The sequence below is a fragment of the Streptomyces sp. NPDC088794 genome (assembly GCF_044750545.1).
In the GTDB taxonomy this organism is placed as follows: Bacteria; Actinomycetota; Actinomycetes; order Streptomycetales; family Streptomycetaceae; genus Streptomyces.
On the sequence record NZ_JBIVKB010000001.1, the window covers coordinates 332546 to 388727 of the forward strand.

Annotated in this window: 48 protein-coding genes and 3 pseudogenes (1 of these 51 only partly in view); 25 read left to right on the forward strand and 26 right to left on the reverse strand. The window is 70.7% G+C overall.

Annotated elements, in window-relative coordinates; translation table 11 throughout:
• Together ACIP6U_RS01615 and ACIP6U_RS01620 are read right to left on the reverse strand one after the other, a co-directional pair.
• Positions 1-419: the 5' end (the start) of a methylenetetrahydrofolate reductase gene (locus ACIP6U_RS01615; protein ID WP_401711323.1), read on the reverse strand. It extends 454 nt beyond the left edge of the window; 419 of the gene's 873 nt are visible here — the first part of the coding sequence; the start codon lies at positions 417-419; its stop codon lies off the left edge, out of view.
• A gap of 29 nt (positions 420-448) precedes the next feature.
• Complete coding sequence (locus ACIP6U_RS01620) at positions 449-1792, reverse strand: aminomethyl transferase family protein (RefSeq protein WP_401711325.1); 1344 nt, start codon at positions 1790-1792, stop codon at positions 449-451.
• A 381-nt stretch (positions 1793-2173) separates the two neighbouring features.
• Here ACIP6U_RS01620 and ACIP6U_RS01625 point away from each other — a divergent pair, with 381 nt between their 5' ends.
• From ACIP6U_RS01625 to ACIP6U_RS01640, 4 genes are all read left to right on the forward strand, one after another.
• Positions 2174-3421: an extracellular solute-binding protein gene (locus ACIP6U_RS01625; RefSeq protein WP_401711327.1), complete on the forward strand. Its 1248-nt coding sequence runs from the start codon at positions 2174-2176 to the stop codon at positions 3419-3421.
• A gap of 92 nt (positions 3422-3513) precedes the next feature.
• On the forward strand, positions 3514-4365 hold the full coding sequence (locus tag ACIP6U_RS01630; protein ID WP_401711330.1) for a carbohydrate ABC transporter permease: 852 nt from the start codon (positions 3514-3516) through the stop codon (positions 4363-4365).
• Positions 4362-5285, forward strand: coding sequence for a carbohydrate ABC transporter permease (locus ACIP6U_RS01635; protein ID WP_401711332.1), 924 nt, complete (start codon positions 4362-4364; stop codon positions 5283-5285). Before ACIP6U_RS01630 ends, ACIP6U_RS01635 begins: the two co-directional genes overlap by 4 nt.
• 89 nt (positions 5286-5374) lie before the next feature.
• Complete coding sequence (locus ACIP6U_RS01640; RefSeq protein WP_401711335.1) at positions 5375-7729, forward strand: glycoside hydrolase family 3 N-terminal domain-containing protein; 2355 nt, start codon at positions 5375-5377, stop codon at positions 7727-7729.
• A gap of 66 nt (positions 7730-7795) precedes the next feature.
• On the opposite strand, the gene ACIP6U_RS01645 is transcribed toward ACIP6U_RS01640, so the two are convergent.
• The 3 genes from ACIP6U_RS01645 to ACIP6U_RS01655 form a co-directional block, all read right to left on the reverse strand.
• Positions 7796-9961, reverse strand: coding sequence for an RICIN domain-containing protein (locus ACIP6U_RS01645; RefSeq protein WP_401711337.1), 2166 nt, complete (start codon positions 9959-9961; stop codon positions 7796-7798).
• 186 nt (positions 9962-10147) lie between these two features.
• On the reverse strand, positions 10148-11188 hold the full coding sequence (locus ACIP6U_RS01650) for a LacI family DNA-binding transcriptional regulator (protein WP_401711340.1): 1041 nt from the start codon (positions 11186-11188) through the stop codon (positions 10148-10150).
• A gap of 176 nt (positions 11189-11364) precedes the next feature.
• A complete protein-coding gene (locus tag ACIP6U_RS01655; protein ID WP_401711343.1) occupies positions 11365-12420 on the reverse strand; it encodes a medium chain dehydrogenase/reductase family protein in 1056 nt (351 codons plus the stop codon).
• A gap of 122 nt (positions 12421-12542) precedes the next feature.
• Here ACIP6U_RS01655 and ACIP6U_RS01660 point away from each other — a divergent pair, with 122 nt between their 5' ends.
• From ACIP6U_RS01660 to ACIP6U_RS01670, 3 genes are all read left to right on the forward strand, one after another.
• Positions 12543-13202, forward strand: a complete 660-nt coding sequence (locus tag ACIP6U_RS01660) for a TetR/AcrR family transcriptional regulator (RefSeq protein ID WP_401711346.1) — start codon at positions 12543-12545, stop codon at positions 13200-13202.
• A 171-nt stretch (positions 13203-13373) separates the two neighbouring features.
• Positions 13374-14798, forward strand: a complete 1425-nt coding sequence (locus tag ACIP6U_RS01665; RefSeq protein WP_401711349.1) for an MFS transporter — start codon at positions 13374-13376, stop codon at positions 14796-14798.
• Positions 14799-14858: 60 nt separating this feature from the next.
• Entirely contained in the window at positions 14859-15455 is a 597-nt protein-coding gene (locus ACIP6U_RS01670) for a cysteine hydrolase family protein (RefSeq protein WP_401711352.1), read from the forward strand.
• A gap of 22 nt (positions 15456-15477) precedes the next feature.
• Here ACIP6U_RS01670 and ACIP6U_RS01675 read toward each other — a convergent pair whose 3' ends face one another.
• Positions 15478-15927 (reverse strand): MarR family winged helix-turn-helix transcriptional regulator, encoded by a 450-nt coding sequence (locus ACIP6U_RS01675; protein WP_401711355.1) that lies wholly within the window; start codon positions 15925-15927, stop codon positions 15478-15480.
• Positions 15928-16134: 207 nt separating this feature from the next.
• On the reverse strand, positions 16135-16800 hold the full coding sequence (locus tag ACIP6U_RS01680; protein WP_401711357.1) for a TetR/AcrR family transcriptional regulator: 666 nt from the start codon (positions 16798-16800) through the stop codon (positions 16135-16137).
• Between the two features lie 30 nt (positions 16801-16830).
• On the opposite strand from ACIP6U_RS01680, the gene ACIP6U_RS01685 reads away from it, so the two are divergent.
• A complete protein-coding gene (locus ACIP6U_RS01685; protein WP_401711359.1) occupies positions 16831-17298 on the forward strand; it encodes a nuclear transport factor 2 family protein in 468 nt (155 codons plus the stop codon).
• A 162-nt stretch (positions 17299-17460) separates the two neighbouring features.
• Here the strand turns inward: ACIP6U_RS01685 and ACIP6U_RS01690 are convergent, their stop codons facing one another.
• The 4 genes from ACIP6U_RS01690 to ACIP6U_RS01705 form a co-directional block, all read right to left on the reverse strand.
• Positions 17461-17913, reverse strand: a complete 453-nt coding sequence (locus ACIP6U_RS01690) for a MarR family winged helix-turn-helix transcriptional regulator (protein ID WP_401711362.1) — start codon at positions 17911-17913, stop codon at positions 17461-17463.
• Between the two features lie 144 nt (positions 17914-18057).
• Positions 18058-20217 carry a ThuA domain-containing protein gene (locus ACIP6U_RS01695; RefSeq protein WP_401711365.1) on the reverse strand — a complete coding sequence of 720 codons (2160 nt, stop codon included), beginning with the start codon at positions 20215-20217 and terminating at the stop codon, positions 18058-18060.
• A 2-nt stretch (positions 20218-20219) separates the two neighbouring features.
• Positions 20220-23057 (reverse strand): carbohydrate-binding protein, encoded by a 2838-nt coding sequence (locus ACIP6U_RS01700; RefSeq protein ID WP_401711367.1) that lies wholly within the window; start codon positions 23055-23057, stop codon positions 20220-20222.
• 189 nt (positions 23058-23246) lie between these two features.
• The gene (locus ACIP6U_RS01705; protein ID WP_401711371.1) at positions 23247-23729 is read right to left on the reverse strand and encodes a MarR family winged helix-turn-helix transcriptional regulator; all 483 of its coding nucleotides are present in this window, start codon (positions 23727-23729) and stop codon (positions 23247-23249) included.
• A gap of 151 nt (positions 23730-23880) precedes the next feature.
• Between ACIP6U_RS01705 and wrbA the strand changes: the two genes are divergently transcribed.
• On the forward strand, positions 23881-24483 hold the full coding sequence (gene wrbA / locus ACIP6U_RS01710; protein WP_401711374.1) for an NAD(P)H:quinone oxidoreductase: 603 nt from the start codon (positions 23881-23883) through the stop codon (positions 24481-24483).
• A 49-nt stretch (positions 24484-24532) separates the two neighbouring features.
• Here the strand turns inward: wrbA and ACIP6U_RS01715 are convergent, their stop codons facing one another.
• From ACIP6U_RS01715 to ACIP6U_RS01730, 4 genes and pseudogenes are all read right to left on the reverse strand, one after another.
• Positions 24533-24709: a hypothetical protein gene (locus tag ACIP6U_RS01715; protein WP_401711376.1), complete on the reverse strand. Its 177-nt coding sequence runs from the start codon at positions 24707-24709 to the stop codon at positions 24533-24535.
• A gap of 369 nt (positions 24710-25078) precedes the next feature.
• Positions 25079-25263: pseudogene (locus ACIP6U_RS01720) on the reverse strand (hypothetical protein); the annotation flags it as partial.
• An 87-nt stretch (positions 25264-25350) separates the two neighbouring features.
• Complete coding sequence (locus ACIP6U_RS01725) at positions 25351-26100, reverse strand: class I SAM-dependent methyltransferase (protein WP_401711379.1); 750 nt, start codon at positions 26098-26100, stop codon at positions 25351-25353.
• 49 nt (positions 26101-26149) lie between these two features.
• On the reverse strand, positions 26150-26905 hold the full coding sequence (locus ACIP6U_RS01730; protein WP_401711381.1) for a helix-turn-helix domain-containing protein: 756 nt from the start codon (positions 26903-26905) through the stop codon (positions 26150-26152).
• A 163-nt stretch (positions 26906-27068) separates the two neighbouring features.
• On the opposite strand from ACIP6U_RS01730, the pseudogene ACIP6U_RS01735 reads away from it, so the two are divergent.
• Positions 27069-27708, forward strand: a pseudogene (locus ACIP6U_RS01735) (IS5 family transposase).
• 95 nt (positions 27709-27803) lie between these two features.
• On the opposite strand, the gene ACIP6U_RS01740 reads toward ACIP6U_RS01735, so the two are convergent.
• From ACIP6U_RS01740 to ACIP6U_RS01755, 4 genes are all read right to left on the reverse strand, one after another.
• Entirely contained in the window at positions 27804-29264 is a 1461-nt protein-coding gene (locus tag ACIP6U_RS01740) for a glycoside hydrolase family 76 protein (RefSeq protein WP_401711383.1), read from the reverse strand.
• 74 nt (positions 29265-29338) lie between these two features.
• Positions 29339-30952, reverse strand: coding sequence for a glycoside hydrolase family 27 protein (locus tag ACIP6U_RS01745; RefSeq protein WP_401711385.1), 1614 nt, complete (start codon positions 30950-30952; stop codon positions 29339-29341).
• Positions 30953-31100: 148 nt separating this feature from the next.
• Positions 31101-32132: a LacI family DNA-binding transcriptional regulator gene (locus ACIP6U_RS01750; protein WP_401711388.1), complete on the reverse strand. Its 1032-nt coding sequence runs from the start codon at positions 32130-32132 to the stop codon at positions 31101-31103.
• A 162-nt stretch (positions 32133-32294) separates the two neighbouring features.
• Positions 32295-34025 carry an IlvD/Edd family dehydratase gene (locus ACIP6U_RS01755; protein WP_401711391.1) on the reverse strand — a complete coding sequence of 577 codons (1731 nt, stop codon included), beginning with the start codon at positions 34023-34025 and terminating at the stop codon, positions 32295-32297.
• Between the two features lie 136 nt (positions 34026-34161).
• Here ACIP6U_RS01755 and ACIP6U_RS01760 point away from each other — a divergent pair, with 136 nt between their 5' ends.
• From ACIP6U_RS01760 to ACIP6U_RS01770, 3 genes are all read left to right on the forward strand, one after another.
• Positions 34162-35178, forward strand: a complete 1017-nt coding sequence (locus ACIP6U_RS01760; protein WP_401712873.1) for a zinc-binding dehydrogenase — start codon at positions 34162-34164, stop codon at positions 35176-35178.
• Between the two features lie 95 nt (positions 35179-35273).
• A complete protein-coding gene (locus ACIP6U_RS01765) occupies positions 35274-36257 on the forward strand; it encodes an aldo/keto reductase (RefSeq protein ID WP_401711394.1) in 984 nt (327 codons plus the stop codon).
• Between the two features lie 194 nt (positions 36258-36451).
• Positions 36452-37600 carry a PP2C family protein-serine/threonine phosphatase gene (locus tag ACIP6U_RS01770; RefSeq protein ID WP_401711396.1) on the forward strand — a complete coding sequence of 383 codons (1149 nt, stop codon included), beginning with the start codon at positions 36452-36454 and terminating at the stop codon, positions 37598-37600.
• On the opposite strand, the gene ACIP6U_RS01775 is transcribed toward ACIP6U_RS01770, so the two are convergent.
• Genes ACIP6U_RS01775 through ACIP6U_RS01785 form a run of 3 tightly spaced genes read right to left on the reverse strand, consistent with a single transcriptional unit; the run spans position 37551 to position 41057 of the window.
• Complete coding sequence (locus ACIP6U_RS01775; RefSeq protein WP_401711399.1) at positions 37551-38342, reverse strand: phosphatase PAP2 family protein; 792 nt, start codon at positions 38340-38342, stop codon at positions 37551-37553. The two genes, ACIP6U_RS01770 and ACIP6U_RS01775, sit on opposite strands and share 50 nt — an antisense overlap.
• Positions 38343-38345: 3 nt before the next feature.
• Positions 38346-39299: a YihY/virulence factor BrkB family protein gene (locus ACIP6U_RS01780; protein WP_401711402.1), complete on the reverse strand. Its 954-nt coding sequence runs from the start codon at positions 39297-39299 to the stop codon at positions 38346-38348.
• The gene (locus tag ACIP6U_RS01785) at positions 39300-41057 is read right to left on the reverse strand and encodes a diacylglycerol kinase family protein (RefSeq protein ID WP_401711405.1); all 1758 of its coding nucleotides are present in this window, start codon (positions 41055-41057) and stop codon (positions 39300-39302) included.
• Between the two features lie 244 nt (positions 41058-41301).
• Here ACIP6U_RS01785 and ACIP6U_RS01790 point away from each other — a divergent pair, with 244 nt between their 5' ends.
• On the forward strand, positions 41302-41850 hold the full coding sequence (locus ACIP6U_RS01790; protein ID WP_401711408.1) for a putative immunity protein: 549 nt from the start codon (positions 41302-41304) through the stop codon (positions 41848-41850).
• An 18-nt stretch (positions 41851-41868) separates the two neighbouring features.
• Here the strand turns inward: ACIP6U_RS01790 and ACIP6U_RS01795 are convergent, their stop codons facing one another.
• The gene (locus ACIP6U_RS01795) at positions 41869-43257 is read right to left on the reverse strand and encodes a glycoside hydrolase family 43 protein (RefSeq protein ID WP_401711411.1); all 1389 of its coding nucleotides are present in this window, start codon (positions 43255-43257) and stop codon (positions 41869-41871) included.
• Between the two features lie 243 nt (positions 43258-43500).
• Between ACIP6U_RS01795 and ACIP6U_RS01800 the strand changes: the two genes are divergently transcribed.
• The 4 genes from ACIP6U_RS01800 (at position 43501) to ACIP6U_RS01815 (ending at position 47303) form a co-directional block, all read left to right on the forward strand.
• Complete coding sequence (locus ACIP6U_RS01800) at positions 43501-44925, forward strand: amidase (protein ID WP_401711413.1); 1425 nt, start codon at positions 43501-43503, stop codon at positions 44923-44925.
• Positions 44926-44988: 63 nt separating this feature from the next.
• A complete protein-coding gene (locus ACIP6U_RS01805) occupies positions 44989-45207 on the forward strand; it encodes a hypothetical protein (protein WP_401711415.1) in 219 nt (72 codons plus the stop codon).
• Between the two features lie 138 nt (positions 45208-45345).
• The gene (locus ACIP6U_RS01810; protein ID WP_401711418.1) at positions 45346-46758 is read left to right on the forward strand and encodes a flotillin family protein; all 1413 of its coding nucleotides are present in this window, start codon (positions 45346-45348) and stop codon (positions 46756-46758) included.
• 98 nt (positions 46759-46856) lie between these two features.
• Positions 46857-47303 carry a type II toxin-antitoxin system PemK/MazF family toxin gene (locus ACIP6U_RS01815; protein WP_401711420.1) on the forward strand — a complete coding sequence of 149 codons (447 nt, stop codon included), beginning with the start codon at positions 46857-46859 and terminating at the stop codon, positions 47301-47303.
• A gap of 10 nt (positions 47304-47313) precedes the next feature.
• Here ACIP6U_RS01815 and ACIP6U_RS01820 read toward each other — a convergent pair whose 3' ends face one another.
• On the reverse strand, positions 47314-48138 hold the full coding sequence (locus ACIP6U_RS01820) for a TIGR02452 family protein (protein WP_401711423.1): 825 nt from the start codon (positions 48136-48138) through the stop codon (positions 47314-47316).
• Between the two features lie 292 nt (positions 48139-48430).
• Here ACIP6U_RS01820 and egtA point away from each other — a divergent pair, with 292 nt between their 5' ends.
• From egtA to egtD, 4 genes are read left to right on the forward strand one after another with little or no spacing between them, the layout of a single operon-like run.
• The gene (egtA, locus tag ACIP6U_RS01825) at positions 48431-49732 is read left to right on the forward strand and encodes an ergothioneine biosynthesis glutamate--cysteine ligase EgtA (RefSeq protein ID WP_401711425.1); all 1302 of its coding nucleotides are present in this window, start codon (positions 48431-48433) and stop codon (positions 49730-49732) included.
• Positions 49729-51045 (forward strand): ergothioneine biosynthesis protein EgtB, encoded by a 1317-nt coding sequence (gene egtB, locus ACIP6U_RS01830; RefSeq protein ID WP_401711428.1) that lies wholly within the window; start codon positions 49729-49731, stop codon positions 51043-51045. The genes egtA and egtB overlap by 4 nt, the downstream gene beginning before the upstream one ends.
• Positions 51045-51836 (forward strand): ergothioneine biosynthesis protein EgtC, encoded by a 792-nt coding sequence (egtC, locus tag ACIP6U_RS01835; RefSeq protein ID WP_401711430.1) that lies wholly within the window; start codon positions 51045-51047, stop codon positions 51834-51836. Before egtB ends, egtC begins: the two co-directional genes overlap by 1 nt.
• Complete coding sequence (gene egtD, locus ACIP6U_RS01840; RefSeq protein WP_401711432.1) at positions 51833-52795, forward strand: L-histidine N(alpha)-methyltransferase; 963 nt, start codon at positions 51833-51835, stop codon at positions 52793-52795. The genes egtC and egtD overlap by 4 nt, the downstream gene beginning before the upstream one ends.
• A 57-nt stretch (positions 52796-52852) precedes the next feature.
• Here egtD and ACIP6U_RS01845 read toward each other — a convergent pair whose 3' ends face one another.
• The gene (locus ACIP6U_RS01845; RefSeq protein WP_401711435.1) at positions 52853-54109 is read right to left on the reverse strand and encodes an extracellular solute-binding protein; all 1257 of its coding nucleotides are present in this window, start codon (positions 54107-54109) and stop codon (positions 52853-52855) included.
• 242 nt (positions 54110-54351) lie between these two features.
• Here ACIP6U_RS01845 and ACIP6U_RS01850 point away from each other — a divergent pair, with 242 nt between their 5' ends.
• Positions 54352-54567 carry a dodecin gene (locus tag ACIP6U_RS01850; RefSeq protein ID WP_123996504.1) on the forward strand — a complete coding sequence of 72 codons (216 nt, stop codon included), beginning with the start codon at positions 54352-54354 and terminating at the stop codon, positions 54565-54567.
• A 27-nt stretch (positions 54568-54594) separates the two neighbouring features.
• Here ACIP6U_RS01850 and ACIP6U_RS01855 read toward each other — a convergent pair.
• A pseudogene (locus ACIP6U_RS01855) lies at positions 54595-55085 on the reverse strand (hypothetical protein).
• A gap of 51 nt (positions 55086-55136) precedes the next feature.
• Here ACIP6U_RS01855 and ACIP6U_RS01860 point away from each other — a divergent pair.
• Both ACIP6U_RS01860 and ACIP6U_RS01865 read left to right on the forward strand, forming a co-directional pair.
• Positions 55137-55691, forward strand: a complete 555-nt coding sequence (locus ACIP6U_RS01860) for a YciI family protein (RefSeq protein WP_401711438.1) — start codon at positions 55137-55139, stop codon at positions 55689-55691.
• 1 nt (position 55692) lies between these two features.
• Positions 55693-56136 (forward strand): (2Fe-2S) ferredoxin domain-containing protein, encoded by a 444-nt coding sequence (locus ACIP6U_RS01865; RefSeq protein ID WP_401711440.1) that lies wholly within the window; start codon positions 55693-55695, stop codon positions 56134-56136.
• Positions 56137-56182: the final 46 nt, after the last annotated feature.

Below are 56182 nucleotides of genomic sequence, written 5' to 3' on the forward strand. Positions count from 1 at the left end.
CCGGTGATGCCCACGTGCCGCACGCCGTACTCCCCCAGCAGTCCTGTGTCGATGAGCGACAGCGAGTCCGCGTAGGGGCCCTCGGGGTGTGCCGGATCGCCGCCGACGAGGAACACGTTGTCGGACGTGCCGTCGGCACGCAGGCCCGCGAGGAACCGCTCGAAGTCGCCGCGGGAGCCGAGGCGGCGGGCGGATATGTGCGGTACGGGGACGAAGCCGAGCCGCTTGACCGCCCGGGCCGCGTCCAGACGCATCGGGAGGTCCTCGTTGCCGAGGAAGGTGATGTTGATGCGGGTGCCCTGGGGGATGAGGTCGCGGGCCTCTTCCAGCGCGGGGACGTCCTTGCCGGTCATCTCCAGGGAGAAGTCCTCAAGCAGCGCGGTGCCGACCGCTGTTCCTGCCGTGCTCGCGGGGTTCATCGTCGTAGGTCTCGCTCTCTGGGCCCGCGTCAGCGGTCGCGGCGGTAGAGGGTGCGCGCGTGCTCGTCGAACGGCGACGGCCGCACGGTGGCGCGGATGCGGGGGAAGCCGAGGTCGGCCTCGGGGTCGGTGCCGGGACCGGGGTGCTCGCCCCAGACCACGCTCACCTCGGTGCCGGGCACGGCGTACTCGGCGTCGATCAGGGTCTGGGCGAGGACCGCGCCCACGGGGTCGATCGACGCGCTCTGCATGGTGACGCCGACCAGTCCGGCGGCGGTCTCCACCCGGTGGCGTGCGTACGAGAGCACGAACCCGGAGTCCTGGCCCTCGCCGATCGCCGCGCGCACGTCGGCGGGGTCGAGGACGAGGGTGACCTTGGTGCGCCGCACCTCGTCCTTGGCCTTCTCCAGGGCGTCCCGGCCCACGAAGTCGTGCCGGAAGGAGATCACCTTGCCGTAGCCGAGTTCGTACGGCGACACGTAGTAGTCCTCGATGTCCTCCGAGAAGTAACTGCCGTTCAGCGGGCGCTTGCCCTCGATTCCGAACAAGGGCAGCTGCCTGCGGTATTCCAGCAGTTCGGGGTCGGTGTAGACGGCGGGCACCGGGGACGGGATCCAGCCGCTCTCCACGCTGGGGGTCGTGTACGCGAGGGCGCCGACCTGGATCAGGCCGAGCGGTTCGCCGACCGTCAGGAACCTCTCGTGCACGTGGGCCGCGTGCTCCCAGGGGCCGATGAACTCGAAGCCGGCCTGGCCCGCCATGCCGTGCCGCAGGGCGCGCAGCGGGCGCCCGTCGAGGACGACCGGGCTGGAGTGGAAGAACTTCGTCTCCGGCAGTGGGCCGCCGAAGGCCCGCTCGGCCAGCTCCACGGCCAGCGGCCCCTGGATCTGGTAGCGGAACAGCTTCGGATCACCCCCACCGGGCCGGAAGGCGGAGGAGGGGTCGGTGGCGAAACCGACGTCGTAGCCGCCCTTTTCCGCGTGGTACTGCACCCAGTGCTGGGCGGCGGGGATACCGCTGAGCAGGTACCGGTTCTCGGCCTCCCGAGCGAGGATCCCGTCGGTGACGATGTGGCCTTGACGGGTGACCGGCACGTACTGCTTGGCCTGTCCGATCGCGAACCTGGCGAAGTTGTTGACGCCGTGATCGGCCAACACCCGGGTGGCGTCGGGGCCTTCGATCGTCAGGTCGTACATGTGGTGCGAGAGGTCGAGCAGGGCCACGCCCTCGTGCCAGGCGTTCTGCTCCTGCCGCCAGCCCGCGTACTCGCGCGCGACGACCTCGGGGGTCCACGGCTCGGCGCCCGGCCGCCACAGCAGCCTGACCGGTGAGCCGGCCGAGTCGATGCCGTCCTGGAGCGAGGGCGTTGCCATGGCGGCTCCTTCGTGTCGCTGTCCGTCCCGGTGGGGGCAGCTAAATCGTTCTAGTGAAAGCTAACAGGGCCGACCTTGTCGGCGGGTGGCTCCGGGCGCGCAAGCATTGCGTGCGCCCGGCGGGCCGACCATGGTCGTTCGCTGCGTCGCGCTCCCGAAAGTCTTTCGTAACCGGGGCTTTTCTCCTCCTTGTCCCGGAGCTGACACGCATGTCAGTGTCCCGGTCCAGCAGGCAGGCTGCTGCGGCGGTGCACACGAAAGCCTTTCGCGCTGCTTTCCGTATCTGCCTTGCGCACCACATGGCATTGCGAGAGAAAGAGGCAGAGCATGCACGGGACTTCGAGAACGAGAGCTCGGCGCATAGTCGTATCCCTCACCACCGTGTCGGCCGCCGTGGCCATCGCCTCCTGCGGGACGTCCGGGCCGTCCACGACGTCGTCCTCGAAGGGCCTGACGATGTGGGCGCTCAACGACCAGACGATCCTCAAAGAGTCGGTCGACGCCTACAACAAGAAGCACCCGGACGGGAAGATCACGCTGCGGCTGTTCGCCAACGACGACTACAAGCAGAAGCTGCGCGTGGCCTTCGGCGCGAACCAGGCACCGGACATCTTCTTCAGCTGGGGCGGCGGCGCCCTGAACGACTACGTCAAGGCGGGCAAGGTCGACGCCCTGTCCGCGTCCCAGGTCGGGACGGACCGGTTCACGCCGAGCGTGATGCAGAGCGCCACCTTCGACGGCAAGGTCTACGGCGTGCCCGCCAACGGCCTGGCGCCGGTGGTCCTCTACTACAACAAGAAGGTGCTCGCCGACGCGGGCGTCCAGCCCCCGAAGACATACGACGACCTGCTCGCGGCCGTGAAGAAGCTGAAGGCGAAGAACGTCATCCCGATGTCCCTCGCGGCCAACTCCAAGTGGCCGACGCTGATGTACACGGAGTATCTGCTCGACCGGACCGGTGGCTCCGGGGTGTTCTCGAAGATCGCCGGCGGTGACGCCTCGGCGTGGAAGGACGCGTCGGTCACCAAGGCCAACCAGTACCTCCAGATGCTGTCCGAGGCGGGTGCCTTCGGCTCCAACGCCTCGTCCGTCAACTACGACCAGGGCGCCTCCACCGCGCTCGTCTACACGGGAAAGGCGGCGATGGAGGTGATGGGCACCTGGGAGTACGCCAACTTCGTCAAGGCCGCGCCGGACTTCGCGAAGAACGACCTGGGCTTCACCACGTTCCCGACCGTGCCCGACGGCAAGGGCGATCCGGCCGGCATCGTCGGCAACCCCTCCAACTTCCTGTCCCTGAACGCGGCGAGCAAGCACAAGTCGGAGGCGCTCGACTACCTCAAGGACTACGTCCTCGACGACTCCCAGGTCGACGCCTACCTGGCGGCGGGCAGCGTGCCGCCGGTCAACGGCCTCGAGTCGAAGCTGGCCGCGACCACTTCGGCCGACAAGAAGTGGCTGCGGTTCGTGTACGACCTGGTGCAGAAGTCACCGAGCTTCCAGCTGTCCTGGGACCAGGCCCTGCCGTCGGACCAGTCCGACGCGCTGCTGACCAACGTCGACAAGTCGTTCCTGCGGGAGATCGAGCCCGCGCAGTTCGGCGAGAACATGAGCAAGGCGGCGCAGTAATGACGGCAGTTGTCCCTACGTCCGGCCCTGCCGCGTCCGAGAGGGCGCGGTCGGGCGGGGCCCGGGTGGGGCGCCGCTGGAGTGGTGCCCTGATGGCCGCCCCAGCACTGGTGGTCTTCGGCCTCTTCGGTCTCGTCCCGCTGGTCGGCGTGCTGGGTCTGAGCCTCGCCGACTGGGACGGGCTGGGTTCGATCGGCTGGGCCGGCGGAGCCAACTGGAGTGCCGTGCTCACCGACGGCGCCACCTGGCAGGCGGTGTGGCTCACCGTCAAGGTGATGGTGATCAGCTGGCTGGTCCAGACGCCCGTCGCGCTGGCGCTCGGTGTGTTCCAGGCGCCGCCGGGCCGGCTGCGGTCGCTGTTCGCCGTGCTGTGGTTCCTGCCGTTGTTGCTGTCCGCCGTGGCGATCGGCCTGACCTGGCAGGCGTTGCTCGACCCGTCCTTCGGCATCGGCGCCACCCCCGGACTGCACTGGCTGGCCAGGCCGTTCCTCGGCTCGCCCGACCTCGCCCTGTACACGGTGATCTTCGTGATCGCCTGGCAGTTCGTGCCGTTCCACGCGCTGCTCTACCAGGCCGGGCTGCGCCAGATCCCCGTCTCGCTGTACGAGGCCGCGGCCATCGACGGGGCCGGCCCCCGGGTGCGCTTCCTGCGGATCACGCTGCCGCAGCTGAAGTACACCTTCGTCACCTCCAGCACGCTCATGCTCGTCGGCTCCCTGACCTACTTCGACCTGATCTTCGTGCTGTCCGGTGGCACGGGCGGACCGGGCACCGCCACCCGGGTGCTGCCGCTGGCCATGTACATCACCGGCTTCCAGGCGCACGACATGGGCCGGGCCAGCGCCGTCGCCACGCTTCTGGTGGTGACGGGTCTGGGTCTCTCGCTGCTCACCACCCGCCTGTCGGGCTTCACGAAGATGGACAGTCAGCAGGAGGGCATGTGAGCACCACCGTGACCAAGACCCGTGCGCGCGTCGACCGCGACGCCGCCGTCCGACGCCCGGCGGCGCCACCACCGGTGGCCGCCCGGCCGCGCTCGGCCGTCGCCGTCGTGCGCCGCGTGATGAGCGGCGGTGCCACGCTCCTGTGGACCGCGCTGGTCGTCGTACCGATCTACTGGCTGGTCGTGACCAGCCTGCGCGGCCGTACGGACTTCACCTCCGCCAGTCCGCTGGCGCCGCCCGGGCAGCCGACGCTGGCGAACTACCGGTCCGTGCTGGCCGGCGACTTCACCACCTATCTGCTCAACAGCGTCGTCGTGACCGTGGCCACGGTCGCGCTCACCGTCGTCGCCGCCCTGATGGCCTCGTTCGCGATCGTCCGGCACGGCGACAGCCGCTGGTCCCGTGTCACCTTCCGGCTGTTCCTGCTCGGCCTGGCCATCCCGCTGCAGGCGGTGATCATCCCCGTGTACCTGCTGATCATCCGTTTGCAGTTGTACGACAGCCTGTTCGCGATCGTGCTGCCCTCGGTGGCGTTCGCCCTGCCGATCACCGTGATGATCATGGTGAGCTTCCTGCGGGACGTACCGCGTTCGCTGTTCGAGGCGATGGTCGTGGACGGGGCGAGCGACTGGCGGATGCTGTGGTCGCTGGCGGCGCCGCTGGCCCGCCCGGCGCTGGTGACGGTCGCCGTGTACGACGGCCTCCAGGTGTGGAACGGGTTCCTCTTCCCGCTGATCCTCACCCAGAGCGGCGACAAGGCGGTGCTTCCGCTGGCGCTGACGCTCTACAAGGGGCAGTTCGGCATCAACATCCCGGCCACGATGGCCGCGGTGGTGCTCTCCACCCTGCCGATGCTGGTGGTCTTCGTACTCGCCCGCCGCCAGCTCGTCGCCGGTCTCACCGCCGGTTTCTCCAAGTAGCCCCCACCACCGGGCAGTTCACCCCGAACGACGGCCGGGCCCCGCGCCCGGCCCCGTCGGCGTGCCCGCGCAACACCGAGGAGTCGTGAATGACGACCACCATGCCCGACCACAGCGGCCTCCCCCACCGGGAGGACGACCGCCCCTGGACCGACCCCGCCCTGCCCTCCGCGGAACGCGTCGAGGCACTGCTCGCCCGGCTCACCCTGGCGGAGAAGGTCGCGCAGTTGAGCAGCACCTGGGAGGACATCGAGGCCGACGGTCCCGAAGTGGCCCCGGGCAGCAATCACTTCGGGCGCGTCGGTGACCTCGACGAGACCGCCCGGCACGGCCTGGGCCAGCTCACCCGGCCCTACGGCACCCTGCCCCGGCCCCCGTTGGAGCACGCCCGCCTGCTGGCCGAGCACCAGCGGCAGGTGGTGGCGCAGAGCAGATTCGGCATCCCGGCCATGGCCCACGACGAGTGCCTGACCGGCTTCACGGCCTACGGCGCCACCATCTACCCCACCTCGCTCGGCATGGCGGCCACCTTCGACCCCGCGTTGATCCGCAGAGTGGGCGAGGCCATCGGCTCCGACATGGCCGAGGCGGGCGTGCACCAGGGCCTGTCCCCCGTCGTCGACGTCATCCGCGACTACCGCTGGGGCCGCTGCGAGGAGACCTTCGGCGAAGACCCTTACCTGGTCGGCGAGTTGGCCGAGGCGTATGTCACGGGTCTGCAGGGCGCCGGGGTGTACGCCACCCTCAAGCACTTCGCCGGGTACTCCGCGTCGACGGGCGGCCGCAACCACGCGCCCGTCGGGATCGGCCGCCGTGAACTCTTCGACGTCGTCCTGCCGCCCTTCGAGCGGCTCGTCGCCGCGGGCGTGCGGTCGGTGATGAACTCGTACGCCGAGATCGACGGCGAGGCGCCGGCCGCGAGCCACTGGCTGCTGACCGAAGTCCTGCGCGAGGCATGGGGTTTCGAGGGAACCGTCGTCTCCGACTACTGGTCCCTGCCCTTCCTGGTCGACGACCACCGGGTCGCGGCCGATCTGGCGGACGCCGGTGCACTCGCCCTGCGCGCCGGGCTGGACGTCGAACTGCCCGACCAGCGAGGCTTCGGCACCGCGCTCGTGCGCGCGGTGGAACAGGGCCTGGTGGGCGAGGAGTCGGTCGACCGGGCAGTGCGGCGAGTGCTGCGGCAGAAGGCCGAACTCGGGCTGCTCGACGCCGACTGGGACCCTCGTCCACCTGCTCTGATCGCGGGTGAACTGGACCTCGACAAGCCGACGAGCCGCCAACTCGCGCACGCCGTGGCCCAGTCGAGTGCCGTCCTGCTGTCGAACGACGGGACCCTGCCCCTCTCGGCCACCGGCCGCATCGCACTGATCGGCCCGTGCGCCGACGACGTACGCACCATGTTCGGCTGCTACAGCTTCCCCAACCATGTCCTCGCCGAACGCGACGACCTCGGCAACGGTGTTGAGGCGGTCTCCCTGCGCCATGCCTTGGCGGCCGAACTGCCGGGCGTGGAGTGGGCGTTCATGCCGGGCTGCCCGATCCGCGAGACGGACCGTTCCGGGATCGCGGCCGCGGTGGAGGCGGCCGCCGGGGCCGACCTCACCGTGCTGGTCGTCGGTGACAAGGCGGGCATGTTCGGGATCGGCACCTCGGGCGAGGGCTGTGACGTGGAGGATCTGCGGCTGCCGGGCGTACAGGAGGAGCTGGTCGAGGCGGTGTTGGCGACCGGGCGGCCGGTCGTCCTGGTCGTCAGCAGTGGCCGGCCCTACGCGGTGGGCCGGTTCGCGTCCGCCGCGGCGGCCATGGTGCAGGTCTTCCTGCCCGGCGAGGAGGGCGGCCGTGCGCTGGCCCGACTCCTGTCCGGGACGGCGAACTTCAGCGGCAAGCTGCCAGTGCAGATCCCGGCCACACCCGGGGGTCAGCCCTACACCTACCTCCATCCGCCGCTCGGCGACCGGCAGAGCTGGCTGTCCAACCTCGATCCGACCCCGGCGTTCCCCTTCGGACACGGCCTGTCGTACACGACCTTCGAGATCGACGGGCTCGGTGTGGACCGTGAACCGGTGCCGGTGGACGGCGAGTTCACGGTCGGCGTGCGGGTGCGGAACACGGGGGCGGTCGCTGGTGCCGAGACCGTGCAGCTGTACGCGATCGACCCGGTCGCCCAGGTGACCCGGCCGGTGCGGTCCCTGCTCGGCTTCGCCAAGGTGGTCCTCGAACCCGGTGAGCGGGCGACGGTCCGCTTCCACGTGCACACCGACCGGCTGGCGTTCACCGGTCTGGCGGGGCGGCGGATCGTCGAGCCCGGCGAGATCCTGCTCCAGGTCGGCTCCTCCAGTCTGGACACGCCGGTGCGGGAGACGGTCCGACTCGTCGGCGAGGAGCGGGACGCGACGGTGTTGCGGCAGCACGCGGTGCCAGTGAGTGTCGTGCGGGAATAGGCGACAACGACACCCATGAGGAGCGGCGCCACCGTGTCCGACGGTGGCGCCGCTTCTGTTCTCGGGCTAGCTGCGGGTCCACTGCTGGTTCGCGGCGCCAAGGCCGGTCCACAGCGCGACCTTCGAGGCGTTGGCCGTCCCCCAGTTGGTGACGTCGATGACCAGGCCGTTGGAGCGGTTGACGATGGTGCCGTCCACGCGGAACGCCCACTTCTGGCTGGACTTGCCGTTGCAGGTCCAGAGGATGAGCGTGGTGCCGGCGGTGGTGCCGTCACCGTTCGCGGCCAGGCAGTTGCCGTTGACGCGGAGTTCGCCGGCCGTGGTCTGCGTGATGGTCTGGTTGGCGTTGCCGGAGCAGTCGTAGATCTGGACCTGGACGCCCGTCGCGCCGTTCGGGACGTCGAGGCAGCGGCCGGAGTTGGCTCCCTTGAGGGTGAAGGTCGAGGCGGTGGGGAGCGGGTCCTGGACCAACTGCCAGTCCTGGGAGCCGTCGGTGGTCGCCGCCGCCACCGTGACCGCGCCGCCGGACGTCGAACCGGTCATGTAGAGGCCGGTGTCGAGGACCGAGCGCAGCTTGTAGTAGCCGCTCGTGGACGACGCGACCTGGGTCCACTGCTTGTCGGTGGCTCCGTCGTCGACCCACTGGGCGAGCTTCTGCCCGGCCGTCGCGGTGCCGGTCCAGATGGCCACCGAGCGGCCCCCCGCCTTGTTGAGCAGGGTGACGTTGCTGCCCTTGGCGGTCAGGTGCCAACGCTGGGTGGTGGCCGCGGAGTCGGCGGCCAGGACGAGGTCGGGGGTGTTCCCGGTGAGGTTCGCGTCCTGGGTCCTGCCGGAGGCGGTGCTCAGGACCTGGCCGGTGAGCCGGTTGACCAGGCGGTAGTAGGCGCCGTCGGAGCGGCCGAGGTCGACCTCGGCGTACTTCACCGGTCCGACGCTGCTGCCGCTCCAGGACGCCTGGAGGACGAGGACGCGGCCGGTGCCGTCGACGTACTGGAGCATGCGGCTGTACCCGGCGGCGATCGACGTCTTGTACTCCTTCCACGTGCCGGTGGACAGCCCGGACTCGTTCACCCAGACGTCACCGCTGCCGGAGGCGTTGTAGACGATCCGCCCGTCCGGCATCGGGAGCAGGACCGGGCTGCCGCCGGTGGAGAGGGCGGCCCCGCCCGAGGGCACGGGCAGCGAGGTGATCGCGGCGTCGGTGGCGGCGAAGAACTTCGTCGGGTCGTCCGAGATCCGGTAGCGGACGTTCGTACCGCCGCCCCAGTACTCGTACGTCAGCAGCCACTTGCCGTCGGTGGTCGGGGCGATGGTCGTCATGCCCGGCCGGCCGCCGCCGATCTCCGTCTTGCCGCCGCCCATGCTCACCGTGTTGCCGGGAACGTCAACCACCGGGGAACTCCAGGCCGTTGAGCCGGAACCGTTCCAGGTGCGGTGGAGGAGGACCTGGCCCCCGGAGTCGGTCGCGGTGTCGTTGGCCGGGTCGAGGATCGGGGCGCCGGTGGTGGTGCTGTAGCCGGTGTAGTCGTCCTCGTCGGAGTAGTAGGCGATGAGCTGTCCGTTGTGGGCGAGCAGGTGCGGTTCCCAGATGGGGTCGACCTGGGCGTGGGTGTTGGCGGTCGAGACCCGGCCGATGCTGCCCGCGCTGCCGCCCTGCCAGCCGCCGGCGGCGATGATGTTCTGGAAGCTCCAACTGACCCCGTCATCCCCACTCGAATACAGGGCCAGCGCTATGTCCTTGCGGTCGCCGTCGCCGGTCGGTGTCCAACTGGAGTTGGCGGCCTTCTGCTCCTGGTAGTAGTAGTCGTCGCCCGAGACGATGCTCGCGAGCAGCAGGGTGCCGGCGCTGAGGTTTCCGACGTTCTGCGGGAGCACGTAGAGATACGGGTTGGTCCAGTTGCTCGTGTATTTCGCGTACTGCGAGTCGCTGGAGAGATAGGCCGGGGCCTTCACGTCGCTCAGCTTGGACCAGGTCGTGCCGTCGTCGTCGCTCTTGTAGATGGGCAGTGTCTGGCCGACCGGAGCGGTCTGGCTGTTCTCGAACGTGGCGACGATCCGGCCGTCCGCCAATTGGGCCGACTTCGGGTACAGAACGCACGGATTCTTGTTGCACGCGGCGGGGTTGGTCGCCGTATACAGATTCGCCGGGCTCGGCTGATACGCGGTCGCGTTTCCCGCCGAGCCGATGGCGAGGGCCACACCGATACCGGCGGCGGTCACGGCAGCCAGCATTTTGCGCGCCAACGATCTTATCAATCCTCTGGACATCGGCATTCCTTTCGCCCGAGGCGACTCGGGGGGAATCGCGCACCACTCAGCGCTGAAAAGGGAATGAGGGTGCGGAGCAGGAAGCCAGTATTCGTACGCCTGACGGTGATGTCACCGGAGCATTGCGAAAGTGTTTCGCCAGGTGGTGAGTTACGCGGTATTGACGGCGCGCGGGGCGGACGTCGAGGTGCGCAGCACCAGTTCCGTCGCCAACTCGATGCGCGGCGACGCGGGTGGGCGGCCCTCCGCGAACTGCATGAGCACCCGGGTCGCCTCGTGCCCCAACTCCTCGAAGGGCTGGCGCACCGCGCTCAGCGGCGGCGAGGCCATGGCCGCGACCAGAGTGTCGTCGAAGGACATGACCGACAGGTCCGCCGGCACGGCGAGCCCCTGCTGGCGTGCGGCCTCCAGAACGCCGAGCGCCTGGGCGTCGCTCGCCGCGAACACGGCCGTCGGCGGATCGTCGGTCCGGAGGATCTGGAGCCCGGCGACGAGCGCCTCGGCGTAGTCGAAGTCGGTGGAGCGGACGATCCCGGGGTCGTAGGCGATCCCGGCTTCCTCCAGTGCGGCCCGGTAGCCGTGCACGCGTGCCGCGCCGGCCAGGGAGTGCGAGCGGCCCGCGACCATGCCGATGCGGATGTGCCCGAGCTCCAGCAGATGCTGGACGGCCTCGCGGGCGCCGCTCCAGTTCGTCACGCCGATGCTGGGGATGTCGCCGGACGGCGCGCTGAGCGGATCGATCAGTACGACGGGCAGTTGCTGGTCGACGATGCGGCGCTGGTCCTCGTCGGCGAGCATCGAGATCACGATGATGAGCCCGGCCGCGCCCAGTGCCACGCACTCCTCCAGCCACTGGGAGATGGAGCGCCGGCTGGTCGTCCCGGTCACCACGTCGATGCCGAGTTCGCCGGCCGCGTCCACGATGCCGCGGACGACCTCCAGGGTGTACGGGCCGGAGAGGTCGCGGAACACGGCGATGATCTGCCGCGGCCCGTCGGTCTCCCGCTCCCAGGGGCGGACGTATCCGGACCGCGCGAGCAGTTCCTCGACCCGGGCCCGCGTGGCCGCCCCGACGTCACGGCGTCGGTGGACGACCTTCGACACGGTGCTCAGCGAGACGCCCGCCTCGGTGGCGATGCTCGTCAGCAGGCCGTACTGGGCATCGAGGTGTGTCTTGCCCTGAGTGGTCACCCGATGCCTGCCCCACCTGCGACTCGCCGACGTCGATGCGCTGCGGGCACAGTGCCCGGGGCCCGGTCGCGGACCTCTCCTGCGGCAGCGCTCCTGATCATCCAGCGCGTCCACGAGCGCTGGCAAGACATCGGACACGCACCCGTGCGGGAGAGGGGCGACCGGGGCCGACGGCGTCACGGGGTCAGTACGATCTTGCCGGCGACGGTCCCGGACTCGGCGAGCCGCATGGCCTCGGCGGTGCGGGCGAGCGGGAGTTCGGCAGCGATGCGGGCGGTGACCTCGCCGCGCTCCAGGGCCGCGAAGACCTGGGTGAGGTCGGCGCGCAGCCGATTCCGGAACGCGTTCCTGCCCAGGGCCCGGCCCGCCCAGACGTTGTAGAAGTAGGCGTGACGGCCGTTGGGCAGCGCGTTCCACAGCCATACGCGGCCGAGCAGCTTGAACACGGGCCACTGCTTGGAGCCCTGGTCGTCCCTGGTGGCGGCGCTGCCGTAGGAGACGAGCGTGCCGCCGGGCGCGAGCAGGCGCCAGGAGTCGACGATGCCGTGGCCGCCGACGTGGTCGAAGACGGCGGCCACTCCGTCGGGGGCGAGGGCGCGGATGTGCGCGGCGACGTCACCGGCGCGGTAGTCGACGGGGACCACTCCCTGCTCGCGCAGGGCGTCGTGGTGGCGTACGGACGCGGTGCCGATGACCTTCACGCCTGCGGCGCGGGCGAGTTGGACCAGGACGGAACCGACGCCGCCGTTGGCGCCGAGCACCACGACGGTCTGGCCCGCACGCACGCGTGCCTTGCGGTGGAGCATCTGCCAGGCGGTGATGCCGTTGAGGACCATGGTCTCGGCCTCCGCCGCGCCGATCCCGTCGGGGACCTCGACGGTGTCCGCCGCGTCGACGACCACGTGGCTGGCCCAGCCGCCGACCTTGAGGAGCGCGGCCACCCGCGTGCCGATCAGCTCGGATCCGACACCCTCACCGGCCGCGATCACCGTGCCCACGAGGTCGTAGCCGGGGACGAAGGGGAAGGCGGGCTGGTCGTAGTACCGGCCGCGGCGCATCTGCTGCTCGGCGAAGGAGACGCCGGTCGCCTGCATACGGATCACGACCTGTCCCGGACCCGGGGTCGGGACGGTTCCGCCGGAGCGGATCTCCAGCCCCTCGGGCTCCACCTTGCCCGGCAGGACGACCTCGACGAGTCCTTCGTGTCCTTCGGTGTTCATGATGACCTCCATGTCGCTAGCGCTTGTCGCTTGAGTTAGAAGCTATAACGATCGCAAGGAAGAGTCAATAGCCACCGTGATAGCCTCTAACTAAATCGCACAGGGCGCCCTCAGGGGCATGGACGGAGGCGGCCGTGGCGAGCACGAGGACGGAGACCCCGCGCGAGCGCTATCGCGCCCGGATCCGGGCAGAGGTCAAGGACCACGCCTGGGAGCAGAACGCCACGGCGGGCGCCTCCGGCCTGTCGCTCAACGCGATCGCCAAGCGGATGGGGATGAGCGGACCGGCGCTCTACCGGTACTTCGCCAACCGCGACGAACTGATCACCGAGCTGATCAAGGACGCGTACCGCAGCCTCGCCGACACCCTGCACACGGCCGCCGATTCCGGCGCCGACCTGACCGGACTGGCCCACGCCATGCGCGGTTGGGCCCTGGCGGACCCGCACCGGCACTTCCTGCTCTACGGCACGCCGATCCCGGGCTACCACGCCCCCGACGCCACCACCGCTATCAGCGCGGAGATCATGGCGGTCCTGCTCGACGCGTGCACCGAGACCCCCGTACCAGCGGCGTCCGACCACCCCGGCACGCCGTTCGCCGAGCACCTGCGGGACCACCGACACTGGGCCCGCGGCCACGCAGCCCCGCCCGAGACGCTGCACCGGGCGCTGACCGTCTGGACCCGGTTGCACGGGCTCCTCTCGCTCGAACTCGCCGGCCATTTCAACGGGATGGGGTTCGATCCGGAGCTGCTGTTCGCGAGCGAGCTGGAGGCGCTGGGCGCGCCGTAAGTACCACCGGGACCCTGGCACCCCTCCCCTTCATCGCGCCGCCTTCCCTTCGTCGCCGCCGACGAGATAGGCAGGCTGCCTGCTATAGTTTGTCAGGCAGTCTGCGTAATTCTGTCGACCGCTCCCGCGGCTGCCACCGGACCTCGCGAGCGGGAAAGGAGGAGCAGCGCCTTGGGAGTCACCGAAAAGGCACCCTCCATACGGCAGGAGGGGACTCCGTCGGAGAGGGCCTTCGGGCCGACGTTCGTGACCCCGCTCTACATGGGCGCCGTGCTCAACCCGATCAACAGCTCGGTGATCGCGCCCGCCCTGGTGGCCATCGCGGCCGCGATGCACACGTCCGTCGGCGGCACGGCGATCCTGATCTCCAGCCTCTATCTGACGAGCGCGATAGCGCAGCCCGCGGCCGGGCGGCTGGCCGAGGAGTTCGGGCCCCGGCGGGTCTTCTTCGTCGGCATCCTCCTCGTCCTCGTGGGAGGCGTTCTCGGCGCGGCCGCCCGTGACATGTCGGTCCTGGTCACGGCCCGCGTCCTCATCGGCGCGGGCACCTCCGCCGGATATCCGTCCGCGATGCTGCTGATCCGCCGCCGGGCCCAGGCGACGGGGTTGCAGGAGCCACCCGGCAGCGTCCTGGGCGGCCTGGCCATCGCCGGCGCCGCCACCCTCGCCATCGGCCCCGCGATCGGCGGGTTGCTCGTCGGCTGGCTGGGCTGGCAGACGGCCTTCTGGGTCAACGTCCCCTTCGCGGTCGCGGCCTTCGTGATGGCGGCGGTCTGGATCCCCAAGGACCCCGACCGCGTGCGCGGCCGTTCACCGCGCGCCCTCGCCTCCCGCATCGATCCGCCGGGCATCGTGGCCTTCGGCGGGACGCTCACCGCGTTGCTGGTGTTCCTGTCCTCGCTGCCGGACCCCGACTGGCCGGCCCTGGGCGTCTCCGTCGTGATCGCCGCCGCCCTCGTCGCCTGGGAACTGCGCGCCGCCAACCCCTTCCTGGACGTCCGGCTGCTCGCCTCGAACCTCGCGCTCACCCGCACCTACCTGCGCAACGGCCTTACGCTCCTGGGCACTTACGTGATTCTCTACGGGCTCACCCAGTGGCTCGAAGCCGCCCGCGGACTCTCCGCCTACCAGGCGGGGCTGATCCTCATCCCTATGGGCGCCCTGTCGGCGGTCTCCGCCCGAGTCGCCTCGCGCCGCACCCGTGTCCGGGCACCGCTGATCGCGTCGGCGCTGCTTCTGCTCGCGGGAGCCGTCGCCACCCTGTTCCTGGACAGCGGCTCGCCGGTGATCGCGGTGATCGCGATCACGGCCCTGTTCGGACTCACCTCCGGCGCCAGCACCGTGGCCAACCAGGCGGTCCTGTACAAGGAAGCGCCCGCCAGGAGCGTCGGCACCGCGTCGGGACTGCTGCGCACCTTCGGCTACATCGGCTCCATCGCGTCGGCGGCCATCACCGGCACCGCCTTCCGCACCCACGTCGACGACACCGGCCTCCGGCACATCTCCTGGGCGCTGGTCGGCATCGCCGTCGTCGTCCTCGTCATGACGGCCCTCGACCGGCACCTGAGGACCACCGACCGCCGGTCCGCCCACTGACGCCCCTCCCCCAATCTCCGGACCCCTCCAACTCCCCTATACGAACGGACAGTTCAGGCAATGACCATCGTCGCCCCGCACCTCGACCCCGCCCGCGCCGCCCTGCTTCTCATGGACTTCCAGCCGGCCATCCTGGCCGCGGTCCCCGACGGGGAGCTGGCCCTCTCCCGCGCCCACGCGGCCCTGTCGTGGGCCCGGTCGAACGACGTCCAAGTCGCCCATGTCCGGGTCGCCTTCACCGACGAGGACTTCGCCCTCGTCCCGGCGCGCAACAAGTCCTTCACCGCCGTCGCCCGGAGCGGCTTCCTCGCCGACGGCAGCCCCGAGGCCGCGCTGCACGACTCGTTCGACGTGCGCGAGCAGGACATCACCGTGCGCAAGATACGTATCAGCGCCTTCGCCGGCACCCCCGACCTGCGGGCCACCCTGCGCGATCGGGGCATCGACACGCTCGTCCTGGCCGGACTGTCCACCGGCGGAGTGGTGTTGACGACCCTTCGGCAGGCCGCGGACGACGACTTCCAGCTCTATGTCCTCAAGGACGCGACCGGCGACCCCGACCCCGAGGTCCACCGCGTCCTGACCGAGAAGGTCTTCCCGAACCAGGCGTACGTCATCGACACCGAGGAACTCGGGGCGCTGACCAAGGCGGTGTGAGACCGCCGTCCCCCCGCGACCGTCAACTCCCGCTGTCCGCGATCCGGTTCATGATGGCCGCGGCCTTCAGCAGGGTCTCGCGCTCGTCCGCCCGCAGGTGCGCCTCGATGGCTCCGCCGAGCCAACTCACCCGGGCGGCCGGGATCGTGGCGATCAGCGCCCGTCCCTCGGGGGTCGCCTCGATGAGCGTCTTGCGGCCGTCGCCGGGGTCCTTGGCCGTGGTGATCAGGCCGCCGGTACGCAGTGCGGCGAGTGTCTCGGCCATCGACTGCCGGCGTACGTGCTCGGCCTGCGCCAGTTCGCTGGCCGTGACCGAGCCGTCCTCGACGATGCGGGCCAGCGTGGTCAGTTGCGACCAGGTCCACTGCATGTCGTCCGGCGCCGACTCGGTGCGCAACCGCGCGCGCAGCCGGGTCATCGCCTTCATCAGCTCGGCGGCGGCCTCGGCCTCGGGCTTCGGATCACGGGTCATGCGCCGATTTTATCCAGTACGCAGGTCACCTGCCTTGCCGCCCACTTCGAGAAGGCAGCCGCCCTCAGACCCAGCTGCTCGCCTTGAGGGGATATTTGCGTCGTCAAGCGGTCCGGTCGAGGAACTGGCCTCGCCGAGCAGGAACGTCACCCATCAGTCGTCTGACTGGACAGCAGGCCACATCACGCATCCGCGTCCGCGTCGGCCCTACGGTCGATCGGACGCGTCCTCCGCATCGCCGTCGACCGCCCACCAGGCAGGAGCGCATGCCACGGACGCCTCGACCAGGTCCTCCTTGGTGACCGACGGGTCGTCGAGCCACGCCCTGATGGCGCCGGCGAAGCCGTGGGCCATGAACTGCGCGATGACCTTGCGGTTGGCCTCGGGCAGCCCCGGGTGGGGGCCGCGGGCCATGAACGCCAGTGCGTAGTCGCTGAAGTGGCGCACGAGTGCCTCGTACACCCCGCTGTCCGCCGGGTCGGCGAGGGTGTGCCGGTACACCTCGGCGAAGCGCTCGACGTGATCGGCCACCTCGGTGACGGCCATGCGCAACAACTCGCGGGCCGCGTACACGCCTTGCGCCCGCCACTCGTCCTCCAGCCGGTGCCCGCGCTCCAGGTCGGCCTGGAGCACCTGGATGAGCAGGTCCAGCGGGGAGCCGTAGCGGTTGTAGAACGTCGCACGGGTGACCCCCGCACGGCCGGCCAGCTCGGCGACGGAGATCCGCGAGACGGGCCGCCGCGCGGCGAGGTCGACGATGGCCTCCTCGAAGGCCTGGGTCGTGCGGGTGATGCGGGGATCGATCCGCTCGTTCAGCGCTCTGCCCTCCTCGGGGTCACGTTGCAGCCTGCCATGCGGAGTGATTTTATACATGTGTCAAATAGTGTGGCGAAAGGAACCGTCATGGCCTCGCACACCGCGGTCTCACCCCAGGAAGCCGCCGACCGGTTGGCCATCCGTGAGCTGGTGGACGCCTACGCGCACTGCGCTGACCGGCGGGACGCCAAGGGGCAGATGGCCCTGTTCACGGAGGACACCCGCTTCCTGGTGTTCATGGACGCCAAGGCGGCGGAGCCGACGCAGGAGGTGCACGGCCGCGAGTCCCTCGCCCCGGTGTTCGAGAACCTCAACGTCTACCGGGCGACCACGCACTTCAACGGCCAGAGCACGATCACCCTCGACGGCGGCCGGGCCACGGGCGAGAGCTACTGCCTGGCCCACCACGTCTCGGTCGACGAGTCCGGGCAGCGCACCCTGATGATCGCGTCGATCCGCTACCTCGACGAGTTCACCAAACAGGACGGCGACTGGTACTTCGCCGAGCGCCGCCTGATGGTCGACTGGACCGAGACGCGCCCCTCCACGCCCTGAGGCGTCGCAGGACGGCGGTCTCGGTCTCCGTCTCGTCGAGGGCGAATCGACGTGCCACGGCAAGTCCCCACGGGATGCCGAGGAGGGCGACGAGCACGAGCCCCAGGACCAGTGGCGCGGGTCGTCCGGGGCCTTCCGAGCCCTGTGTGGTGAGGCCGAGGCTCAGTCGAGCTTCTCGACCAGCGCCTCGAACTGCCGCACCATGGCCGGCAGCGAGCGGCCGTCGATATGGTCCATGACCCGCTTGCGGGCGCTCGCCAGATGGACCGGATAGGCCGCCTCCAGCCGCTTCATCCCTTCCGGGGTGATGGTCGCGACATTCCCGCGCGCGTCCCCCTCGAAGCGCCGCTTGACGACCTGGCTGCGGCTCTGCAGCGCGTCCACGACACGGGTGATGCGGCTCGCCGACAGCGCGGTCGCCGAGGCGAGATCCGTCATGCGGAGCGACTGGTTCTCGGCCTCGGAGAGGCTCATCAGTACGACGTACTCGGTGAGCGTCAGTCCGGTCGACCGCAGCAGATCGTCGTCCAGCGAGCGGGGCAGCGCGACGATGACGCGCATCAGCGCCCGCCAGAAGCGCTCTTCCTGGGCGGCGAGGGGATCTTCGGCGGTCATCTCCGCAGATTAGCGTGCTCAAGCAAAGAACCTCAAGGTACGGCCGTACGGAGAACCTCCTGGCCGCGAGCCTCCCCGCCGTGAACAACCACCTCGCCGTGGGCCGATGCGATGCGTCGGCCCACGGCTCCGGTGTGCGAAGGGTCAGTTGCGCGCGTTCAGGAACCGGTCCGCCCAGTAGGCGGTGCGGTCCAGGTAGGCCGTCTCGGCCGCCGGTCCGGTCAGTCCGTACGCTCCTTCGTACGTCTGGTAGTTGTGGCCGGCGGGCGGGGTGGCGTCGGCCGGTTCGATCGAACTGCCTTCGTGCCATTCGTTGAAGGACGTCACCGACACCCAGGTCGGCGGGCCGCCGGTCTCGGGTGCGAGGGCGTTGCCCCACTGCCGGTCGTAGGCCGCACCGTCGGCGCGGTTCACGGTGGGGGTCGTGTTGCCTGGTACGGCTCGGTCGTCGATGTATCCGGGTGCGACCGACGGGGACCAGATGAGGTTGTTGGCGCGGGCGTAGTCCCCGGCCTGCTTCCAGCCCGGGGCGGTGGCACCGGCGATGCCGTCATAGGTGTACAGCCCGGAGAAGTGCTGGATCTTGCTGGTGTCGGTGGTCTGGGCGAGCACGATGCTGTTGCCGGTGACCTGGTCGAGTGCCGTCCAGTCGGTGACATCGAGGCTGCTGAAGACGTAGAAGGCGCCCTTGTCGCCGTGGTCCGCGGAACGGTAGAAGGCGGGGTGGCCGCCGTACGTGGTGTTGATGTACCGGATGTCGTCGGCGGTCGAGGCACCGGTGCGGCCGGCGTACGGCTCCAGATGCCAGGCCACCTTGACGCCCTCCTTCTGCGCGGCGTCGAGGACGCCCCGGGCGATCCGGTCCTCGTAACTGCCCTGGCCCCACCAGCTGTAGACCAGGACACCGGCGCCGGAGCGGGCGATCCACTTCATGTGCTGCGCCACCGCGCCGGCGTAGTCGGCGGAGTCGTACGGGCCGAGCGCCGGGTACAGGTCGGCACCGATGTCGTCCGGCGGGGTGTGGCCGCCTTGTTGCCAGTGCCGCCAGTCCCCGTTCACCACCGGGCTGCCGTACCAGGGGTAGTAGAAGAGGTGCACGTTCTGGTTGAGCTCCTTGGCGACCGGGGCGCCTCCCAGGGTGAAGGTGTCGATGTCGAAGAGCGATCCGCTGCCGCCGGTGAATCTCAGGAAGAGGGGGCCCGACGCGGAGGACGTCAGCGTGGTCGAGACGGTGGTGAAGGTGTCCCAACTCCCGGTCACCGGTACCCGAACCGACCCGAGCAGTGTGCCGGTGGCCGAGCCGGAACGGATCTCGACAGTGCCACCGGCGCCCGCCGAGGACACCTTGGCGGTGAAGGTCGAGGCACCAGCGGTGGAGACGCTCGCGTAGCCCGCCCAGTCGCCGTTCTCGATGTAGCCGAGGGTCTGCCCGCCGCTCGCTCCCGCGTGAGCGGCCGACTGGACACCGGAACCCGAGGTGAACGCCTCTCCCTCGACGGTCCGAGTGCCGGACGGCGGCGAGCAGTTGCCCGGCGCCGCGCCCGCCGTGTACCGCACCGCACCGAGCAGCAGACTCCGGAAGGCGGCGTCGCTGTAGGACTCGATGGTGTGGCCGAGTCCCGTGTAGAAGGAGCGGCCCTTGCCCTGCGGGTGGCACCAGGTGATCGGGTGGTCGGCGCCCATCTCGCCGCCGCTGTAGGTGCTTTCGTCGAGGGTCTGCAGGACGTGCACGCCGGACCGGGGATTGGCGCGGTAGTTGTACCACTCGTCGGTGCGCGTCCAGGTCGGGGCGAGATGCGCGGTGGCCGGGTGGGTGCGGTCCTCGTTCTTCACCGTGGCCTGCTGGATGGCGGGATGGCTCTTGAAGTAGGCGCCCACCAGCTGGTTGTAGTAGGGCCAGTCGTACTCGGTGTCGGCCGCCGCGTGCACACCCAGGTAGCCGCCGCCGTTGTCGACGTAGGACTGAAGGGCGTTCTGCTGGGTGTCGTTGAGGACGTCGCCGGTGGTGCTGAGGAAGACGACCGCCTCGTACGAGGCCAGGTTCGCGGGGGTGAAGGCGCCGGCGTCCTCGGTCGCCGTGACGGAGAAGTTGTTCTGCGTGCCCAGCGTGCGCAGGGCGTCGATGCCGGCGGGGATGGCGTCGTGCCGGAATCCGGCGGTCTTGGAGAAGACCAGGATGTCGAAGGCGGCGTCCGCCTTGGCGGGGCCCGCGTGTGCCGTCACCGCAGGCAGGGACAGGGTGCAGGCCGTGGCCAGGGCGAGAGCCGCCAGCCGCCGGGCGGTGCGCCAGGTGCGTCTGATCATGGTCAACTCCCCTTTCGTGCCGAGGCGGTCAGGGTGAAGGTGTCGATGTCGAAGAGCGATCCGCTGCCACCGGTGAAGGACAGGAAGAGCGGGCCCGATCCGCCGGCGCCGAGCGAGGTGCTGACGGTGGTGAACGTCTCCCAGCCGCCGGTCACCGGGACGGTGACCGAGCCGAGCAGGGTTCCGGTCGCCGAGCCGGAGCGGATCTGTACGGTGCCGCCGGCCCCGGCCGAGGAGACCTTGGCGGAGAAGCCGGAGGCTCCGGCGGTGGAGACGCTCGCGTAGCCCGCCCAGTCGCCGTTGTCGATGTAGCCGAGGGTCTGCCCGCCGCTGGCCGCCGTGTGGGCGGCGGCCTGGACACCGGAACCCGAGGTGAACGCCTCCGCCTCCCGCGCGGTGCCGGTGACGGTGGTGCCGAACGTGAACGCGTCGAGGTCGAAGAGGTTGCCCTGGCCGGTCGGTCCGCGGAAGACCAGGAACAGCTCGGTGCTGCCGGCAGGGATGTTGGACAGTGCCGTGGAGACGTCGGTGAAGGTCTCCCAACTGCCGGTCACCGGAACGGTGGTGGTGCCCAGCAGGGTGCCGGTGGCGGAACCCGCGCGGATCTCGATGGTGCCTCCGGCGCCGGCCGAGGAGACGCGGGCGGTGAACCGGTTGGCGCCGGTGAGGGCGTACGGCTTGAAGGAGATCCAGTCGCCGTTGTCGGTGAACCCGACGGTTCGGCCGCCCTCGGCAGGACCGTGCGTCGCGGCCTCGATGCCGGACTGAGCGGTGAAGTGCTCCGCCTGCCGGTGACGGGGTTGCAGCGTGCGCAGGGAGTGTCCGGTGAGACCGCCGTTGTCGGTGTACTCGGCATCGAAGACGCCGTAGAGGTTGGCGGCGCTGTCGTGCTCGCCGTCCTGGGGGATGGTGAGGGTGCCGGAGCAGCCATTCGCGGACGTGATGGAGTGGGTGTGGCTGTCGTGGCCCAGGAGGTAGGTCACCTTGACCTTGGCGCAGTCGACGCTGCCGTCCTCGGGGTCGGTCGCCTGGACGCGGAAGGGCACGCTGTCGCCGAAGGAGAACAACTGCCCGTCGGCGGGGGTCTGCAGCGTGACGGTCGGGGCGGTGTTGCCGGCGGTGATGACGAGACTGGCCGTGCCGGCGAGGCCTTCGGGGTCCTTCACCGTGAGGGTGGGACGGAAGGTTCCGCTGCTGGTGTAGGTGTGGCTCGGACTGGCCTGGGTGGAGGTGGCTCCGTCACCGAAGTCCCACGAGTAGGTGAGGGGTCTGCCCTCGGGGTCGCTGCTGCCCTGGGAGGAGAACTGCACCGTCAGCGGCAGGGCTCCGGAGGTCTTGTCAGCGGCCGCCTTGGCCACCGGATTGCGGTTGCTGCCCCCGATGTACTCGATCCGGTACAGGGCCTGGTTGTTGTTGCCGGTTCCGTAGTCCAGGACGTACAGCGCGCCGTCGGGCCCGAAGTCCGTGTCCATCACCTGGGTGCCGTTCCAGGGGAAGTCCTCGATGGTCCCGTACGTGCCGTCGCTCTTGACCTCGATCGACTTGATCCACTGCCGTCCGTACTCGGCGGCGAGGTAGCGGCCGTCCAGGGACTGGGGGAACTTGACGGAGGAGGTGAGATTCGGGTCGAACCGGTAGACCTCGCCGCCCATCGGGGACTCCGAGCCGCCGCCGAACTCGGGCGGTGATCCGTCCCCGCCGTATCTGATCCAACTCGCTTTGGCGGGTGGCAGTTTCGACTGTCCGGTGTTGCGGGCGGAGTTGTTCGTCGGGCCGCCCGCGCAGTCGTACTTGGCGGCGGAGGGTCCGCTCGGGAACGTGTACTCGTTGTACGTCTCGGCGGTGGTGTTGGTGCCCGTGCAGTAGGGCCAGCCGTAGTTGCCCGGCGCGGTGATGCGGTCGAACTCGACCTGGCCGCCGGGACCGCGGTTGGCGTCGGCGCCGCCCGCGTCGGGACCGTAGTCGCCGAGGTAGACGATTCCGGTGGCCCGGTCCACGGACATGCGGAACGGGTTGCGGAAGCCCATGGCGTAGATCTCGGGCCGAGTGCCCGAGGTGCCGGGCGCGAACAGGTTGCCGGCCGGGACGGTGTAGCCGCCGGCGGCGGTGGGCTTGATACGGAGGACCTTGCCCCGCAGGTCGTTGGTGTTGCCGGAGCTGCGCTGGGCGTCGAACTGCGGGTTGCGGTCCGCGCGTTCGTCGATGGGCGTGTACCCGGCGGAGTCGAAGGGGTTGGTGTCGTCGCCGGTGGTCAGATAGAGGTTGCCGGCCGCGTCGAAGTCGATGTCCCCGCCGACGTGGCAGCACTGGCCGCGGTCGTTGGCGACCTCGAGCACGACCTTCTCGCTCGCCAGGTCCAGGGTGCCGTCGCTCTTCAGGACGAAGCGCGAGAGGTTCAGGTGTCCTTTCCACGGCTCGAAGTCCGCGGCGCCACCGGTGGTAGGAGCGTCTCCCGCCGGAGTGTTGAGTTTCGGCGAGTAGTACGCGTAGACGTACCGGTTGGTCGTGAAGGCGGGGTCGACGGCGATGCCCTGGAGGCCCTCTTCGTCATGGGTGTAGACGTCGAGTTTGGCGGCCACCTTGGTGTTGCCGACGGCGTCGGTCAGGCGGATCGTGCCGTCCCGCGCGGTGTGCAGGGTCGAACGGTCCGGCAGGACGGCCAGGGACATGGGTTCCCCCAGTTCGGCCGCGCCGCCCGCGAGTTGGACGTGTTGGTAGTCGCCGGGCGGGATGTCCTGGGGCGCGGCGGCGGCGCCCGAGGGCGACACCGCGACGACTGCTGGGAGGATGAGTGCGAGGGCAGTGAGCCATCTGAGCCCCGAGCGGGGGCGCTGAGACATGACAGAGCTTCCTTCCTGACGGTGGGGAGTCAGGCAAGGCGCGCGCCGGCCGCGCTTGCCGCGTGCATCAGCGGTGCTCTGCTGCAGAGTATTTGCGAGATCTGGTCGTCCGATTTCTTTCTTCTGCAGGCGAATTGCATGCTGGCGATCCGTCAGGAGTTTGTCAACTCCCTGGACAAACTTGGCAGTTCAGAGCGTCCGGTCGGGGCCGGCGCGACGGCACCGGAAGACGAGCGGGTCGGCCACCGCCTGTAGCTCCCCCGCCAGCCTCTGGACCAGGGCGGGGTCGAGCTGGTCCATGACGCGTCGGCGCGCGCTGGCGAGATGGGCCGGACAGGCACCCAGCAGCCGCTGCCGGCCGGCTTCCGTGAGGACGGCCACGCTCCCCCGGGCATCCGTCGAGGGGGTCCGCTTGACCACCAGACCCTGCGTCCGCAGGGCCTCCACGAGCCGGGTGATACGGCTCGCGGACAAGCCCGTGGCGAGGGCCAGGTCGGTCATGCGCATGCGGTTGCCGTCCGCCTCGGAGAGGTTCATCAGGACGAGGTACTGACTGAGCGACAGACCCGTGGAACGCAGCAGATCCTCGTGAAGGGCGCGCGGCAGCGCCACGAGCACCCTCTGCAGTGAGCGCCAGAGGCGTTCCTCCGCGCTACTCAGCGGTGTCGGCATCGCCCACCCCCCTTCCCGAGTTCTCGAGTTCTTGAGTTCCCGGTAGGACCACTGAAGCGCACTTATTATTTGCTTGACAAAGCATTTCAAGACGGTGATGATACTTGCTAAAGCAAGTAGTAGCGCCGCAGTGCAGCGAGAGGAAATCCCGATGTCCCCCAAGATCGCAGTCATCTACTACTCGTCGACGGGCACCGTGCACGAGTTGGCCGAGTCGGTGGCGGAAGGTGCCCGCAAGGAGGGTGCGGAGGTGCGGCTTCTGCGCGTCTCCGAGCTCGCCCCCGAGGAGGCCATCGCCAGCAACGACGCATGGTCGGCGCACGCCGCGGCCACCAAGGACGTACCGGTGGCGACCCAGGCCGACGTCGAGTGGGCCGACGCCGTGATATTCGGCAGCCCCACCCGGTTCGGCAACATCGCCAGCCAGCTGAAGCAGTTCATCGACACGCTCGGCGGGCTGTGGGCGCAGGGCAAGCTGGCCGACAAGATCTACAGCGGCTTCACGGCCACCGCCACCGCGCACGGCGGCCAGGAGTCCACCCTGCTCGCGCTCTACAACTCCGTGCACCACTTCGGCGGCATCATCGTCACCCCCGGCTACACGGACCCGGTGAAGTTCGCCGACGGCAACCCGTACGGCACCAGCCATGTCAACGGCCAGGGCGCGATCCCCGTCGACGACACCGCCCGGGCCGCCGCCCTCTACCAGGGCAAGCGCGTGGCCGCGGTCACCGCGCAGTTCAAGGGCGCCTAGCCGGGCACGTCACCGCAGGACTGCCGTGGGCGTGGTCCCTCCCATGTGCTCAGTCCTGGCGGCGGACCTCGATGAGGAGGGCCTGCTCCGGGTCGAGGGTGGGCATGGGCAGGCCCGCAGTGGCCAGGACCGCGCCGGGCAGGGTGAGCCAGTCCTCCTGCGCGGGCTGCTTGCGGATGGGGGCGGTCCTGTGACGCCTCCGTGAAAGGGCGCGGCCCGACGCCAAACACACTTCAGGCGTCCCCTAAACCCTGGAGGCTGTCGTTCTCGGACGCCTACGTTGAGGCGCCAGGTTCTCCGAAACGGACCGGAAGGGTCCGGACGGATGGTTCAACGGAGACATCGGGACCTGCTATCGCGTCGGTAGCGGTTGGACCGACCGAATTCGGTCCGCCCGTACCGAGGTCGTCACCCGCAGGGTGGAGCTGTGGGACGACGCCAATCGCAGCGGCGCTTCAATCGTCATCGACGGTTCCGGCTACAGCAGCATCGGCAAGTGGGTCAGCGCCTACCGCATCGCCAACTAGGAGTTGTCCGGTCGATCATGTACTGGTCCGCGGTTCAGCGTCAGCGTCCCGTCCACGGCCGGGGCCCGTCACACCAGGGCGGGTCCCGGCGCGTGGGCGGGCTGCTCCTCCTCCGGCGGCGGCTCGACCGTCAGGTGGGGCAGACGGTGGTCGTCCCGGCGGGCAACCACCAGTTGGCGCGTCCGCACAGGTGCATGACCGCCGGGACGACCACCGTCCGCAGCACGAAGGCGTCCAGCGCCACGGCGGCCGCTGGCCTGACGGGGGGCCGTCACGACTGCGAACAGCGCGACGGACGCGAGCGAGGACAGGAGCAGCAGCCAATGCTGCGGTCGCGCGGTCAGCACGACTCCTCACCCGTCGGGGCCGACTCCTTCACGACACGGAACAGCGTGACGGCGAACCACGGCCCGCCGTACCAGTACCCGGGCCCAACCGGGCGCAGCGTGCCCTGTCCGAGGTGCGCTGTGTAGCCCTTGAGCGCCCACCACAAGTCCGCGACGACCAGCTGCCCGCCGGGGCGCAGCACGCGCATCGCCTCGTCCACGGCACTGCGGCGCGCCTCGCGCGAGGGGATGTTGTGGATGGCCATCGCGCTCGTCACTACGTCGAAGGACGCGTCCTCGAACGGCAGCTCGGTCATGTCGGCCGTGTGCACCTCGACCCGGCCAGCCACCCCGGCCGCCGCGCCGTTGGCCAGGGTGGCCTCGGGGTTGTTGCCGCTCTGGTCGCCGGTCCACAGGTCGACGCCGTGGGCACGTCCCTTCGGCAGCCGCGTCGCTGCCTCGATCAGCACCATGCCGCGGCCGCAGCCGAGGTCGAGCAGCTGCTCGCCGCCCTTCAGGCCGATCCGGTCCAGCTCCCGCTCCCAGAAGCGGAGTTTGCCGCGCAGCGTGGTGTGCAGATACACCCCGGTGGACGCGAGCACCGCCGCGCCGACGGCGGCCGTGGTGGCTCGTCCACGTCGACTCGGCCGCCACCGGGTGGCGGCGAGGCAGCAGGCGACGCCAACGGCGCCGGTCAGGGCGGGGAACGCCGGAGCGTCGACACCGTAGCGGGGGCGAGGGAGACGATCGTGTGGGTTCGACATACGCACAGCATCGCCAGTGCGGCGGCCGGTGTCTTGAAGAAATGTTCCGTCAGTCGCTCCAGGCCATGTCGTCGACCTCCAGCCAGGGGTCACCCACCACGGTCACCGGGGTCGCCCCGGTCCGCGCCACGATGTCGCGGTGCAGGTGGGACTGGTCGGCGTAGCCGCTCTCCGCCGCGACCAGAGTGGGGGGTTCACCGGCGGTCAGACGGTGCACGGCGTGGTCGAACCGGACCAGATCCGCGGCGCGCTTGGGCGGCAGACCGATCTGCGCCTGGAACCGGGCCCACAGGCGCTTCCGGCTCCAGCCGACCTCAGTCGCCAGGCCCTCGACCTTCACCACACCCTGATTCGCGACGATCCGCCGCCACGCCCACCCCACCTCGGCGTCCACAGCCGGCCCCTCGGCGATCCGCCGGGCCAGCAGCGCGTTCGTCAGCCCGAAGCGCTGCTCCCAGGTGGAGGCGTTGTCCAGCCCCTCTCGGATCCGCAAGGCCTCCCGACCCCACAGCTCCTCCAGCCCGAACACGGCCCCGTCCAACTCGGCGGGCGAAACCCCCAGCGCCGCACGCACGACCAGCGGTGACAGCCTCACCTGCACACCCTCGTAACTCCCGCCCCGCACCCGCACCGTGCCGGACGCCCCGGCCCCGAGCCCGGCAACGATACTTCCGCGCAACTGCCACCCACCGTCCTGTTCCACGAACGGCGTCCCCGAACCGAACTCCAGCGCCAGACTCACTGCGGGCTGCGGAATCACCCTCAGATCGATCGGCACCACCCCCCGGTCCCGAAAGCCGGCCATCTGGACCCCAGGCACCTGCAGCGGCCGCTCCGGAAGAGCGACCTCCCACATGTCCGTACCGTCACGTTCCCCCGCGCCGGGTCGCATACGTCCATGCTAGGTGCGGCTAGGAGTTGTCCAGTTGATTATGTGACTGTTCCCTGCCTGGGTCCTTGATTTGCACATGGGGCGGGGTGATCTCACGGATGCCGAGTGGGAACGGTTGCGGCCGTTCCTGCCGGTAAGCAACGGCCGTTGCGGCAGGTGGCGGGATCACCGGCAGGTGATCGACGGGATTCTGCACCGGGTGCGGACCGGCGTGCAGTGGCATTACCTGCCCGAACGGTTCGGGCCGTGGAAGACGGTCGAACGGCACCGGCTGTGGTCGGCCGATGGAACTTGGGAGAGCCTGCTCCAACAGGTCCAGGCCGAGGGCGACGCGGCCGGGGAGATCGACTGGGACGTCTCGGTCGACTCCACGATCGTTCGGGCTCATCAACACGCCGCCAGTGCTCGCACCGACCCGCCGCCGACTCCCGGCCCAAAGGAGGACGTGCAGACAGAACACCAGGACGAGACGCCGTGGCAGAGCCTCGTCGCCCGCCGGGTGGCCCGACAGTCAAGCCGCCCGCCTGCGCAAAGGCTCACGCGGCAGACGGCCACCCGGCTTCGACGAGGAACGGTACAAGAAACGCAACACTGTCGAACGGTCCATCAACCGGCTCAAGAACGATCGAGCCGTCGCCACTCGATATGACAAGCGCGGCTACGTCTGCCTCGGAACAGCAACCGCGGCAGCACTCGTCATCTGGCTCCGAACATGATCGATCGGACAACTCCTAGGTGTTCGGGGAACGGTCACGTCGACCGTTCCCCGAACGCTCCCCGGGGCGGAGACTGGCAATCGGGCGATGGCCGATCAGGGTGCCGCGTTCATCAGATCGACCGCGCTCTGCTGTCGGGCCGCGTCCGTGGAGTCGACGGGCCCCGCCCAGTGCAGTCCGTACGCGTCGAGGGCATTGCGGTCGTTGGCGTAGGCGGAGTTGGCCTGGCGGGCCAAGTAGGACGTGTAAGGGCGGTCGGAGAGCAGGGAGTTGAAGGAGCCGAGACCGCGGACGTAGGCGCCCTTGAAGGAGGGTCCGTCGGCCCCGCAGCCGTTCGTCTCGCACGGCTCGCGCAGGATGCCGGCGGAGTTGAGCGCGGTGGAGGTGGTCGAGGCGTCACCGATCTGCCGGCCGGTGGTCAGCAGGGTCGAGTCGCCCGTCGCGCGGTACAACTCGGCGAGACCGCCGAGGAGTACGCCCTGGTTGTACGACCATGCTGTGGACCCGTTGTTGCGGCAGGTCGACAGGTCGATGCCGTCGTTGACCAGATGCGAACCGTTGATCATGCCGGTGCCCTTGAACCACGCCCAGTCGGCGTTGGCCCGTCCGAGATAGACCGTGTCGCCGGCGATCCGGTTGTGCAGGGCCGCGTTGAGCTCCAGGTAGAGGGAGTTGGCGATCGCGTTCTTGTACGTCTTCGCCGTGCTCCACCACACCCCGCCGCCGCACGTCGAGTCCCAGTACCGCGCCATGTAATCGGCGTCGGCACGGGCGGTGTTGAGATAGCGGCTGTCCCCGGTCAGGTCGTACGCGGCGACCCAGGCGAGTCCCCACCACCCGGTGTCGTCGATGTAGTCGTTGCGGAACTGGCCGCCCTGGGCGCCCAGTTGACGGTCGTAGGTGTTCGCGACGGCGTACTTGTAGCTGGGCATGCCCGTGACCCGGATGTTGTCGATGATCGCGGTCAGGGCGTTGGCGGAGTTCCACCAGCCGGTCGTGTCGAACAGTCCGGTGGAGTTGTTGTACGACTGCATCAGCGCGGTGGCCGCCGCCGTGGGACGGCTGTACGCGTTCCAGGTGGTGCGGGCCCACGCGGTGCAGGCGATCTCGGGGCGGTCCCCCGCCTTGCCGCAGGCCCGCAGCGCGCCGACGCCGTTGTTGTTCCAGTCGTCGACGTTGTACATCAGGGTGCGCCAACCCCGTTGCCCCGCGGGGACGGTGGTGTCGCCCAGCTTGCTGCCCGAGCTCCAGGTGCGGCCGCCGTCGAAGGAGCGGTCGAGCCAGGTCTCGTCGCCCGGGCTGCCGTTGGTGATCGAGGCCCAGCCCATCGCGTCGGTGTCGTCGAAGTGCAGGGCAAGGGTGCGCGAGTAGATGGTCGCAGTGACCGGCTGGCGGTCACCCGGGGACTGGGCCGGGTCGCGGGCGTCGCAGTACTTGTTGCAGATCGTGGCCTCGGGGGCGGCGCTCGCGACACCGGTGGTGACCGGGGCGAGCAGGGCCAGGGCGGCGATCAGGCCGGTCACAACTCTTCGGACGCGTCGTGTGGTTGAGGTCATGTCAGCTCCATCGGCGTGGGGGGATGGTGGGCGCCGTCAGCCCGATGAAGGGCCATCGGCCCGATGAGAGACCGTCAGCCCAGGCGCCACTGCTGGTTGGCGCCGCCGTTGCACGTCCACAGCTCGATCTGGGTGCCGTTGACGTTCCCGGCGGGCTTGTCGCCTCCGGTGACGTCGAGGCAGAGCCCGGACTGGGTGCCGGTGACGGTGCCGTTGGGGTTGAGGCTCCACTTCTGGTTGGCGCCGCCGTTGCAGGTGTAGAGCTGCACCTTGGTGCCGGCGGAGGTCTGGTTGTTGTACGCGTCCAGGCACTGGGTGCCGCCGTAGAGCCGGAGTTCACCGGCCGCGGTGAGGGTGACGGCCTGGTTGGTGCCGCCGCCGCAGTCCCAGATCTCGATCTTCGTGCCGGGGGTGGTCTCGCCGTTGTAGGCGTCGAGGCAGCGGTTGGAGGAGGCGCCGATCAGCGGGTGGGTCGTCCCGACGCTGGTACCGCTGCCGACGGAGACCCGGTACATGACCGAGCCGTGGCCCGGGACGTTCGCCGCGATCGCGCCGGTCGTGCTGCTGATCTGGTGGGACCAGAGGTTGTTCAGCCGGTACGACGAGGCGGCCGGGAGGCCCGCCGCGGCGGCCGAGGTGGTGATGGTGGCCGCGCTCGAGTTCTCGTTGAACAGGACCACCGACACATCACCGTTGGCCAGGGGCTTGGTCAGCACGTGCAGCCCGCCCGACGAGGAGATCTCGGTGCCCTGCTTGCCGAGGGAGTCCTGGTCGACGGCGATGACGTCCTTGTTGCCGTAGAGCGAGAGGGTGGCCGGCGTGGCGCTGCGCATGTCGTTCCCGGCGATCAGCGGCGCGGCCATCTCGGCCCAGAGGCTGAAGTGGGAGCGGTCCTCGGTGAACGACAGGCCGTTGCCGACCTCCAGCATGTCCGGGTCGTTCCAGGCACCGGGCTTGGCGTACGCGGCGAGCTTGACGTTGGCCTTGTAGATCGACACCACCGTCGAGAAGTTGACGTTGATGTCGCCGGTGGTGCGCCAGCTGTTGCCGACGCCCGCGCCCCAGGTCCACACGTCCGCCAGGCCCCAGTTGCAGAGGCTGTAGACGATCGGACGCCCGGTGTTGCCCAGGGCGTCGCGCATGGCGGTGTAGCGCTGCTGGTCGGGCACGTTCTGGTGGTTGCAGTTGTCGTACTTCAGGTAGTCGACGCCCCAGGCGGCGAAGCTGTTCGCGTCCGTCTGCTCATGGCCGAGGCTGCCCGGGTAGCCGGCGCAGGTGGCGGTGCCGGCGCTCTCGTAGATGCCGAGCTTGAGGCCCTTGGAGTGCACGTAGGCGGCGGTGCCGCTGATTCCGCTGGGGAACTTGACCGGGTCCGGGACCAGTTGACCGGCGGAGTCGCGGGCCGAGGTCATCCAGCAGTCGTCGATGTTGACGTACTGGTAGCCCGCGTCCTTCAGACCCGAGGAGACCAATTGGTCGGCCGTCTGCTTGACCAGCTGCTCGGTGACGTTGCAGCCGAAGGCGTTCCAGTCGTTCCAGCCCATCGGGGGCGTGCGGGCCAGACCGTTCTCCAGGGCGTGGGCGTCCGGGGCCGCCTTCATGAGGAGCAGGGGTGGAGCGAGCACGAGGAACAGCACCATCGCGAGCGCCGCTCTGAGGGGTCTCAGCCGGATCAGGGGGACGGTCATGTCTGTGTCTCCTGCTGCGCTGTGGGGGCGGACAGGGGCGGGGACGGGCGGAGAGCCTCGTACGTCCGGAGCTATGGAAACGTATCCATGATGAAGGTGGCACCTCTCTGAGGGACGGTCAATGGTCTGCACCAGAAAGGCTGTTGGGCTAGAGCGGAGCCGTCTCGCCCGTGCCGCGAGCTATCAACTGCGAAGGCAGCACGATTCGTTGGAAGGGACCGGCTCCGCCCTCGATGCGGTCGATCAGCAAGTGCGCGGCGCGCCGGCCGAGTTCCTCGGTGTCCGAGGTGACCACCGTGACCGGGGTCGGGAGCATGTCGGCCAGTTTGAAGTCGTCGAACCCCACCACGGCGATACGGGCGCCCAGTTGGCGGCTGATCCGCAGGACGCCTTCGGTGAGGAAGCTCGTGGTCGAGAAGATCGCCGTCGGCGGGTTATGCGAGGTGAGCAGGGCGTGGGTGGCGGCGGAGGCCTCCTCCATGGTGCCGCGCGGGAGGGCGACCACCAGGGTCTCGTCGGCGTCGATGCCGCTGTGCCGCAGGGCCTTGCGGTATCCGCGCAGTCGGCGGCCGGTGGTGTAGTACGAGGGGGCGACAAGGATCGCGATCCGGCGGTGGCCGTGGTCGATCAGGTGCTGGGTCGCGGTGCGTCCGCCGCCCTCGTTGTCGACGAGGACGACGTCGGCCTCGGCTCCGGTGGCGGGCCGGTCCACGAAGACGACGGGCACCTGGTCGTGACCGTTGACCTCGCGCAGAAACGCGTGGTCACCCTGGTCGGGCACGATGATGAGCCCGGCCACACGTCGCCCGATCAGCTCGCCCACGGCCCGGCGTTCGACCTCCGGGTCCTCGTCGGCGGTGCTGAGCAGCACGGCGTACCCGGCGTCGGACATCACCTCGACCGCCGCCTTCGCCAGGGAGGCGTAGAACGGGTTGGTCAGGTCGCCGAGCAGCAGGCCGATGGTCAGCGAGTTCTGCCCGGGCCGCAGGGAGCGCGCGATCTCGTTGCGCCGGTACCCGATCTCGCTGATCGCCGCGTGCACCCGGTCGGCCGTCTCCTCGCGGACCGCCCCGATGCCGTTGACGACCCGCGACACGGTGACCAGGGCGACCCCGGCCCGCTCGGCGACATCGCGCATCGTCGGCCTGGTGCTCTGGCTCTGCGGGCGACGACTGCTCACGTTGGGCGCAGACCACCTTTCAGCACATGACGCGGCCACCCGAGAGGGTGGGCACGCGGTCCGGACCAATCGAACGCCGTCAGGATACGTTTCCGATCACGTCATCCGCCCCACATCTGCGCACACCTGAACTCCGCGGCCGTGCACGTGCGTTGCGGCCGGTCAGTGGGACTCCCGGCTCACCTCGGAGCCGCTGGAGCCGACAAGGAAATCGAGGTCGGCGCCGGTGTCGGCCTGGAGGACGTGGTCGACGTAGAGGCGTTCCCAGCCGCGTCGCGGGGTGGCGAAGCCGTCGACCGTGGCCTTGTCGGGGGTTCTGCGGGCGAGTTCGTCGGCCGGTACGTCGATGTCGATGCGGCGGCCCCGGACGTCGAGGGCGATGAAGTCCCCGGTGCGCACGAGGGCGAGCGGGCCGCCGGCCGCGGCCTCCGGGGCCACGTGCAGGACGACGGTGCCGTAGGCCGTGCCGCTCATGCGGCCGTCGCAGACGCGGACCATGTCGCGGACGCCCTGTTCGAGGAGCTTCTTCGGCAGCGGCATGTTCGACACCTCCGGCATGCCGGGATAGCCCTTGGGGCCGCAACCGCGCAGGACGAGAACGGAGTCGGCGTCGACGTCGAGGTCCGGGTCGTCGATGCGGGCGTGGAAGTCCTCGATGCTGTCGAACACGACGGCCCTGCCCCGGTGTTGGAGGAGGTGCGCGGAGGCCGCCGCGGGCTTGATGAGCGCTCCGTCGGGTGCGAGGTTGCCGCGCAGGACGGCGATGCCGCCCTCGGCGACGAGCGGTTCGGCGCGGGTGCGGATGACCTCGGGGTCCCAGATCGGGGCGTCGTCGAGGTGGTCGACCAGCGGTGTGCCGGTGACGGTCAGGGCGTCGGGGTCGAGCAGGTCGCGGACCTCGCGCAGGACGGCGAGCAGGCCGCCGGCGCGGTGGAGGTCCTCCATGAGGAAGCGGCCGGCCGGCTGGAGGTCGACGAGGACCGGCACCCGGGAGCCGATGCGGTCGAAGTCGTCCAGGGTCAGGTCGACACCGAGGCGGCCTGCGATCGCCAGCAGATGGACGACCGCGTTGGTCGATCCGCCGACGGCGGCCAGCGCCACGATCGCGTTGTGGAAGGACGCCTTGGTCAGGAAGGTGGCCGGGCGCCGGTCCGCGGCGACCATGTCCACCACCAGGCGGCCGGTGCCGTGCGCGGCCTCCAGGAGGCGGCTGTCGGGGGCGGGGGTGCCGGCGACGCCGGGGACGACCGTGCCCAGGGCCTCCGCGACCACGGCCATCGTCGAGGCGGTGCCCATCGTGTTGCAGTGCCCACGGCTGCGGATCATCGACGACTCGGAGCGGGTGAAGTCCTCCTGGGAGAGCGTGCCGGCCCGGACCTCCTCCGACAGCCGCCACACGTCGGTGCCGCAGCCCAGTGGCGTACCGCGGAAGGTCCCGTTCAGCATGGGCCCGCCCGGCACCACCACAGCGGGCAGGTCCACCGAGGCGGCGGCCATCAGCAGGGACGGGATCGTCTTGTCGCAGCCGCCCAACAGGACCACGCCGTCGATGGGGTTGGCCCGGAGCATCTCCTCGGTCGCCATCGCGGCCATGTTCCGCCAGAGCATGGCGGTGGGCCGCACCTGCGTCTCCCCCAGGGACACCACGGGCAGATCGAGCGGGATGCCGCCCGCCTCGTACACGCCGTTGCGCACCGAGGCGGCCACCTCGTTCAGGTGCGCGTTGCACGGGGTGAGGTCCGACGCGGTGTTGGCGATGGCGATCTGCGGGCGGCCGGTGAAGGCGTCCGCCGGTGCGCCGCGCCGCATCCAGGCCCGGTGGATGTAGGCGTTGCGGTCCTGTCCCGCGTACCACTGCGCGCTGCGGAGCGTCGTCGTGCCGGGGCGCTTCATCGGCGGACTCCTTCCAATAATCGACACGTTGGTCTAATTTTTGGAACGCCATGGAGCATACGCAGACGCCGGAGCCGGGCATCCCGGGACTCGTGCCACGCCGGTGCCTCCTCGGGCCGCGGTGAGCGGCCGCGCGATGCGGGCGTTCGTGCTGACGGCCCCCGGGGAGTACGCGGTCCAGGAGGTCCCGGCGCCGGTGGCGGCCCCCGGCGAGGCCGTCGTCGACGTCGAGCGGGTCGGCGTGTGCGGCACGGACGTCGAGTTCTTCACCGGGGCGATGGCCTACCTCCACCAAGGGCACTGCGCCTACCCGTTGCGGCTGGGCCACGAGTGGGCCGGCCGGGTCGCGGCGGTCGGCGCCGGGGTCGATCCGGTGTGGGTGGGCCGGCGGGTCATGGGCGACACCATGCTCGGGTGCGGTGTCTGCCGTCGCTGCCGTCGGGGGCATCAGCACGTGTGCGAGAAGCGACAGGAGGTCGGCATCCGCGGGGCGCGAGACGGTGCCCTGGCGGAGCAACTCGCGGTGCCCGTCTCCTCGTTGCGCGTCCTGCCGGACTCGGTCGACGCCGAACTGGGCGCGCTGGTCGAGCCGGGCGGCAACGCCCTGCGCGCGGCACGGGCCGCCGCACCGCGCCCCGGTGACCGGACCCTGGTCCTGGGCCCGGGAACCATAGGGCTGTTGGTCGCGATGTTCGTGCGGGCCGCCGGTGCGGAGATGCACCTGATGGGCCGTACCGAGGACTCCATGACCTTCGCCCGCGCTCTGGGCTTCGAGCACGTGTGGACGGAGCAGTCGCTCCCGGACCTGCCCTTCGACGCGGTCGTGGACGCCTCGAACGCCGTCCACCTGCCCGCCCTGGCACTGGAGTTGGTCGAGCCTGCCGGGCGGGTCGTGTACGTGGGACTGGCCGGTGAGCCCAGCCGGATCGACACCCGGACACTCGCCCTCAAGGACGTGACCGCGACGGGCGTCCTGTCCGGCTCCCCCGGCCTCGCCGACACCATCCGGGCCTACGCCGACGGATCCGTCGACCCGCGCCCACTGGTCGCCGCCACCGTCGCCCTGGAACAGGTCGGGCCCGTCCTCGCCGGACAACGGCCGGCCGGCGCCGGACCCGGACCGAAGATCCACGTCGATCCGCGACCGGCCTGACGGGGGATCCACCGGGCACGGAAATCCCCTTGGAGAGGCGGTACGGGCCGCGGCAGGATGAGCGCGTCACCAGGCGTCCAGGGGGAACGGTGGGCATGCGGCGGAACCGGCTCGGGCAGACCAAGGTGCGGATCACGGAGCTGGGCTTCGGTGGCGGACCGCTCGGCGGGCTCTTCGCGCCGCTGGACGACGAGACCGCCGCGGGCGCCCTCGATGCCGCCTGGGACAGCGGGATCCGCTACTACGACACCTCCCCGCACTACGGCATCGGACACTCCGAGCGCCGCACCGGCGATCTGCTGCGCACCAAGCCGCGTGCCGAGGTGACGCTGTCGACGAAGGTCGGCCGGCTGCTGGTCCCGCAGGACCCGGAAGGCCGCATGGACGAGAGCTTCGCGGTGCCCGCCACCCACCGTCGCGTGTGGGACTTCACGCGGGACGGTGTGCTGCGCAGCGTGGAGGACTCGCTTCAGCGGATGGGCGTCGACCGTATCGACGTGCTGTTCCTGCACGACGCGGAGCAGCACTTCGAGGAAGCGTTGCGCGAGGGGCTTCCGGCGCTCGTCGAACTGCGGGCCCAGGGCGTGGTGGGCGCGATCGGCGCGGGGATGTACGACCCCGGTCGGCTGACCCGGCTGGTCGAGGAGTCGGACGTCGACGCCGTCATGCTGTCCGGCCGCTACACGCTCCTGGACCAGAGCGCCCTCGACACACTCCTGCCCGCCTGCACGGCCCGCGAGGTCTCGGTCATCGCGGCCTCGATCTTCAACTCCGGGCTGCTCGCCACGGCCCGGCCTCCCAAGGGCGCCACCTTCGACTACGCGCCCGCCGCGCCACACCTGCTGGAGCGCGCGCACCGTATCGCCGACGTCTGCGAAGCACACGGCGTGACGCTCCCGGAGCTGGCGATGGCCTTCCCGCTCCGGCACCCGGCCGTCGCGGGCATCGTGGTCGGCATGCGCAGCGCCGACGAGGTGCACCGCAACGTGGCGGCCTTCGGCGCGGAGATCCCGGCCCAGGTCTGGGACGACCTGCGCGGCGCGGGCCTGTTGGACGAGCGGGCGCCGGTGCGGGCCTGACCGTCGTCCGCCGCCGACCGTCGTACGGCTTAGGCTTGCCCGAACGGTGATCTGTGGGCCGCGGCCCGCGCAGGCCCGCCGGATCGACGCCCCGTGGGACGGGCGACACGAACGTGCCGGGCCGCCCCGTGGCCCGTACACCATCCCCGGCCTGTAGAACGTACCGAGAGATCACCATCTGCTCGGGAGCGCCCATGACCGGAATCCGCCGAAGCCGAAAGAGATCCGACGGAGCCCTCGACGCCATCGAGGCCCCGGACAACGTCGAGATGCTCGTCGGCGTGGTGACGGTGACGCTGCTGGTGGAGTTCCTCGGTGTGGTGTCCGGCTCCCCGGTGTGGCATCTCGGTCTGCTGATCTTCCTGCCGAGCACGGCGTCGGCGCTGTGCACCGTCGCGCAGACGAAGTTCGTGGCCGCGTGGACCACGCTCGTCATCACCCTCACCACGGTGGTGCGGCGGGAGAACGGGGGACGGTGGCTGGACGGGATCCTGCTGGTGCTGTTCACCATCGCGCTGGGGGCGATCTCCGTCTACGCCTGCCACCGGCGCATCAAGCGCGAGCACGAGATGCTCCGCCTGCGCACCACCGCCGCGGCCATGCAGCGGCACATCCTGCACCCCCTTCCGCTCGTCACCGACGAGGTCCTGGTCAACGGCGTCTACGAACCCGTGCAGGAGGACCGGCTCGTCGGCGGCGACATCTACGACGTCGTCGCCTCGCCGTGGGGCACGCGGGTGCTGATCGGGGACGTGCAGGGCAAGGGACTGGCCGCGGTGGGCGCCGCGTTCGCCGTGATCGGGGCGTTCCGCGAGGCGGCCTACCGCGAGCCGACGCTCACCGCGCTCGTCGACGCCCTGGACGCGGCGGTCGTCCGCCACAACACGTACGCCGAACAGACCGGCGACGACGAACGGTTCGTGACCGCGCTCATCATCGGCGTCGACGCGGAGACCGAGGCGCAGGTCGTCAACTGCGGCCATGTTCCTCCCTGGTTGGTGCACGACGGCGGTGTCTCCACACCGCACACGGACCCCGGTGTCCCACTCGGTCTCGCCGAGCTGTCCGACGAACCCACCACCGTGCACTGGTTCGACTTCCCGGCCGGCTCTACCCTGCTCCTGACCACCGACGGCCTCACCGAGACCCGCGACCACGACGGCGCGTTCTACCCGGCCGACGAGCGCGTGACGAGCCGCCTCGCCCTCTCCCCCACCGAACTGCCCCAGGCGCTCTACGAGGACGCCCGCGCGTTCACCGACAACGGGGCCCAGCACGACGACTTCGCCGTGCTCACCGTGCGGCGGACCCATCGCGACCCGATTCGGGGTGGGCGTCTGTGAGTTCGGGCTCCAGCCCCTCCGTCAACCCGGCAGGTCCGCGCCCCGCGTCGGTGCGCCAGGCCTCGAAGGCCCAGGTGGTGAGGGCGACGACGGCGAGACCGAGAAGCCAGCCGCCCACGACGTCGCTGAACCAGTGCACGCCGAGCGCGATCCGGGTGAAACCGACGCCGAGCACGGACCCGACCGCGACGCACCAGCACAGCGGCCGCAGCGCACGCGGCACCAGCGGCAGCAGGACCAGCAGCAGGATCGCGAACGAGGTGGTCGCGGTCATCGCGTGCCCCGAGGGGAAGGAGAACCCCGGAGCGCGCGCGACCGGGTCCTCCAGGGACGGTCTGGCCCGTTCGACCACCGTCTTGACCAGCAGGCCGATCAGTCCGCCGGCCACGGCCGTCACCGCGGACCAGGCGGCCAGGCGCCAGGCCCGGCGGTAGAGCAGCCAGCCGGTCAGCAGCGCGACGACCGCCCGCAGGGTGAGCGGGTCCCACACCCGGTCGGACAGGAACCGCAGGGTGTCGGTCCACTCGGGGTGCTGGAGGGCGGTCTCGTTCAACCGCCGTGCCGCGCCCGCGTCGAGACGGCGCAGCGGCTGCCAGTGCCCCTCGACGAGGACGAGCAGCAGGCCGAAGGGGACGGCCGCTACGGCCGCGACGGCGGTCGAACCGAGCAGGTGGATGCCGAATCTCCGGTCGGCCGTGCGGCGACGGAGGTCACGAAGGCGCCGGGCCGTGGCGCGGACCATCCCTCACACCCCCGGGTCGGCCGAGATCGGACCGGGCCGCCGCGCCCGCGAGGCCTCCAGCTGCGCGGCGAACGACAGCCCCAGGAAGAGGGCGATGGAGGTCAGGTAGGCCCACAGCAGCAGCGACATGAAGGCGCTGAGCGGCCCGTAGATCGTGTCGAACGATCCGCTGATGCCCAGGTACAGGCTCAGCAACCAGGTCAGGACCATCCACAGCACGAGATACACGGCGGCGCCGAAGGCCAGCCAGGTGTAGCCGGGCTGGCGGCGCCGGGGCGAGCGGCGGAAGATCGCGCTGGCCGAGAAGAGGGCGAGCAGGAAGCCGAAGGGCCAGCGCAGGATCTCGCAGAGGGTCCGCGCGCCGCCGTCGAGGTGGTACACCGTCACCGCCGCTGCGGCGATGTCACCGCCGGCCACCATCACGATGAACCCGACCCCGAGCGGGATCCCGGCGCTGAGGGACATCACGAGGCCGCGCAGGTACTTCTGGTGGAAGGGGCGGTCGCGTTCGTTGCCGTAGATCCGGTTGGCGCCGCGTTCGATCTGGCACATCGCGGTGGTGACGTTGACCAGGGAGAAGAGCAGGCCGAACCAGAGGGCGATCTCGTCGCCGTCGCCCGCGCTGTGCCGGCTGCGGTCCAGTGCGTCGTCGACGACGTCGGCGCTGGGTCCCTGCGCGAGCCGGTGGATGGTCAGTTCGGCGAGTCGGCCGATGTTCTCCGTGTGCAGCGCGGTGGACAGCCCGACGAAGGCGATGGCCAGCGGGATCACCGACAGCACGGTCTGCAGGGCGAGCGCCCGGGAGTGGCTGAAGCCGTCGGCGTAGCGGAACCGCACGAAGGAGTCGCGCAGGAGCGGCCAGCGGCCGTAGCGGCGCAGCGAGGTCAGCGCCTCGTCGGCGGAGAGGTCGTCGCCGCTCATGTCGCGGGTCTCGGGGACCTTGGTGGCGGTGCCCATTCACTTCTCCCGGGTGGGCAGCAGGACGGTGAGCGCGCCGGGCCTGACCTCGGCGGACAGACGCCGGCCGTGGGAGACCGGGTCGCCGTCGAGTTCTCTCGACTGCGGTGCGGCGAAGGCGAGTTCGGCCCGGCGGAAGGTGAAGAACTCCACCGGTACGCCCTTCTTGCCGGTGCCGTCGGGGGCGGGCGTGTCCACGGTCGTGGGCCTTGGGGTGTGCCGGTGCCCGCGCATCAGGATGCCGACGGCGCGCATCCAGCCGCCGGGGCCGCGCGGGTCGAGGATGAGCAGATCGAGCCGTCCGTCGTCGGGGCGGGCCGCCGGGACGAGGGTCAAACCGCCTTGTACGGTCCCGACGTTGGCGAGGAGCACCATCCGGGCCGTGCGGTGCAGGACGGGCCCGTCGTCGAGCCGGACCGTCAGCCGCATCCGGGGTGTGCGCAGGGTGCCGATGGTGGCGAGGACATAGGCGGGCCAGCCGACGGCGGACTTGGCGCGGTCGTCGGTGTGTTCCAGCATCGCGGCGTCGAGCCCGGCTCCGGACATCGCCGCGAAGTGGGTGGGAGCGAGTCCGTCGCCCTCGATGCGGCCGAGGTCGAGGCGGTGCGGGGTGCCGGACAGCGCCGCGTCGAGGGCGGTCGCGGGGGCGAGCGGCAGGCCGAGGTTGCGGGCCAGCAGGTTGCCGGTACCGCAGGGCACCACGACGAGCGGTACGCCGGTGCCGGCCAGGGCGTCGGCGGCCGCCCTGATGGTGCCGTCACCGCCGCACACCACGACCAGTGCCGCTCCGTCACGGACGGCGCCGGCCGCCTGTCCCGTCCCGGGGTCTTCGGCGGTGGTCTCGATGAACTCCGGTGCGCGGTGGCCGTGTTGTTCGAGGATCCGCCGCAGCTTCTCGCGGTCGGCCTCACCGGTCACCGTCGGGTTGAAGATCACGGCGGTACTGCCGGGCGCGCACTCCTCTACACCGGCGGCGGCCTCGACGTGCCCGCTGCGCGGCGAGGGTACGGCGGCCACGGACCCGTCGGTGAACAGGGCCCGCCAGACGATCGCCAGGGACAGGGCGCCGTTGGCCATGCCGCCGATCACGTCCGTGGGATGGTGCATGCCCCGGTAGAGCCGGGAGACGCCGACGATCAGCGGCACCAGGAACAGCAGCCCGGCCAGCGGCCACCGCCACGGCCTGCGGACCCGGGACAGCACGAGGACCCCGAGTCCGGCGTAGAGCGCGGTGGCCGCGCCGGTGTGGCCGGAGGTGTAACTGGACGTCGGCGGCGAGGCGTCGAGCCGGTCCACGTCCGGGCGGGTGCGGTCCACCGACTCGGTGACGACCAGGAACACCAGCGCCTGCAGCGAGACGGCGACGGCGAGAAAGACCGCCTGCCGCCACATCGGCAGCCGGGGTACGAGCAGCAGGGCCACGCAGGTGACCAGGGTGACGGCAATGACCGTGAGGGTGTTGCCCGCCTCCGAGCCGACGTAGGACAGCGAGGTGAGCGGCCCCGTACGGATCCTCTCGAACCCCTCGTTGACGTGATCCTCGACCGTCAGCGGCCACACGTGCCGGGCGGGGCCCGTGATCAGGAGCCCCAACCCCACGACCAGAACGGCCTGGCAGACGGTCAGCGACCCGATCCGGGCCGCGGTGATGCCGGTGCCACGGGGCAGGACGGGAGACCGGCCCGAGCGGCCCGACCGGACCGCTCCGGCCCCGTCCCCGGTCGCTCCTGCGGCTCTTCCCGGTGTGGCGATCGGCATCGGGGCTCCCACGGGTCTGCGCCTCGCGGCGGTCCTCGGCGGGTGCCGTCCGCACCCGATGAACCCGCGTGTGCCCCCGATGCGGCCGCGCAGACGCTCGGTGGTGCGGGAATCCACCGATCAGCGCCCTCGACCGTGCACGGAAGGGACCGGTGGGACGAGCGACGGCAGTGCGCGATCCCGACGACCGCGATCCTCGATGCGGTGACCGCTCGGCGACAATGACCGGATGGAAGAGGGAGCGATGGCAGGGGATACGAGCGAGATCGTTCTGAGCAGACAGGATCTCCGTGAGGTCGCCGGGTTCGCCGCGGCGTGTGCGGAAGCGGTGCTCGAGGTCTTCGAGACCGATCAGCCGGACGACCCGCGCCCGCGAGAGGCTGTCCGTGCCGCGTGGGAGTTCGCTCGGGGCGGCGAACGCGGCAAGTCCCTGCGGGACACGGCGTCGGCGGCCCTCAAGGCGGCCAAGAGCGCGCAGACCGCGGCCGCCCGCGAGGCGGCATGGGCGGCCATGTCCGCGGCGGGCGCCGCATACCTGCATCCCCTGGCCAAGGCCACCCAGGTCAAGCACATCCTCGGAGCCGGCGCCTACGCGGCCAGAGCGGCCGAACTCGTCGCCGATGACGATCAGCGGGCCGGCGCCGAGTTCCTCGATCAGGTGGTACGCCGTGCGACACCGGTCGTCGTCGACGTACTCAAACGCTTCCCGGCCGCGCCCGACGGCGGCGGACGGGTCGGGGAGTTGATCCGCGCACTGGACGCCGACCTTCGCTCGCTCACCCTCACCGAGTGATCCCTTCCGCGTGTTCGCTCACGCCCAGGCGGTCACCGGCACGAATGAGCTGTCCGACCTGAACAGGTCCGTTCCGTCCGTCAGTTCCACGCGTAGTTGGTAGTTGTAGTGCCGTAGGTAGTACCCGGGGTAGTTGTACGACTCGAAGCGGACGGCGGTCGATGACGTGCCCGTGCGGGCTGTGAATGTGACGTCCTTGGCGAACGTCGATGTGCCGTCGTTGGCGTCGAAGCGGGCGCGGAAGTCGTAGTGGCGGAGGTAGTTGCCGGCGGCGTCCCGGAAGGAGAAGGCGTTGGAGTCCGCCAGGCCGGGGACGACCGTGAACGTGGATGCCTGCTTTTCGGCGGTGGTGCCGGCGGCGGTGACCACGGGGAGGTTGAGCAGGGCGGACTGTTCCTGCCAGTAGCGGGTGGTGTAGTTGGCGGACTGGAGGGATCGGGAGACGTTCGTGGCGAGGGTCGGGCCGCCCGAGACCGTCTCCTTGATGACCGTGAAGTGGCGGGCCGTGCCGGACACGGACGGGAGAGCCTTCGGGGCGGACCACGTGGCGAACGTGTCGTAGCTGTCGCTGTAGTAGTAGGTGCCGTCGCCGTACCCGTCGAAGAAGATCCGCCAGGCGCCGTTGTCGAGTTGGATGACCGACGGGCCCTCGCGGTAGCTGCCCCAGCCGGCCCAGTCGCCGGTCCTCGAGATCGTGTAGGGGCCGTTGAGGCTGGCGGCCGTGCCGTACTCGATGTACTTCGCCGTCTCGTTCTTGGTGAAGGCGTGGTAGGTCGAGCCGACCTTCACGATGTACGTGTCGATGTGGTTGGCGCCGATGCCGGACAGCGCGACCGGTGAACTCCAGCCCGTGAGCGCCGAGTTGGTGGCCCTGAGCCGGTACGGCGTGAAGATCCACTCGTCGCTGGTGAGCGAGCAGGACACGATGACGTTCACGCTGCCGTCGCTGTCGACGAACCACTCCGGCGCCCATGCCCGGGACAGGCCGCTGATCGGGACCGTGTAGTCGTACAGGAACGTCCAGTTGGCCCGGTCGGCGCTGCGCGCGAAGCCGATGGTGGTGGAGACGTCCTGCCAGGTGTGCGTGGTGTAGGTGACGTAGTAGTAGCCGTCGGCGTGCTTGAAGACGCTCGCGTCGCGGATCCTGTTGCCGGGCGGCGTGTAGGCGGAGGCCTTCAGGAGCCGGAAGTCGGTGGCGTCGTCGGACTGGTAGACGTTCACCGTCCCGTCGTTGCTGTTCAAGAACGGCACGATGGTGTACCGCGTCGCGGAACCGCTCGCCGGGGCGGCGGCCAGGGCCGTGCCGAGGAGACCGGGGACTTCGCCCAGGACCAGCGCCGAGGCGGGCAGGGCGGCCATCGCGCGCAGCAGGGTGCGGCGGGAGGGAGTGGCGGGGCTGTGCGACATGGACGGCTCCCTTATGTCCGCTATTTCGAACACAGTTCGGTAAGTCGGTCAGAAGGTAAGGGTGGGGCAGGTGCACGTCAATGGATTGAGCATGGCTGGATGTCCTCTGTGTGAATCCTGTGTTGCACCTTCAACTCCGCCCGTCACAAAGGACGTTCGACATCCCGTACCGCATCTCGCACCACCCCGCCGCGTCGGACGTTACTGTTCGGTAGACCGCGCCGCGCTTCCGGAGGTGCCCCCATGACGCTCGACCGTTCCGCAGGCCTCGCCGAGTCCGCCCGTGCGCTGGCCGCCGGGGAGGTGACCGCCCGGACACTGGTCGAACAGGCGCTGGCCCGGATCGAGGCCACACAGCCGACCCTCAACGCCTTCCGGATCGTGCGGAGTCGGGCCGCGCTCGCCGAAGCCGACGCCGCCGACAAGGAGTTGGCCGCAGGGGTGCGCAAGCCGCTGCTCGGTGTGCCGGTGGCCGTCAAGGACGACACGGACGTGGCCGGCGAGCCGACCGCGTTCGGCTGCGCGGGCGAGTTCCCGCCGGCCGCCCAGGACGGTGAGGCCGTACGGCGGTTGCGGGCGGCCGGGGCCATCGTCATCGGCAAGACCAACACCTGCGAGCTGGGGCAGTGGCCCTTCACCGAGGGGCCCGCGTTCGGCGCGACCCGCAACCCCTGGCACCCGGAGCACTCCCCCGGCGGCTCCTCGGGCGGGTCGGCCGCCGCCGTCGCCGCCGGTCTCGTGCCCGCCGCGCTCGGCTCGGACGGCGCCGGATCGGTACGGATCCCCGCCTCCTGGACCCACCTCGTCGGCATCAAGCCGCAGCGCGGCCGCATCTCCACCTGGCCGCGCGGCGAGTCCTTCCAGGGCATCACCGTCAACGGCACACTCGCCCGCACGGTCGCCGACGCCGCCCTCCTGCTCGACGCGGCGAGCGGCAACCACGCGCGCGACCCGCACCGGCCGGAGACCATCAACGCCTCCGAGGCCGCGGCACGCGAACCCGGGCGGCTGCGCATCGCGCTCTCCCTCAAGCCGCCCTTCACCGCCCTGCCCGCCCGCCTCCGACCGGAGGTACGCGCCCGGGTGCTCCAACTCGCCGAGCGCATCAGCGCGTTGGGGCACATCGTCGAGGAGGCCGACCCCCCGTACGGCCAGATCGGGCTCGCCTTCCTCCCCCGCGCCACCGTCGGCCTCGCCGAACGCGTCCGCGAGGCGCCGCACCCCGCGCTCCTGGACCGCCGCACCCGCGACGCCGCCCGGCTGGGCCGACTGCTCGGCGGGGCACCGCTGCGGGCGGCCCGGCGCGCGGAGACGGTCCAGCACCGCCGTATCGGCGGGTTCTTCGGGTCGTACGACGTGATCCTCGCGCCGACCACGGCCGCTCCCCCACCGCGCGTCGGCGCGATGCTGCCGCTGAGCGGATTCGCGACGGACCGCGCGATGATCGCCGCCTGTCCCTACGCGTGGCCGTGGAACGTGCTGGGCTGGCCCGGGGTCAACGTCCCGGCCGGGTTCGTCGAGGGCGGCCTGCCCGTCGGTGCGCAGTTGCTCGGACCGGCGGGTTCCGAGCCGCTGTTGATCTCGCTCGCCGCGCAACTGGAGGCGGAGCTGCGCTGGCACGAGGCGTGGCCGCCGCAGGAGGCGCACACGGACTCCCCGGCCGTATAGGCGAGTTGGGGCCGTTCCGTGTGGCCGGGTCCGTCCCCCGTGGCCTGCCCGTACCCTGTGACCATGGACGATGTGTCGTTGGTCGGGCTCATGGGGCGGGTCACCGGGACGGTGGGCCCCGGGCTCGTCGGCGAGGTGATCGTCCGGGTGCGCGGCGGGGCCGAGCACTTCCTCGCGTACGCCGCCACGGGGACCGACCGGATCGAGCAGGGCACGGTCGTCATGGTCGTCGAGCATCTGCCGCCCAGGACGGTCTACGTAACAGCCGCGTACGACAGTTGAGCGTGCTCCGCCCCAGGTGAGAGCCTTACGCGTCAAGATGGCAACAAGGAAAGGCCGTCGTCTTCTCCCTTGCGCGGGACAGGCGCACACTCCCTTCGTTCGGTGCTTCAAGTGCACCATCAAAAGGGGGCGTTGCCGATGGTTGTCGGCGTCGTTGCGGGGGTGGCGGTTGTCGCCGCCCTCGTACTTATCGGTCTGTTCAAGTCGATGTGGCGGGTCGCGGAGCCGAACGAGGCACTCATCATCTCGGGCTCCAAACACCGTACCGAAGGCCTCGAGCCGGGCATGGGATTCCGCATCGTCACGGGGCGCGGCACGCTGGTGCTGCCCGGCGTGCAAGCGGTGCGCAAGCTCTCCCTCGACCTGAACGAGACAGAACTGCACGTGGACTGCGTGACCTCCCAGGGCATTCCGCTCAAGGTGCGGGGCGTGGTCATCTTCAAGGTCGGCGACGACTTCGTGTCGATCGCCAACGCGGGCCGTCGTTTCCTCGATCAGCAGAAGTTGATGTCGGAGCGGGTGCACAACGTCTTCGCCGGTCATGTCCGGTCCATCGTGGGCGGGTTGACGGTCGAGGACATGATCCGCGACCGGGACAAGCTCACGGGGCAGACCCGGGCCGCCTGCGGTACGGAGATGGAGAAGCTGGGTCTGATCGTGGACTCGTTGCAGATCCATGAGATCGAGGACCCGACCGGGTACATCAAGAACCTGGCCATGCCGCACGCGGCGGCCGTGCAGCGGGACGCGCGGATCGCGCAGGCGGAGGCGAACCGGCGCGCCACGGAGGCGGAGCAGGCCTCGTTCGCGCGGATGGCGGAGGCCACCCGCGACAGCGAGATCCTCCAGGCCGGCTACCAGGCCGAGCGGGACAAGGCGGCGGCGGAGGCGCGGCAGGCCGGTCCGCTCGCGGACGCGGCGGCCCGGCAGCAGGTCGTGGTCCAGGAGACTCGGGTCGCCGAACTCGAGGCGCAGCGGCGGGAACAGCAGCTCCAGGTGGACGTCCGCAAGCCGGCGGACGCGAAGGCCTACGAGAAGCGCACCCTCGCCGAGGGCGAGCGCGACGCCCGGATCTCGGGGGCCGAGGCCAAGGCGAGGGAGACGGAACTGGCGGCCGCCGCCGAGGCGACCCGGGTCAGGGCGACCGGTGAGGCCGAGGCGGCCGCCGTGCAGGCGAAGGGTCTCGCGGCGGCCGAGGCCACCAGGGCCAAGGGGCTCGCCAAGGCGGAGGCCATCAAGGCCCGGGCCGCGGCCCTCGCCGAGAACCAGGAGGCCGTGGTCGCCCAGCAACTCGCCGAGAACTGGCCGGAGATCGTGCGGGCGGGCGCGTCCGCCTTCGGCAACGTCGACAACATGGTCGTCCTCAACGGGGCGGACGGCCTGGCCGACATGCTCGCCAAGGCGCTCACCATGGGCGGCACCGGGCTCGGTCTGGCCCGGCAGCTGCTCGCCACGATGAACCAGAACGGGCAGGCCCCGAACGGGACTTCGGCCCTGAACGGCGGCACCACACCGCCGGCGCAGAAGGTGCCGGTGGACAAGGAGGCATAAGGGGGCACAGGGGAACGGGGGCGGGTGAGCGGCGCGATCGTGATCCCGACAGCGTGCCCGGGGGCCCTCTTCACGGAGGGCCCCTCTACGCTGCCTCCGTGACTGCGCATACCGATGAGAACGTCCCCGGCCGTTCCGGCCCGACCGCCACCACCGAGGCCGATGCCCGCAAGGTGGGCCGCGTCCGCACCGAGTACGCCCCCGCGCACGACGGCGACCCCGACCCGGGGGAGATCGTCTGGACCTGGGTGCCCTTCGAAGAGAACGACGGCCGCGGCAAGGACCGTCCCGTGCTCGTCGTCGCCCGCGAGGCCGCCGGCACGCTGCTGGCCGTACAGCTCTCCAGCAAGCGGCACGACGGCGACCGCGAGTGGGTGGCGATCGGCAGCGGACCGTGGGACAGCTCCGGACGGGACTCGTGGGTCGACGTCGACCGGGTGCTGCGCCTGCACGAGCAGGGCATGCGCCGCGAGGCCTGCGCGCTGGACCGCGGCCGGTTCAACCTCGTACGCAACCGTCTCGCGGAGCGCTACGGCTGGAGCTGACGCCCAAGGGCTACAGCTGGAGCTGACGCTCCGGAAAAGCCCGTACGAACGCCGCTCGGACCGCATGCCCCGGTGTGCGGTCCAGGATTCCGAACACCACGTGCTGGAAGGTCCCCGCGAACCGGCCGTCGGGGCCGAGCAGCGCGCGGAAGGCGCCCGCCACCTGCGCCGGGTCGTTCTGGAAGACCCCGCAGCCCCAGGCGCCGAGGACCAGGCGCCGGTAGCCCTGGGCGGCGGCCGTCTCGAGGACCCGCTCGGCGCGGGTCGCGAGGGCGGCCGGCAGGTCGGCGGTCCGCTCGGGTGCCCGCTGCTTGATGACGCCCGCGTTCGGTGCCGCGGCGGTCAGGAAGTCCGTCGTGTACGGCTCGTCCAGCAGACTGCCGCGGTCGTCGCGGAAGACGGGGACGGCCGGTGAGTGGATGACGCGGTCCGTGTAGAACGGGTCGCGGTCGGCGCGGTGGTGGTCGTAGAACTCCCGGGCCTGAAGCAGGCAGGTGTACAGCGCGGAGGCGCGGCACAGGGCCTCCTCCTGCGCCTGGGCGCCCTTCAGGAAACCGCCGCCCGGATTGCGGGCCGAGGCGAAGTTCAGGACGGCCGCGTCGCCGCCGAGCCTGCGGGCGGCCTCCAGGCTGCTCTCGCCGGTCACCTCGAAGTGGGTGTCGACCGGCGCGCTCGGGGGCACCCGTATGGACTCCGGCCCGTACATCCGCGTGCCGGCCCGGGCCGCCTCGATCGGCGCGGCCAGGGACACCTCGCGTCCGTCGGACGCCCGATACGAACCGGCCGCCACGATCTGCTCGGTCTGCTGGGCGAGACCGCGCAGGCGCGCGCTCATGGCGCCACCCCCGTGGGCGCCATCCTCGCGTGCCGTGCGCGTTCCCCCGTCGTACTCATGGACGAATCGTCGGTGATGCCGGTGGTGCTGCGCAACGGAGTTTTCCCGTTCCCGCAAACGCCCAGGAAAGCCTCAGCAAACAGCCGGAAGGGAAAGATTACCGAGCCGGAACGTGCCACTACGCACCCTTGTGCGATTCGACGCGAGGGTTTTGGCTGGGACGAGCGCCGCCTCCCGGAGGGCCTCTCCGCCGGGGTGGTGGCATGGTGGAATCTCCAGGAGGGATCCTGATATGTCCGATTCGGTGAGTGACTGTACGGAGAACCGCTCCGCAGTCACCGAGGCCGAGGTGGAGGCCCTGGTACGGGGCATCTGCTTCAAGACCGGCCCGCCCCGCACCATCGGGGTCGAAGTGGAATGGCTCGTCCACGAGCTGCGCATCCCGCAGCTCCCCGTGACACCCGAACGGCTCGAAGCGGCCTACGCCTCGCTGCGGACCGTTCCCCTGAAGTCGGCGCTCACCGTGGAGCCCGGCGGCCAGCTGGAACTGAGCTCGCCGCCCGCCGCCTCGCTGACGGAGTGCATCGCCACCGTCTCCGCCGACCTCGACGCCGTCCGCTCGGCTCTCGCCGAGCACGATCTCGGCCTTGTCGGCGTCGGCCAGGACCCATGGCACTCTCCACGCCGGTTCCTGCACGAGCCGCGCTACGACGCCATGGAGGCCTGCCTGGACCGTACGGGCCCGGCGGGCCGCGCCATGATGTGCACCACGGCCTCCGTACAGGTCTGCCTGGACGCCGGGCACGAGGAGCCGGGACCGCTCGGTCTCGGGCGGCGCTGGTGGCTGGCGCACCAGCTGGGCGCGGTCCTGGTGGCCGCCTTCGCCAACTCCCCGCTCGCCACCCGCCGGCCCACGGGCTGGCGCTCCACGAGGCAACTGGTGTGGACGGAGATCGGCCCGGGCCGTGCGGGCGGGCCCGCGCTGGACGGCGAACCGCGCGAGTCCTGGGCCCGGCACGTCCTGGACGCGCCGGTGATGTGCGTACGGCGGGGCGAGGGGCCGTGGGACGTACCGGAGGGGCTGACCTTCCGGGAGTGGACCAGGTCGGGGGCGCCGAGGCCGCCGACCAGGGAGGACCTCGACTACCACATCTCGACGCTGTTCCCGCCGGTCAGGCCGCGCGGTCATCTGGAGCTGCGCATGATCGACGCGCAGCCCGGCGACGACGGCTGGATCGTGCCGCTCGCCGTGACCGCGGCGCTCTTCGACGACCCGGAGGCCGCCGAGACCGCCTACCGCACGGTGAAGCCGCTGGCCGAGCGTGCCGTGGGGCGGCCCGCGCCGCACAACCCGCTGTGGCTGGACGCGGCCCGGTACGGCCTGGCCGACCCGGAGCTGCGGGAGGCGGCGGTGACCTGCTTCGTGGCGGCCCTTGAGGCCCTGCCCCGACTGGGCGCCGAAGCCTCCGTCACGGACGCGGTGGCCGCGTATCTCAACCGCTATGTCGTCCAGGGCCGTTGCCCCGCCGACGACCTGCTCGACCGCCTGCGCGGCACGGACAGCCGCGCCCTCGGGAAGGACATCCGCACATGACCGACCCCGCCCCCGATGCCGAGTCGCTCCGGGAACGGGCACTCACCACCCTGACCACCGCCCGGGAGCGCACCACGCTGCTGACCAGCTGCGTGGAGGACCCGGACCTGACCGCCCAGCACTCGCCGCTGATGTCGCCCCTGGTGTGGGACCTGGCGCACATCGGCAACCAGGAGGAGCTGTGGCTGCTGCGGGCCGTCGCCGGGCGCGAGGCGATGCGTCCCGAGATCGACGGCCTGTACGACGCCTTCGAGCATCCCCGCTCCGAACGCCCCTCGCTGCCGCTGCTGCCGCCCGCCGAGGCCCGCAGCTACGCGGCCGAGGTGCGCGGGCGGGTGATGGACGTGCTGGAGAGCGCCGACTTCCACGGCACGCGGCTCACGGAGGCGGGCTTCGCCTTCGGGATGGTCGCGCAGCACGAACAGCAGCACGACGAGACGATGCTGATCACCCATCAGCTCCGCACGGGCCCGCAGGCCCTCACCGCCCCGGACCCGGACCCGGTCCCGCTGTTCACCGGGCCGGCCGAAGTCCTCGTCCCCGGTGGCCCGTTCACCATGGGCACCTCCGACGAGCCGTGGGCGCTGGACAACGAACGCCCCGCGCACCGGCGCGAGGTGGCGCCCTTCTACATCGACACGACCCCCGTCACCAACGGCGCCTACCAGGCGTTCATCGAGGACGGCGGCTACGACACCGAGCGCTGGTGGGCACCCGAGGGCTGGGCGCACATCCGCCGCAACTCCGTGTACGCCCCGCTGTTCTGGCGCCGGGACGGCAAGCAGTGGCTGCGGCGCCGCTTCGGCGTCACCGAGGTGGTACCGCCGAACGAGCCGGTGCTGCACGTGAGTTGGTACGAGGCCGACGCGTACGCCCGCTGGGCCGGGCGCCGGCTGCCCACCGAGGCCGAGTGGGAGAAGGCGGCCCGCTACGATCCGGCGGGCGAACGCACCATGCGCTATCCGTGGGGCGACGCGGATCCGGCGCCCGAGCACGCCAACCTGGGCCAGCGGCATCTGCGCCCGGCCCCGGCGGGCAGCTATCCGGCGGGCGAGTCGCCGCTCGGAGTACGGCAGTTGATCGGCGACGTGTGGGAGTGGACGTCGAGCGACCTGACCCCGTATCCGGGGTTCGTGGCGTTCCCGTACAAGGAGTACTCGGAGGTGTTCTTCGGGCCGGAGTACAAGGTGCTGCGGGGCGGTTCGTTCGCCGTGGACGAGGTCGCCTGCCGGGGCACGTTCCGCAACTGGGACTACCCGATCCGGCGGCAGATCTTCTCCGGGTTCCGCACGGCCCGTACAGGAGACGTCTGATGTGCCGTCATCTGGCCTACGTGGGGCCGCCGGAGCCGCTGGGCCGGCTGCTGGTGGAGCCGGCGCACAGCCTGTACCGGCAGTCGTGGGAGCCGCGCCGGCAGCGGTACGGGACCGTCAACGCCGATGGTTTCGGAGTCGGTTGGTACGCCGATGGGGACCCGATGCCGGCCCGGTACCGACGGGCCGGGCCCATCTGGGCCGACCTGTCCTTCGCCGACCTGGCCCGGGTGGTCCGGTCGGGGGCGCTGCTCGCCGCCGTGCGGGACGCGACCGTGCCGGGTGCGGACGGGGAGGCCGCGGCGGCGCCGTTCACCGCGGGGCCCTGGCTGTTCAGCCACAACGGCGCCGTCAAGGGCTGGCCGGGTTCGCTCGCGCCGCTGGCGCGGAACCTGCCGGCCGTCGATCTGCTGTCGCTCGAGGCGCGCAACGACTCCGCTCTCGTATGGGAGTTGGTGCTCGCCCGGCTGCGCGGCGGCGACTCCATGGGCCAGGCGCTGACCGACGCGGTTCCGGAGATCGCCGCGGCGGCTCCGGGGTCCCGGCTGAACCTGCTGCTCACCGACGGCGCGACCATCGCCGCGACCGCCTGGGGCGACACCCTCTGGTACCTCGCCCGGCCCGGCCACAGCGTCGTCGTGGCGTCCGAGCCCTACGACGACGACACCCGGTGGCAGGAGGTCCCCGACCGCACCCTGCTCTCGGCGAGCCGCACCGAGGTGCTGCTCACCCCCCTCAAGGAGCCGAACGAGACGCCGGCTCCCGCACCGTCGAAGGAGCCGCGTTCGTGAGTCCCTTCCTTCTCACCCGCACCCTGCCCGAGGACGCCACCGAGGCCGCGCTGCGCGCCGACGTCCAGCGCGGCCTCACCGGCAGTCCCAAGACGCTGCCGCCGAAGTGGTTCTACGACGCGCACGGCAGCGACCTGTTCGAGCAGATCACCGAACTGCCCGAGTACTACCCGACCCGCGCCGAACGGGAGATCCTGATCGCCCGCTCCGGGGAGATCGCGGAGGCGACCGGGGCGCGCACGCTCGTCGAACTCGGCTCCGGCTCCTCGGAGAAGACGCGCTACCTGCTGGACGCGCTGACCGGCCTCGACACGTACATCCCGGTCGACGTCAGCGAGAGCGCGCTCACCCAGGCAGGCCAGGCGCTGATCGCCGAGCGCCCGGACCTCCAAGTGCACGCGCTGATCGCCGACTTCACCGCCTCGCTGACGCTGCCGGACGCGCCGGGCCCGCGGCTGGTCGCCTTCCTCGGCGGCACGATCGGCAATCTGCTCCCGGCCGAACGGGCCGTGTTCCTCGCCTCGATCCGCTCGCTGCTCTCCCCCGGTGACGCGCTGTTGCTCGGCACGGACCTGGTCAAGGACGAGGGCGTGCTGGTCCGGGCGTACGACGACGCGGCCGGGGTGACGGCCGCGTTCAACAAGAACGTCCTGACCGTGGTCAACCGCGAGCTGGACGCCGACTTCCACCCCGACGCCTTCGACCATGTCGCGCTGTGGGACGCCGAGAACGAGTGGATCGAGATGCGGCTGCGCTCGCGCACCGAGCAGACCGTGAAGATCCCCGCGCTCGACCTGGCCGTCGACTTCGGCGTCGACGAGGAGCTGCGCACCGAGATCTCGGCGAAGTTCCGGAAGGAGGGTGTGCGTGCCGAACTGTCCGCGGCCGGGCTGGAGTTGGCCCGCTGGTGGACGGACGACGAGGGCCGCTTCGCGCTGTCGCTGAGCGTGGCGACCTGAGTCGCCGCCGCTGAGCCCGGCGCGCTGAGCGGCCGGCCCCCGTCGTCCGAGTGTCGGTCAGTCGATGGCGTTGAGCATCTCGGTGATCTGCCGGGACGCCCGCTTGGCCTCGGTGGCCGGGTCGGCCCCGCCGAGCACCTTGGTCATGTACGCCTTGATGGGGTTGTCCGCCTCCACGGCACCCCATTGAGCCGTACTGGGGGTCGCCCGCCCTCGCGCGGCTCCGGCCGCCATGGCGGCGACCCCCTGCTCGTCGGCGACGGCCTGGGCGAGGGACTTCTTGTTGGGCACGTAGTTCATCGCCTCGGCCAGCCGGGTGTTCCACTTCGCGCCGGCGAGGGCCGCGACGACGGCGACGGCACCGTCCTGGTCGTGCGTGTTGTTCGGTACGACGAGGTCGGAGCCGCCGGTGAAGACGGCGCCGGGCCGGCCGGCCGTTCTGCCGGGGACGGGGAAGAAGCCCAACTTGCCCTCCAGTTCCGGGTTCTGCTGGACCACGGTCCGGGCGAGCCCGGGGACGGCGATGATCTGGGCGACCTTGCCCTTGGCGAACTCGCCCGCCTGTGGGGGGTGTTCCTCGTCGGCGCCGACCGGCCCCTTGCCGAGCGCCTGAAGACGCCGGTAGAAGTCCATCCCGCGCAGGGCCGCCGGGGTGTCCAGCGTGCCCCGCCAGCCACCGCCGTCGCCGTCGTCCGCGAGTTCGCCGCCCTCCTCCCAGATGAAGCCGGCCAGGGTGTACCAGTCCTGTCCGGCGAGGTAGATGCCCTGGTTGCCACCGGAGTTGAGTTGCTCGGTGAGGTCGAGCCAGTCGTCCCGGGTGCGCGGCGGCGCCTTGACGCCCGCCTGCCGGAACAGGTCCTTGCGGTAGATGACGACGCGGTTGGCGGCGTACCAGGGGATCCCGTACTGGTGGCCGATGAACTGCCCCGGCTCGGCGAGGCCGGGCAGCCAGTCGCGGCTGCCCCAGTGCAGCCTCGACTCCAGTGTCAGGTCGAGCAGCCGGTCCCGCTCCACGTACTGCGAGACCTGGGTGTTGCCGACCTCGATGACGTCGGGTCCGTCGCCGGTGTCCTTGTCGAGCGCGGCCTGCACCTTGTCGCCGATGCCGGTCCATTCCTGGATGCGGATGTCGAGCCGGAGGTTGTCGTGGGCGCGCTCGAACTCGGCGGTGAAGTCGCGCACGAAGTCCGTCGAGGCGCTGTCCTTCATCAGCCAGACCTGGACGGAACGCCGGTCGCTCGCGCCACCGGGCACGAGTCCGCAGGCGCTGACGAGACCGAGCGGGGCGAGGGTGAGCAGGCTGCGGCGTCTCACGAGGGTCCTGTTCTGTCTGGCGACAACTGTCTGCGGACAGGGGGAACGGGCCCGACATGGGGGGACGAGCGCAGAGCTCGTACGGGTGTGCAGGAGTTTGGTATGGACCAATGCGGACGTCAAGAGGTATCGGTTCGACCGGCCGGACGTCTCGCGCTCCGCCGCAGCTTGGGGCACGGTGGAGTGACGCGTGACACACGTGACGTTCCGTTCATCACGGACGCACGGAGAGGAGCACCCGCATGTCGAATCACACCTACCGGGTCACCGAGATCGTGGGGACCTCGCACGAGGGGATCGATCAGGCCATTCGCAACGGCGTCGGCCGTGCCTCACAGACCCTGCGCAACCTCGACTGGTTCGAGGTGACGCAGGTGCGCGGCCAGATCGAGGACGGGGACATCGCGCACTGGCAGGTGGGCCTCAAGGTCGGCTTCCGCCTGGACGAGTCGGACTGACGCCGCTCTCCGTCAACCTGGTGCGGCTCAGGTCCGCCCGTCCTTCTCCTGCGCCGCGTTCAGGGCGTCGGAGGGGGCGGTCCAGCGGGCGCGAACGACCCTGAAGCCGGCGCGCCGGGCCTCCTCGCACACCAACTCGTCGTCGTCCACGAACACCCGGATCTCCCGGGTGCGGGCGAGCCGGCGCAGCACCTCCAGCTTGGTGCGGCGAGCCGGCCTGCGGTCGTCGTTGCGCCGCATGTGGACCCGCCCCTCGGGCAGCCCGTGCGCGGCGAGCCAGGCGAGCGTGTCGCGTCGGCAGCGCTCGGGCCGCCCGGTCAGATAGACGACCTCGCACTCCTCGGCGCTCGTCAACGCCAGCGCGACACCCTCCGGAATGGGTGGATCGTGCGGCGCCGCGGTGAAGAACGCGTCCCAGTCCCGCGGGCTCCGTCCAGGAAGCGCTGCCGATGAGCCGTATCGGCAAGGGTGTTGTCCACGTCGAACACGGCGAGGGGCCGTCCGCTGCTGTCGGTCACGTGATCAACCCTAGTCAGCTTCGGGGCGCGCGGAGTCGGTACGGTCTGCGCATGGTCTTCTACGTGCACGCGCAGGACGAGCCCGATGTGGGCGCCGAGTTGGACAGTCTCGCCGAGGCGCACTGGTCGTACATGGACGGCTTCGCCGACCGGCTGATACTCCGCGGACCCACGTTGTCCGAGGACGGCTCCGAGCACACCGGAAGCGTCCATGTCGTCGACATGACCGACCGCGCGAGCGCGGAACGGTTCGCGACCGAGGAGCCGTTCTGGCAGGCGGGCCTGTACCGGGAGCTCACGGTGACCCGGGCGCTCGTACTGGTCGAGGGCGAGGCCGACCGGAACATCCCGCACGCCCTGATCACGGCCCACTGGCCCCCGCAGCCCCGCAGCGCCGACGACAGCGCCCCGCGCCTCAAGGACGACCGCCTGTCCTTCCTGGCGCTCCTCGTCGACGACTACGGGTCGAACACCACCGGGGTGGTCGCCACCGTGAGAGCCCTCCCGGACGAGGCACCGGGCATCATCCAGCCCTACACCCACCGCGTCACCGGCCGGCCCGTGCCCTTCGTCGCACAGCGCTGGAGCCGCGGAGGGCGTTCGTAGCATGGATCGCGCTTCTCCCATACCCGCCTCGCCCCCCTCCCCCCGTACGCACCTGATCGGCGTCGCCCGGCAGCGCCCCTGCACACTCGTCGTGTGCCGGGGCTGCTGCTGCGGCGACCCGCGCAAGCACCCCGGCACCGACCACGTCGGACAGCTGGAGCGGTTGCGCGCCGCCGCTGCCGAGCACGGTTTCCAGGTGCGTACGACCGACTGTCTCGGCCCCTGCGACCAGGCGAACGTCATCGTGGTCCAGCCGTCGGCGGCGGGGCGCCGGGCCGGCGGGCGGGCCACCTGGGTCGGCTTCGCCATGGACGACGACTGCACGGAGGAGATCGTGAGCTGGGCGGCGGCGGGCGGACCGGGCCTGGCCGAGCCGCCGGTCACCCTCGAGTTGCAGTTCGTCCGGCCACCGCGGGGAGCACGCGCGCGTACGGGACGACGGTGAGCGACACACCCCCGGGAATCCCCTGGCGCCCACAGCGTTGAACACC

Bases quoted from the DNA above. Each gene is read 5' to 3' on its own strand.
- ACIP6U_RS01790 (WP_401711408.1), top strand. From the start codon at position 41,302: ATGGCAGGGGATACGAGCGAGATCGTTCTGAGCAGACAGGATCTCCGT.
- ACIP6U_RS01805 (WP_401711415.1), top strand. From the start codon at position 44,989: ATGGACGATGTGTCGTTGGTCGGGCTCATGGGGCGGGTCACCGGGACG.
- ACIP6U_RS01680 (WP_401711357.1), bottom strand. From the start codon at position 16,800: ATGTATAAAATCACTCCGCATGGCAGGCTGCAACGTGACCCCGAGGAG.
- ACIP6U_RS01785 (WP_401711405.1), bottom strand. From the start codon at position 41,057: ATGCCGATCGCCACACCGGGAAGAGCCGCAGGAGCGACCGGGGACGGG.
- egtC (WP_401711430.1), top strand. From the start codon at position 51,045: ATGTGCCGTCATCTGGCCTACGTGGGGCCGCCGGAGCCGCTGGGCCGG.
- ACIP6U_RS01740 (WP_401711383.1), bottom strand. From the start codon at position 29,264: ATGACCTCAACCACACGACGCGTCCGAAGAGTTGTGACCGGCCTGATC.
- ACIP6U_RS01795 (WP_401711411.1), bottom strand. From the start codon at position 43,257: ATGTCGCACAGCCCCGCCACTCCCTCCCGCCGCACCCTGCTGCGCGCG.
- ACIP6U_RS01685 (WP_401711359.1), top strand. From the start codon at position 16,831: ATGGCCTCGCACACCGCGGTCTCACCCCAGGAAGCCGCCGACCGGTTG.
- ACIP6U_RS01700 (WP_401711367.1), bottom strand. From the start codon at position 23,057: ATGTCTCAGCGCCCCCGCTCGGGGCTCAGATGGCTCACTGCCCTCGCA.
- ACIP6U_RS01675 (WP_401711355.1), bottom strand. From the start codon at position 15,927: ATGACCCGTGATCCGAAGCCCGAGGCCGAGGCCGCCGCCGAGCTGATG.
- ACIP6U_RS01850 (WP_123996504.1), top strand. From the start codon at position 54,352: ATGTCGAATCACACCTACCGGGTCACCGAGATCGTGGGGACCTCGCAC.
- ACIP6U_RS01770 (WP_401711396.1), top strand. From the start codon at position 36,452: ATGACCGGAATCCGCCGAAGCCGAAAGAGATCCGACGGAGCCCTCGAC.
- egtA (WP_401711425.1), top strand. From the start codon at position 48,431: ATGTCCGATTCGGTGAGTGACTGTACGGAGAACCGCTCCGCAGTCACC.
- ACIP6U_RS01725 (WP_401711379.1), bottom strand. From the start codon at position 26,100: ATGTCGAACCCACACGATCGTCTCCCTCGCCCCCGCTACGGTGTCGAC.
- ACIP6U_RS01810 (WP_401711418.1), top strand. From the start codon at position 45,346: ATGGTTGTCGGCGTCGTTGCGGGGGTGGCGGTTGTCGCCGCCCTCGTA.
- ACIP6U_RS01765 (WP_401711394.1), top strand. From the start codon at position 35,274: ATGCGGCGGAACCGGCTCGGGCAGACCAAGGTGCGGATCACGGAGCTG.
- ACIP6U_RS01745 (WP_401711385.1), bottom strand. From the start codon at position 30,952: ATGACCGTCCCCCTGATCCGGCTGAGACCCCTCAGAGCGGCGCTCGCG.
- ACIP6U_RS01820 (WP_401711423.1), bottom strand. From the start codon at position 48,138: ATGAGCGCGCGCCTGCGCGGTCTCGCCCAGCAGACCGAGCAGATCGTG.
- ACIP6U_RS01645 (WP_401711337.1), bottom strand. From the start codon at position 9,961: ATGCTGGCTGCCGTGACCGCCGCCGGTATCGGTGTGGCCCTCGCCATC.
- ACIP6U_RS01800 (WP_401711413.1), top strand. From the start codon at position 43,501: ATGACGCTCGACCGTTCCGCAGGCCTCGCCGAGTCCGCCCGTGCGCTG.
- ACIP6U_RS01655 (WP_401711343.1), bottom strand. From the start codon at position 12,420: ATGGAGGTCATCATGAACACCGAAGGACACGAAGGACTCGTCGAGGTC.
- ACIP6U_RS01865 (WP_401711440.1), top strand. From the start codon at position 55,693: ATGGATCGCGCTTCTCCCATACCCGCCTCGCCCCCCTCCCCCCGTACG.
- ACIP6U_RS01755 (WP_401711391.1), bottom strand. From the start codon at position 34,025: ATGAAGCGCCCCGGCACGACGACGCTCCGCAGCGCGCAGTGGTACGCG.
- ACIP6U_RS01760 (WP_401712873.1), top strand. From the start codon at position 34,162: ATGCGGGCGTTCGTGCTGACGGCCCCCGGGGAGTACGCGGTCCAGGAG.
- egtB (WP_401711428.1), top strand. From the start codon at position 49,729: ATGACCGACCCCGCCCCCGATGCCGAGTCGCTCCGGGAACGGGCACTC.
- ACIP6U_RS01705 (WP_401711371.1), bottom strand. From the start codon at position 23,729: ATGCCGACACCGCTGAGTAGCGCGGAGGAACGCCTCTGGCGCTCACTG.
- ACIP6U_RS01730 (WP_401711381.1), bottom strand. From the start codon at position 26,905: ATGGCCGGCTTTCGGGACCGGGGGGTGGTGCCGATCGATCTGAGGGTG.
- wrbA (WP_401711374.1), top strand. From the start codon at position 23,881: ATGTCCCCCAAGATCGCAGTCATCTACTACTCGTCGACGGGCACCGTG.
- ACIP6U_RS01690 (WP_401711362.1), bottom strand. From the start codon at position 17,913: ATGACCGCCGAAGATCCCCTCGCCGCCCAGGAAGAGCGCTTCTGGCGG.
- ACIP6U_RS01860 (WP_401711438.1), top strand. From the start codon at position 55,137: ATGGTCTTCTACGTGCACGCGCAGGACGAGCCCGATGTGGGCGCCGAG.
- ACIP6U_RS01630 (WP_401711330.1), top strand. From the start codon at position 3,514: ATGGCCGCCCCAGCACTGGTGGTCTTCGGCCTCTTCGGTCTCGTCCCG.
- ACIP6U_RS01775 (WP_401711399.1), bottom strand. From the start codon at position 38,342: ATGGTCCGCGCCACGGCCCGGCGCCTTCGTGACCTCCGTCGCCGCACG.
- ACIP6U_RS01670 (WP_401711352.1), top strand. From the start codon at position 14,859: ATGACCATCGTCGCCCCGCACCTCGACCCCGCCCGCGCCGCCCTGCTT.
- ACIP6U_RS01695 (WP_401711365.1), bottom strand. From the start codon at position 20,217: ATGATCAGACGCACCTGGCGCACCGCCCGGCGGCTGGCGGCTCTCGCC.
- ACIP6U_RS01620 (WP_401711325.1), bottom strand. From the start codon at position 1,792: ATGGCAACGCCCTCGCTCCAGGACGGCATCGACTCGGCCGGCTCACCG.
- ACIP6U_RS01640 (WP_401711335.1), top strand. From the start codon at position 5,375: ATGACGACCACCATGCCCGACCACAGCGGCCTCCCCCACCGGGAGGAC.
- ACIP6U_RS01780 (WP_401711402.1), bottom strand. From the start codon at position 39,299: ATGGGCACCGCCACCAAGGTCCCCGAGACCCGCGACATGAGCGGCGAC.